Here is a 56783-nt window from a genome sequence, read left to right on the forward strand (position 1 = left end):
CAAGGCGCTCACCGGTCTCGACGCCTTCCGGTGACCCCGGCAGGGGCCGGTGAGCGGCCTTGCCCTAGCTCTGGTTGAAGAAGCCGTCCGAGGGACGGACCGCGGCCTCGCCGCTGACGATGTGCGTGTCGGCCGGGGTGAGCAGGAAGACCCGCGTCGCCACGCGCTCGATCGAACCGCGCAGGCCGAAGGTGAGACCGGCCGCGAAATCGACCACGCGCTTGGCGTCGGTGGGCTCCATGGCCGTGAGGTTCATGATGACCGGAACACCGTCCCGGAAGAGCTCGCCGATGGCGCGCGCGTCCCGGAAGCTGTCCGGGGTCACGGTGCCGATCCGGCGCCCGTCGTCCTCGGCCGTCTCGGGCGCCACCCGCCCCCGCGGGTCGGTGACCCATGCCTCCGGCTGTGCCGGCCCCTCGTCCCTGTCGTCCTCATAACCGTCGTCGTAGTATCGCTCGTCGTTGTTGTCGTCGACGAGGCCAAGCCAAGCGCTCGCCTTGCGCACCGATCCCATGGACGCCTCCTCTCACAGCGGTTTCCCTGCATCCGCGTCCCTATGCTCGTCCATGATGCGGATAGTGCGCCAAGTGGATAGTCGCCGCGCGGGCTTTTCGTGACGGTACTGGTGCAGAGTCAACACGCCGACGCACGTGGTGGTTCAAGGGGCCCCTTGCGTACGGATGCTGACGGAGAGTGAAATGTGATGATTCACGGCGTATGGGTGACGGCGGGTACGGACGGGTGAACGGCCCTCGCTACGATGCCGGGGTTCATCAGCTTCGGGCCGCTCGGGGGAGTCGCCGTGTTCGGAATCGTCAGGCCCTGCAGTCATCGTCTCGGCGAGAAACTCGCCACCCAGTGGACGGCGCACCTGTGCGGGCTCTGCCTCGCGCTGCGCGGTGACCACGGGCAGTTCGCCCGCCTCGTCACCAACTACGACGGGCTCATCATCTCGGTGCTGACGGAGGCTCAGGCCGAGCGCACCGCGGCCGGCCGGCGCACGGCGGGGCCCTGCCCGCTGCGCGGGATGCGGACCGCCTCCGTCGCGCGGGGCGAGGGCGCCCGGCTGGCGGCCGCCGTCTCGCTGGTGCTCGCCTCGGCCAAGGTCCGCGACCATGTCGTCGACGGCGACGGTCTGCTGGCGCGCCGGCCGGTGGCGCTCGCCGCCCGGCGCGTGGCCAGGAGTTGGGACAAGGCGGGCGCGCGGACCGGCTCCGCGGTGGGCTTCGACACCGCCGTCCTGGTGGACGCCGTCGAACGGCAGGCGGGCGTCGAGGCCTTGGCGGGCCCCGGCACCTCCCTGCTCGCGGTCACCGAACCGACCGAGACCGCGACCGCGGCGGCCTTCGCGCACACCGCGGTGCTCGCGGGCCGGCCGGGCAACGTCGAGCCCCTCGCCGAGGCGGGCCGGCTCTTCGGTCGGCTCGCGCACCTGCTCGACGCGGTGGAGGACCGGGAGGCTGACGCCGCGTCGGGTGCCTGGAACCCCCTCGCCGCGACCGGCACGTCCCTCACCGAGGCGCGCCGCCTCGCCGACGACGCGCTGCACGGCATACGCCTGGCGCTGCGGGAGGTGCGCTTCACCGACGGCGGACTCGCGCATGTGCTGCTCGCCCACGAGTTGCGCCGGTCGGTGGACCGTGCGTTCGGCGCCGCGTCCTGCGGACACGCCCACGAGGTGACGAATCATCAGGGCGGGGCGTCCGGAGCCCCGGGCGGGGCGTTCGGGGCGCCGGGCGGGGCGTTCGGGGCGCCGGGCGGGGCGTTCGGCGGGGCCCCGCACCAGCCTCCGCCGCAGCAGGGCGGGCCGTACGGGGGGCCGTACGGCGGACCCTACGGGGGCCCTCAGGGGGGTGGCGGCAATCCATACGGGGGTGGCGGCGGCCCGTACGGGGGCGGGGGTCCGGGCGGGCCGGGCGGCTTCGGGGGCGGGCCCGCGTTCGAGCCGCAGCCGCCGAAGCCGGGCAGGCGCGGCTTCTGGGCGGGGTGCGCCGTCGCCATCGGACTGTGCTGCACCTGCAAGATGTGCTGCGCCGAGGAGTACGAGGGCCCCTGGTCCCGCAAGAAGCGGGAGGGCTGCTGCCAGAACTGCGACTGCGACTGCGGTTGCTGCGAGTGCTGTCAGTGCTGCGACTGCGGCCTGTGAGCAGCGGCCCGAAGCAGACGTACGAGGGGAGGGGGGACCGCCGCTCGCGCCCGGGAGGGGTGAGCGGCGGGACATGCGGGGCGCGCGTGTGAAGGCGGCGGTGCGAGGCCGACGGCGCGCGGGGCGCGGCGTCGGGGGAGGGCGCAGCGGGCCGAAGGCTCGGCTCAGGAGAGCGTCAACAAGACGCGGACCACACGCGACCGAAGTCGATGTGGGAGCGCGTGACCAGCCACTGCTGCGAATGCATGGGGCTAAGTGGAACAGGCATCCGTTTCCCCGTCAACTGCCGCGAGACGCACCGCTCATATCCTGGACAGCCTTGACAGGGCACGCGAAAGGCCCCGTAATCTCGACGGCGGACCGTGCTGAGGGGCTCGGTCCGTGTGAAGGCACCACCCGTGTTCGATCTCCCGCATCCACGGAGCCTTCCGCATGCCTCGCGACCCCCTCACCCCTTCCGGTCCTCCGCCGCCCTCCGGTGCTCTCCCGTCCTGCGGTGCCGTCACCTCTGCGGCCGCTCCCGCTCCCGCCCGTGCCTCGCTGGTGATCGTCGGCGCCGGGCCGCGCGGCACCGGCGTCCTGGAGCGCCTCGCGGCCAACGCACCCGAGCTGTACGGCGGTCCCGGCCTTGACCTGCACCTCGTGGACCCGCATCCGCCCGGCGGGGGCCGCGTCTGGCGGCAGGACCAGTCGCCGCTCCTGTGGATGAACTCACGGGCCGATGACGTCACGATGTTCACCGACGACACGGTGGAGATCGCCGGACCGGTCCTGCCGGGACCCGCGCTGGACGAGTGGGCCGGCCGTGCGGGGCACGCCTTCGTCGGCCGCCGCGAGCAGGGCGGCTATCTGCGCTGGGTGTACGAGAAGGCCGTCGCCGCCCTGCCGCCCGGCACCGCCGTCCACCACCACCGGCGCAGGGCGCTACGGGTCACCGGGCCGTCCGACGGGCGCCAGGAGGTGTGGCTGGAGGGCGTCGCCGAGCCGCTCGCCGCCGACGCGGTCGTCCTCGCCCAGGGTCACCTGGACGCCGAACCGGACGACGAGCAGCGGGAGTTGGTCCAGTACGCGGCGCGGAACGGACTCGTGTACCTGCCGCCCCAGTTCACCGCCGACAGCGATCTGTCGCCGCTCGCCCCGGGTGAGCCCGTCATCGTGCGCGGCCTCGGTCTCGCCTTCGTGGACCTGATGGTGCTCCTCACCGAGGGCCGGGGCGGCCGGCACGAAGGGGAGCGGTACCTGCCCTCGGGGCGTGAGCCCGTGCTGTACGTCGGCTCCCGGCGCGGCGTCCCCTACCACTCCAAGATCGGCTACGACTGGACGGGGGAACCGCCGCCGCTGCCCCGCTACTTGGGCCCCGCCGAGATCGACGCACTCCTCGCCGGGCCGCGGCCGCCCGACTTCCGCCGTGACGTGTGGCCGCTCATCGGCAAAGAACTCGGCTTCGCCCACTACCACCGCCTCTTCACCGCCCACCCCGAGCGCACCGCCGTCGCCTGGACGGACTTCGACGAGAAGTACGGGGCCTGCCCGCCCGGCAGCCCGGAGCTGGCCGCCCTCGTCGCCTCCGCCGTGCCCGACCCCGCCGACCGGCTCGACCTCGCCGCCCTCGACCGGCCGCTCGCCGGGGTGCGCCCCACCTCGTACGAGGAACTCCAGGAGGGCGTGCGCGCTCACATCGCCGCCGACCTGGCGCGCCGGCACGATCCGGGGCACAGCCCCGACCTCGCCGTCTTCCTCGCACTTCTGTCCGCCTACGGACAACTGGTGCGCCTCGGTGACGTGGGGACGTGGTGGCACGGCTTCTTCAGCTTCCTCGCGTCCGGGCCGCCCGGGCCGCGGCTGCGGCACCTGCTCGCCCTCTCGCGCGCCGGTGTCGTGCGCTTCCTCGGCGCCGACGTCCGGGTGAGCGCCGAGGACGGCGTGTTCCGCGCCCGCAGCCCCACCCTGTCCGGCCAGGTCACCGAGGCCCGCGCCCTCGTCGAGGCCCGCCTGCCCCGCCCCACGCTCGCCCGCACCCGGGACCCGCTGCTGCGCGCCCTGCACGCCGAAGGGGCCGCCTCGACCCCGGCGGGGCTGCTCGCGGTGGACCCCGCCGACGGGCGCGTCCTGGACCGCGCGGGCGCCGCGCACCCCCGCCGCTTCGCGCTCGGCCCGCACACCGACGCGCGCGGCGCCGGCGCCTTCACCCGGCCACGCACCAACAGCCCCTCCTTCCGGCAGAACGACGCCACCGCGCGTGCCGTCCTCGACGTCCTGGGAGCCGCGCGGTGACCACGCGGCCCCGCCTTCCCCGCCGAACTTCCCCTTTGACCCTCCCCTTATGACTCGCCCCAGCGAAAGGCCCCCCACCCGATGACCCCATCCCCTGGTGCCCCCTGCCGCGGCGCCCTCCACCTCGCCGCCGCCATCGACCTGCCGGGCGTCCACGAAGCCTCCCCCTACGCCGAGTTGGCGCTGCTGGCCGAGCGCGGCGCCCTGGACTTCGTGACGCTCGGCGACTCCTTCGCGCGGCCCGGCCCGGACGCGCTCGCCGTGGCCGCCCGGATCGCGCCCGCCACCGGCCGCGTCGGGCTCGTGCCGACCGTCACGACCACGCACACCGAGCCGTTCCACGTGCAGGCCGCCGTGGCCACCCTCGACTGGGTCAGCCGGGGGCGGGCCGGCTGGCTCCTCGGCGTGTCGGAGACCGAGGCCGAGGCGCGGCTCTTCGGGCGGCGCCGCGCCGCGCCCCGCGAGGAGCTGTGGTGCGAGGCCGGCGAGGTCGCCGAGGCCGCCGCGCTGCTCTGGGACAGCTGGGAGGACGACGCGGAGATACGGGACGCGGCGAGCGGCCGCTTCATCGACCGGGACAAACTGCACCACGTCGACTTCACGGGCCGCACCTTCTCGGTGCGGGGCCCCTCCATCGTGCCGCGGCCGCCCCAGGGCCACCCCGTACGGGTCGTCGACGCCACCGTGCCGGCCGCCCGCGAGATCGCCGCCCGGCACGCGGACGTCGCCCTGGTGCGGGCCGCCTCCGCCCGTCGGGCCGACGCCGCGCGGGCCGAACTGCGGGCGCTGGCCGCCCGGTCCGGCCGCGACCCCGACACGCTGCGGGTGCTCGCCGCCCTCGTCGTCGACCTCGGCGGGGGCGAGTGCGCCGCCGAACCGGGCCACGGGGGAGGGCCGCTGCCCACCGCCGAGGGGCCGGTGTACCGGGGCGGGCCCGTCGACCTGGCCGAGCTGATCGCCGACTGGCACCGCGCGGGCGCCGTCGACGGCTTCCACCTGACGCCGGTGGAGCCGCGCCGTGACCTGGAGCGGCTCGTCAACGGAACCGTCGCCCTGCTCCAGCACCGCGGCCTGTTCCGCACCTTCTACCCGGGCAGCACCCTCCGGGAGCACCTGGGGCTCCCCCGGCCCGCCAACCGCCACGCCGTGCCCGCGGGGGAGCGGTCATGAGCAGGCCGGTCCATCTCGCCGCCCACTTCCCCGGCGTCAACAGCACCACCGTCTGGTCCGACCCGGCGTCCGGCTCCCACATCGACTTCTCGTCCTTCGAGCGGCTGGCCCGCACCGCCGAGCGCGGCCTGTTCGACTTCTTCTTCCTCGCCGAAGGGCTGCGCCCGCGCGAGCACAAGGGCCGCATCCACGACCTGGACGTCGTCGGAAGACCCGAGTCGCTCACCGTCCTGGCCGCCCTCGCCGCCGTCACCGAGCGGCTCGGCCTCGCCGCCACCGTCAACGCGACCTTCAACGAACCCTTCGAACTGGCCCGCCGGTTCGCCGCCCTGGACCACCTCAGCGCGGGCCGCGCCGCCTGGAACATCGTCACCACCTCGGACGCCTTCACCGGCGCGAACTTCCGGCGCGGCGGCTACCTGGACCGGGCGGACCGCTACACCCGGGCCGCGGAGTTCCTCGCGACGGCCAGGCAGCTGTGGGACTCCTGGACGCCCGAGGGCAGGCCGCGTCCCTTCGCGCACCACGGGGAGCACTTCGATGTGGAGGGCGAGTTCACCGCACCGCGCTCCCCGCAGGGGCACCCCGTCGTCATCCAGGCGGGGGACTCGCCCGAGGGCAGGGAGTTCGCCGCCTCGGCCGCCGACGTGGTCTTCACCCGGCACGGCACCCCGGAGGCCGGACGCGCCTTCTACGCCGATGTGAAGGGGCGCCTCGCGGCGTACGGACGGTCCCCCGACGACCTGAAGATCATGCCCGGCGTCACCTTCGTCCTCGGGGACACCGCGGCCGAGGCCCAGGAGAAGGCCGCCGGGATCCGTCGCCGGCAGGTCTCCCCGCAGAACGCGATCCTCGCCCTCGAACAGGTCTGGGGCGTGGACCTCTCCTCGTACGACCCGGACGGGCCGCTGCCGGCCTTCGACCCGGACCCCGCGTCCGAGCTGGCCCAGGGCCGGGTGCGGATCGCCGACCCGCTCGCGGTGGCCCGCAAGTGGCGGGCCCTGTCCGAGGCCAAGGGGCTGTCCATCCGGCAGACCGTCATCGAGACCACCGCCCGCCAGTCGTTCATCGGCACCGCCCGCTCGGTCGCGCGGGAGATGGCGGAGTTCGTGCGCGTCGGCGCCGCCGACGGCTTCATCCTCGTCCCGCACCTCACGCCCGGCGGCCTCGACGACTTCGTCGACCAGGTGGTGCCCCTGCTCCAGGAACGCGGCGCGCACCGCACGGAATACCGGGGCGCGACGCTGCGCTCCCACCTCGGGCTGCGCGAGCCCGTATGGAAGGGTTGACCCTCATGACCACCGAGCACCCCGAGCACGCCCCGAGCGCCCCGGACCCCGACGCCGCGGAGGACTGGCGGCGCTGGCACGAACAGCGCGCCGAAACGGTCGCGGCCCCCTACGGGCCGCTCTCGCTCACCGGCACGCACTGGCTCACGGACCATCCGGACGGTTCAATTCTGGACATCCCCGGGCGGTGGACCGGGACGACCGACGCGGTCGTCCTGAGCGCCGGGGCCGGGGACGGTCTGACCGTCGACGGCCGCCCCCTGACCGGCGAGGTCCGGCTGGGTGCGGACAGCGGCCCGGCCACCGCCCGCGTCGCCCACGGCGAACGCCGACTCGTCGTCATCCGGCGCGAGGGCCTGTGGGCGGTGCGCGTCTTCGACCCGCACGCCGCCACGCGCCGCGCCTTCCAGGGCATCGACGCCACCGCCCACGACGCGCGCTGGGCCGTGCCGGGGCGCTTCACGCCGTACGGGGAGAACCGCACCGTCAAGGTCGGCAACGCGGACGGCAAGGAGCGGGGCCTCGGCCTCGACGGGGAGCTGGCCTTCCGGCTCGGGGAGGCCGAGCACACGCTCCAGGTGAGCGTCGAGGCGGACGGCTCGCTCTGGGCCGTCTTCGCGGACGCCACCAGCGGCACGTCCAGCTACCGCTTCCGGTTCCTGCGGCCCGCCGCGCCCGACGCGAAGGGGCGCACCACGGTCGACTTCAACCGGGCGCTGCTGCCGCCGTGCGCCTTCGCCGACCACTTCGTCTGCCCCTTCCCGCCGCCGGGCAACACCCTGGCGACGGAGATCGCGGCGGGGGAGCGGAACGTCCTGGAGCGCTGAACCCCGGCTCCGGGAAGAGGGCTGGGCCGGCTCCGGGAAACCCCGGACCGGCCCTTGGGGGCGGCGGTCCGGCGGCCGGTCGGACGGCTGAAAGGCGCCCTTGTGCGGCTGGTCCTCGCCCCTCAATACTCCCGAGCAGCGCTTGTCAGGAGCACGGCGTATGCGGAACCCGGGTCTGCTCCATGGCTGCGCCTCACGGGTCCTCAACCCACAAGGACCCACTGACTTCCCTCGGGAGGGAACAACGTGAGGATCAAGCGCACCATCCCCCACACCGGCCTGGTGAGACGTACCCGCCTGCTCGCGACGGCCACCGCTCTGCTCGCCGTCGGCGCGCTCTCCGTACCCGCGGCGAGTGCGCAGGACGGCATGGCCACCTTCAGCGCCTCGCAGCTCGAACAGGCCAGCGACGCGGTGCTCGGCGCCGACGTCGCGGGCACCGCCTGGGGCATCGACCCCAAGACCAAGCAGGTCGTGGTCACCGCCGACAGCACGGTGTCCAAGGCGGAGATCGCCAAGCTCAAGGCGGCCGCCGGGTCCAACGCCGGCGCCCTGAAGATCGAGCGCACCCCGGGCAAGTTCCAGAAGTACATCTCCGGTGGCGACGCCATCTACGCCGACAGCTGGCGCTGTTCGCTCGGCTTCAACGTCCGCAACGGCACCACCTACTACTTCCTGACCGCGGGGCACTGCACCGACGGCGCGGGCACGTGGTGGGCCGACTCGGCGAAGACCACCGTGCTCGGCACCACGTACGGCTCCAGCTTCCCGACCAACGACTACGGGATCGTGCGCTACACCAACACCTCGATCACCAAGTCCGGCACCGTGGGCAGTCAGGACATCACGACCGCCGCCGATCCCACGGTCGGCCAGACCGTCACCCGCCGCGGTTCCACCACCGGTACGCACAGCGGCCGGGTCACCGCGCTGAACCAGACCGTGAACTACGGCGGCGGCGACATCGTCTACGGCCTGATCAAGACCACGGTCTGCGCCGAGCCCGGTGACAGCGGCGGCCCGCTGTACGCCGGCTCCACGGCGCTCGGTCTGACCTCCGGTGGCAGCGGCAACTGCTCGTCCGGCGGCACGACCTTCTTCCAGCCGGTCACCGAGGCGCTGCGCGCGTACAACGTGAGCGTGTACTGAGCACCAGCGGCCACGGCACCGGTCGTACCGGCAGCACGACGAGCCCCCACCCGGCCACCGGGTGGGGGCTCGTCCCTGTCGCGGACGCGGGGGGGCAAACGGGGGCGGCGTGCCTGATGGGGTCATACGGGAGCGGAAGGGCGCACTGCCGCTTTCGCGTGCGCGTCCTGAAGTGGACCTTGTGTGCGACCGCGCGACGTCGGGACAGTGGACGAGGCGATGGGCATGGACGCGGTCATCACCGCGTGACAACGCCGCTGTTCGGGCATGCCTCCATCTGTGCCGCGTACGCCTCACGATCCGTCAGGCCCCCACGCCGACCGGGTCGTTCTCTCCCCCCCCCACACAGAAGGTCGTGAGCCTTGAACCACCGACGCACACCCAAGCGGCGGACCGCCGTGGCAGGCGCGGGCATCGCCGCGCTGATCGCCGCGGGAGCCACCTTCCAGAGTGCGAACGCGAGCGAGAGGCCGCCCGAGCCGGCACCGCACGTCCTCTCGGCGGCGCAGGCCGGAAAGCTCGCCTCGGCCCTGAGCAAGGACCTGGGCCCGGCCGCGGCCGGCACGTACTACGACGCCGCGTCCCGCACGCTCGTCGTGAACGTGCTGGACGAGCGCGCGGCGGACGCCGTCGAAGCGGCGGGCGGCAGGGCCAGAGTCGTCGGGAACTCCCTGGCTGAACTGGCGGGCGCCCGCGCCGTGCTCGACCGCGAGGCGGCCGTCCCCGGCACCTCGTGGGCGATGGACCCGGCCGCCAACAAGGTCGTGCTCACGGCGGACCGCACGGTCAGGGGCGCCACGCTCGACAAGGTCGCCTCGGTCGTGAAGGGCCTCGGCGGCAAGGCCGAACTCCGGCGCGGCAAGGGCGAGTACAAGGTGTTCATCGCCGGCGGCGACGCGATCTGGGGCGGTAGCTCGCGCTGCTCGCTCGGCTTCAACGTCGTCAAGGGCGGTGAGCCCTACTTCCTGACGGCGGGCCACTGCGGCAACGCGGTCAAGAGCTGGTCCGCCACCGAGGGCGACCAGGAGATCGCCGCCACGCAGGAGTCGAGCTTCCCGGGCGACGACCACGCCCTCGTGAAGTACACGGCCGACATCCCGCACCCGAGCGAGGTGAACCTCTACGACGGCGGCGCCCAGGCGATCACCAGGGCGGGCGAGGCCACCGTCGGGCAGCAGGTGCGGCGCAGCGGCAGCACCACGCAGGTCCACGACGGCGAGGTCACCGCCTTGAACGCCACGGTGAACTACCAGGAGGGCCGGGTCGACGGCCTGATCCGGACGACGGTGTGCGCCGAGCCCGGCGACAGCGGCGGCCCCCTCTTCACCGGGGACATCGCGCTGGGTCTCACCTCGGGCGGCAGCGGCGACTGCTCCTCGGGAGGCGAGACCTTCTTCCAGCCGGTGCTGGAGGCGCTGAGCGCCTACGGCGCGGAGATCGGCTGAGTCCGCCGGACGCCATGAGCCCCGCCCCCGCCCGCGAGCGACGGGGGGCGGGGCTCACGTCCTGCCGTAGTGCGTGCCGCTGAGGTCGATCGAGCCGTTGACCGGCCGCCCGCGCCGGGCCGACAGGGCGAGGGTGACGACGACGCCGACGAGTGCCCAGGCGGCCAGGATCAGGAGCGGCCCGGTGATCGCGTTCCCCTCGAAGTAGGCGATGGAGCGCGCCACCCAGGTGCCCGCGCCCGGCGGCAGCCAGGGCCCGATCGCCTTCCAGAAGGGCGGCAGCATCGGCAGCGGGAAGGCGCCGCCCGCGCTCGGGTTGCCCCCGATGACGATGATGAGGACGGCCAGGCCGATGCCCATGATGCCGGTGAGCGCCTGGAGGGCGAGCGTGATCGCGCCGACCCCGAAGACGACCAGGGCGCCCAGGCCCCACAGGCCCATGATGCTGCCGGGCAGGGCCCCGAGGATCGGCCCGATGATGACCGCGCCGCCGAGGCCGCCGATGATCGAGTAGAGCGCCATGGTGGCGAGCCTGATGGTCGCGCGCGGCACGTTGGCGGCGCGGGAGCCCGCGCTGATCGCGAGGATCGACGCGCACAGATAGCCGCCGACGCACCAGCCGACGATCAGGTAGAAGGACGAGAGGCCGTTGAAGTCCTGGTCCGACGCGGCGGCCACGTCCACGGTCTTCACCGTGCGCTTCTCGGCCGCGTCCACCTCCGTGAGGAGGGAGGTCAGGGTCCTGGAGAGCGCCGTGCCACCGCCGGAGGCGACCAGGAGGGTGTCGGTCGTGCCGCGCGGGTCCACGAGCAGGGCGCCGTCGATGTCGCGGCGCGCGATCTGGTGGCGGGCCTCGGCCTCGTCCGCGAGGACGCGGGGGTCCAGCGGTTCGCCGGGCAGCTTCTCCAGCCGGTCGGCGGTCTGCTGGGCCGCCTCCTTGGGGGCGACCACCCCGAAGGCCACGTCCTTGGGCCTCGGGTCGTGCAGCGCGCCCACGTAGGAGGCGATGAACAGCAGCTGCAGGGCGAGTACGCCGAGGACGAGCAGGGCTGCTCGCGGCGTGACGGCGCTCTTCATTTCGTCGGCGAACCTCATGCCCCCACGCTCCAGGGCACCGGTCGTCCGCGCAGGTGGGAGGGGCCGGACGGGTGACGCGGCGGTGCCGTGGGGTGGGCCCCGCCCGCGTGTCGTACAAGCGTTCGAAACTTGGTCTATGGTGGAGGTGGGGGATACGGGATCGGATCGGTTGAGGGTGACAGGAGGTGCGTGTGCCCGGGTTCACGCATCTGCACACCGCCTCCGGGTTCTCCCTGCGGTACGGCGCCTCGCACCCGGAGCGGCTGGCCGAGCGCGCCGCCGACCGGGGCATGGACGCCCTCGCGCTCACCGACCGGGACACCCTCGCGGGCGCCGTCCGGTTCGCCAAGGCCTGCGCGAAGGCCGGCGTGCGGCCGCTGTTCGGCACCGAGCTGGCGGTGGGGGAGCCCGCCCCGGCCAGGGGCGAGCGGCGCCGGACCCCCGTGCGCGGCGGTGCCTTCATCGACGAGTCGACCCCGCGCGTGACCTACCTCGCCCGGGACGGCGCCACCGGCTGGGCCACGCTCTGCCGCCTGGTCAGCGCCGCGCACCGGGACGCCGCCGCAGAGGGGCGGCCCGTCCTGCCGTGGGAGGAGAACCACGGCGAGGGCCTGACCGTGCTGCTCGGCCCCGCCTCCGACGTGGGGCGCGCGCTCGCCGCCGGCCGCCCCGACCGCGCCGCCCGGCTCCTCGCGCCCTGGCGCGAGCGGTACGGCGACGACCTGCGCCTGGAGACGGTCTGGCACGGACGCGAGGGCACGGGCCCCGGCTCCCTCCGGCTGGCCGCGCGCACCCTCGGCCTCGCCGCCGAACAGGGCGTACGACCCGTCCTGAGCAACGCCGTGCGCTACGCCGACCCCGGTCAGGGCCCCGTCGCCGACGTCCTGGACGCCGCCCGCCGCCTCGTCCCGGTGGACCCGGCCAAGGGACTCGACGGCGGCGAACGCTGGCTGAAGGACGCGGACGCCATGCTGCGCGTCGCCGAACGGGTCGTGGAGGCCGCCGGGTTCCGCCGCGACACCGCCCACCGGCTGGTCGACCAGACCCGGGCGGCCGCCGCCGCGTGCCTGGTCGACCCCGAGGACGACCTCGGCATCGGCTCCGTCCGCTTCCCCGAACCGTGTCTGGTCGGCGCCGGGCGGCGCACCGCGCAGCGCGTCCTCGCCTCCCGGGCGGCGGCGGGCATGGTGCTGCGCGGCTACGACTCCCGGCGCGCCTACTGGGAGCGGATGCACCGCGAGCTGGACATCATCGCCCACCACGGTTTCGCCTCCTACTTCCTCACCGTCGCCCAGGTCGTCGACGACGTACGCGGGCTGGGGATACGGGTCGCCGCGCGCGGCTCCGGCGCCGGCTCCCTCGTCAACCACCTCATCGGCATCGCGCACGCCGACCCCGTCGAACACGGGCTGCTCATGGAGCGGTTCCTGTCCAAGCGGCGCTACGTGCTGCCCGACATCGACATCGACGTCGAGTCGGCCCGCCGCCTTGAGGTCTACCGCGCGATCATCGGCCGCTTCGGCACCGAGCGGGTCGCCACGGTCGCCATGCCCGAGACCTACCGCGTACGGCACGCCGTACGCGACGTGGGGGCGGCCCTGTCCATGGACCCGGCCGAGATCGACAAGCTCGCCAAGGCCTTCCCGCACATCCGCGCCCGCGACGCCCGCTCCGCGCTGGCGGAACTGCCCGAACTGCGCGCGGTGGCGAAGGAACTGGGCGGCCGTGACCGGCTGTGGGAGCTGGTCGAGGCGCTGGACGCGCTGCCGCGCGGCGTCGCCATGCACCCGTGCGGGGTGCTGCTCTCCGACGCCTCGCTGCTCGCCCGCACGCCCGTCGTGCCCACCAGCGGCGAGGGCCTGCCCATGTCGCAGTTCGACAAGGACGACGTGGAGGACCTCGGCCTGCTCAAGCTGGACGTGCTCGGCGTGCGGATGCAGTCGGCGATGGCGCACGCGGTGACGGAGGTCGAGCGGGCCACGGGGGAGCGGGTCGACCTGGACGCGGTGCCGCCGGGCGACCCGGCGACGTATCGGCTCATCAAGTCCACCGAGACGCTCGGCTGCTTCCAGATCGAGTCGCCGGGCCAGCGCGACCTGGTCGGGCGGTTGCAGCCCTCGACCTTCCACGACCTGGTGGTGGACATCTCCCTGTTCCGTCCGGGCCCGGTCGCGGCCGACATGGTGCGCCCCTTCATCGAGGCCAGGCACGGCCGCGCGCCCGTGCGCTATCCGCATCCGGACCTGACCGAGCCGCTGCGGGAGACCTACGGCGTCGTCGTCTTCCACGAGCAGATCATCCAGATCCTGGACATCATGACCGGCTGCGGGCGCGACGAGGCGGACCAGGTGCGGCGCGGGCTCTCCGACCCCGAGTCGCAGGGGCGCATCCGCCTGTGGTTCGCGCAGCACGCGGCGGCCAAGGGGTACGACGCCCCGACGATCGCCCGCGCCTGGGAGATCGTCGAGGCCTTCGGTTCGTACGGCTTCTGCAAGGCGCACGCCGTGGCCTTCGCCGTGCCGACGTACCAGTCGGCGTGGCTGAAGGCCCATCACCCGGCCGCGTTCTACGCCGGGTTGCTCACCCACGACCCCGGGATGTACCCGAAGCGGCTGCTGCTCGCGGACGCGCGGCGGCGCGGGGTGCCGATCCTGCCGGTGGACGTGAACCGGTCCGCGGTCGCCCACCGTATCGAACTGGTGTCCGAGCCGCGGCGGATGTGGGGCCTGCGCCTCGCCCTCTGCGACGTGCACGGCATCAGCGAGGCCGAGGCGGCGCGCATCGCGGACGGGCGGCCCTACGCCTCCCTCGTCGACTTCTGGGAGCGGGCCCGCCCCTCCAAGCCGGTCGCCCAGCGGCTCGCGCAGGTCGGCGCGCTCGACGCGTTCGGCGCCAACCGCCGCGACCTGCAACTGCACCTCGCCGAGCTGCGGCGGGGCGCCCGGGGCGCGGCCGGCGCCCAACTGCCCCTGTCCGGCGGGCGCGAGACGGCGCCCGCGGGCCTGCCCGACCTCGACGAGGCGGAGCGGCTCAGCGCCGAACTGGGCGTCCTCGGCATGGACTCCTCGCGCCATCTCATGGGCGACCACGCCGCCTTCCTCGCGGAACTGGGCGTGCTCAGCGCCCGGCGGCTGCGGGAGGCCGAACACGGCGCGACCGTCCTGGTCGCGGGCGCCAAGGCGGCCACCCAGACCCCGCCGATCCGCTCCGGCAGGCGGGTCATCTTCACCACCCTGGACGACGGCACGGGCCTGGTCGACCTCGCCTTCTTCGACGACGCGCACGAGCGGTGCGCGCACACCGTCTTCCACTCCTGGCTGCTGCTGGTGCGCGGTGTGGTGCAGCGCCGCGGACCGCGCAGCCTCAGCGTGGTCGGCGCGGCGGCGTGGAACCTCGCGGAACTGGTGGAGGTGCGTCAGGAGGGCGGCCTCGACGCGGTGGCGCTGCGGCTGGCGGAACCGGAGCCGACGCCCGAGCCCGAGCCCGACCCCGCATCCGAGCAGGGGCCGGGACCGGGACCGGGGCCGGGGCCGGGCGGGCGGCGCGTCCGCATGTCCACCGGGTACGAGATGCACCCCTGGGCGGATCTCCGTCCGGCGGGCGAGGGGGCGGCGGGCGGCACCAGGAAGTTCTGGCACCGGAGTCCGGGGAGCGCGGGATGAACGGCGAGACGAACGGTGAGATGAGCAGGGGGGCGAGCAGCGAGGTGGGCGAGGGAGTGGGCGGCGAGGTCGGCGGTGTGGCGGGCGGTGCGGCGAGCACCCTCTACGTGCGCTTCCTGCTGACGCCCATGTATGAGGCCGCCCTCCCTCAGCTGCTCGGCATGCTCGGGGAGTTCACCCCCCAGGTCGAGGCGCTCCCGCCCGACGCCGCCCTGCTGGACCTGCGCGGCGCGCGGCGGTACTTCGGGCGGAGCGCCGTCGAGTTGGCCCCGCTGATCCGGGTGCGGGCGCTCGCGCTGTACGGGGTGGAGTGCGCGATCGGCGCCGGACCCGGCCCGATGCTGGCGCGGATGGCCGCCCGTGGCGCCGCCCCCGGCGTGACCCGCGCCGTGCCGGAAGGCCCGGATGGCGTACGGGAGTTCCTCGCCGAGCGGCCCGTCGGCGACCTGCCCGGCATCGGCCGCGCCACCGCCCGCACCCTGTGCGAGTACGGCCTCGACTCCCTCGGGAAGGTCGCCGCCGCGCCCCTGTCCACCCTCCAGCGGCTGGTCGGCGCCCGCGCGGGCCGTGAGCTGCGGGAGAAGGCGCGGGGCGTCGACCGCACCCGGGTCGTGCCGAACTCCGCCGCGCGCTCGCTCGCCGTCGAACGGCCCTTCCCCCGGGACGAGCTCGACCCCTTCCGGCACCGCCGCGCCCTCCTGTCCGGCGCCGAGGAGCTGGGCGTCCGGATGCGCGCCGAGGGCCAGGTGTGCCGTGCGCTGACCCTCACCGTGCGGTACGCGGACCGCAGTACGACCGTGCGCACCAGGACCCTGCCGGAGCCGACCGCGCACTCCACCGCGCTGACCACGGCCGCCTACCGCGCGTATGAGGCGCTCGGTCTCCAGCGGGCCCGGGTGCGCGCCGTGGCCCTGCGCGCCGAGGGGCTCGGCCCGGCCGAACAGGCCGCCCACCAGCTCACGTTCGACCCGGCGGACGAGAAGGCCCGCCGCATCGAGGAGGTGGCCGACCGGGCCCGGGAAAAGTTCGGCCCCGGCACGATCGTGCCGGGCACGCTGGCGGCGTGACGCGGGGAGGGGCGCCGGGGCTGTTCGTGCTCCCGCCCCGGGGTCAGATGACGCGGGGGGAGGGGGGCCGAGGCCACTCGTGCTTCCGTCCCGGGGCCAGGTGACGCGGGGGGCAGGGGCGGTCGGGATCGCCCTGCCCCTGCCCTGGGACCAGGTGACGTGGGGGGACGGGATGGCCGGCGCCGCCCGTGCCCCTGCCCCGGGGCCAGGTGACGCAGGGGGACGGGAGCGCCCGGGATCGCCCGTGCCCCTGCTTCGGGGCGCGGGGGTGCTGGTCGAGGGCTCCGTCGGCAGCGTCGGAAGTTGTCGTGACGCGCCGCTTCACTCTTCATCTACCGGCGCGTAATTTGACGTGTGCACGGCATCCTGTTGATCCGGATCACAGGGCGTACCCCCCTCTTTCCCCCTGCCGCGAGGAGATCGCCCGATGCTGCCCCTAAGACGCGCGCTGCGCGCGTTCGCCGCCGCCCTGCTTCTCACCGGCGCGGCCACCCTCACCCCCGCCGCCACCGCGAACGCCGCCCCTCAGGCGGCCGCCGCCACATCGCGGGGCTGGAACGACTACACCTGCCGGCCCTCCGCCGCCCACCCCCGCCCGGTCGTCCTCGTGCACGGCACGTTCGGCAACTCCGTCGACAACTGGCTCGTCCTCGCGCCCTACCTCGTCGCGCGCGGCTACTGCGTCTACTCCCTGGACTACGGCCAGTTGAAGGACGTGCCGTTCTTCCACGGGCTCGGCCCCATCGAGAAGTCCGCCGAGCAGCTCGACGACTTCGTCGACAAGGTGCTCGCCTCGACGGGCGCGAAGGAGGCGGACCTCGTCGGCCACTCGCAGGGCGGCATGATGCCCCGCCACTACCTCAAGTTCCTCGGCGGCGCCGCCAAGGTGAACACCCTCATCGGCCTCGCGCCCGACAACCACGGCACCACCCTGCTCGGCCTCACCCGCCTGCTGCCGTACTTCCCCGGCATCGAGGACCTGCTCACCACGAACACCCCGGCCCTCGCCGACCAGATCGTCGGCTCACCCTTCCTGACCAGGCTCAACGCCGGCGGGGACACCGTGCCGGGCGTGCGCTACACCGTCATCGCCACTAAATACGACGAGGTGGTCACCCCCTACCGCAGCCAGTTCCTGGACGGCCCCGGAGTGCGCAACGTGACCGTCCAGGACCTGTGCGGGGCCGATGTGGCGGAGCACGTGGCGATCGGCACCCTGGACCGCGTCGCCCACCACGAGGTGGCCAACGCGCTGGATCCGCAGCACGCGACACCGAGCACGTGCCTGTCCTGACCGGGGCGCCTCGGTGGCGGTGGCGTCCGGTCCCGTCCATCATGGCCTCCGCGTCCTGATCGCCGCGTGGTCCTTGGTGAGGCCGGCACTGGTGCGGGCGCGGCGCCGTGGCATAGACGTAAAGGCATGACCACGACCACCGTGCCCCCGGGCATCCGACGCGCCACCGCCTCCGACGTCCCCGCGGTGCGGGCCGTGACCGACGCGGCCTACCACCACTACATCCGGCGCATCGGCGTCGTCCCCGCCCCGATGGAGGCCGACCACGCGGCCGACGTCGCGGCGGGGCGGGTGTACGTCATCGGGGACCCGGTCATCGGCCTGCTGGTCCTCGTCCCGGTCACCGAACCGCCCGAGGACGCCCACCTGTTCCTGGAGTCCATCGCGGTCCACCCCGACGCCGCGGGCCAAGGGGTGGGCCGCGCCCTGCTCGCCCATGTCGACGCACACGCGCGTGCCCTGTCCCTGCCCGAAGTGCGCCTGTACACCAACGCGTTGATGTGGGAGAACCAGAAGATCTACCCTCGCTACGGCTACGACCTCGTGGAACGCCGCGTCGAGGGCCCCTACGACCGCCTGCACTACCGCAAGCGGCTGCCCACCCCCTGACGGGGCGGCGTGCCTACGGGCGGCGTTCCGCCGGCCGGCGTCTCATCCCTCCGGCCACCACGTCCGCTGGATGTCCCTGCGGACCTCCGGCCTCTCCCGTGGCCTGACCTCGGCCTCCTGGCGTTCGCGCACCCGGCGGCTGACGGGCTTGATGACGGGCTTGTGCGTGGTGACTCGGCGCATGGCTGCCTCCCTGCCTTACCGATGTCCACCGGAGCGCTCCGCTAGACCTCTCCGGGCCACCTTTCTGATCGCGCACCTGCCCGAGTACCTGCCCGAGACCTGCCAAAGGCCCGTCAACGCCTCGCCCGGGGGCCCGTTGTCAGTGGTGGATGACAGGCTCGGGCCATGATGATGAACAACGCCTCCGCACGGGTCGACTGGAATGCCGCCGCCGCCACCTTCGACGACGAACCGGACCACGGCCTGCGCGACGCGACGGTGCGCCGCGCCTGGTCGGAGCGCCTGTCGCAGTGGCTGCCCGCCACCCCCGGGGACGTGCTCGACCTCGGCTGCGGCACCGGCAGCCTCTCCCTGCTCGCCGCGGAGCACGGCCACCGGGTCACCGGCGTCGACCTCTCGCCGGACATGACGGCGCGGGCCCGCGAGAAGCTGGCGGGCCACGACGCCGAGATCCTGACCGGCGACGCGGCCCGCCCCCCGGTAGGGGACCGGAAGTTCGACACCGTCCTGGCCCGCCACGTCCTGTGGCTCTTCCCGGACCCCGAGGCCACCGTGCGCCACTGGCACACCCTGCTGCGCCCCGGCGGCCGCCTGATCCTCGTCGAGGGCGTCTGGGACCTGGCCCGGCCCGCCGGCCTGCCCATGTCCCGCCTCACCGAGGCCCTGACCCCGCTCGTCACCCGGCTGCACACCGAGCGCCTCTCCGGGGACCCGCGCCTGTGGGGCGGACCGGTCGAGGACGAGCGGTACGCGGTCATCGGCGTGACCCCCGCGGCCCCGCGGCGGCACGCCGAAGTCGTGGACGTCCACCTCATGCTGCGCCGCGGGGACGACGTGCTGCTGGCCCGCCGCGCCGGCACCGGGTACGGCGACGGCCTGTGGAACCTCCCCTCGGTTCACTAGGCAAGCCTGCTGTCGAGATTTACCTTGTTGAGTTTGCAACTCACGGTAGCGGTTGCGATGAGGACAAGGAACATGTTGGGCGCGAGTGATGGCGTCCCACCAAGTGGTGTAGCCGATCAAGCGAGTGGAATGCCCAGGTGGCATCCCTGATCTCCCTCGGTGGTGGTGCCGTTGAGCTCTCCCAGGCCAGGACTGGCTACGACAACCGGGCCGCCCCGGAGGAGACCGCTCGCGGGTCCCGGGCCGGAGGCGGCACGCCTTCAGCGGCTACACCACAAGAGGGGATACACCGATACCGCCCCTCTACATCGGCGTATCGACACTATGGACAGCCTCCCCGCGAGACCTCCTCAAGTACCTCGCCGCTGATTCGAGTCGTTGCGGATCATCCCGGAGAAGCCCGATGGCGCGATTGCAGCGCCCACAGAGAACCCCTCGCACACACTCCCCACACGACCGATCTCCGGGACAGCATCCATGGTCGTGGTCAACGTTTAGATCCGAGACACTCCCGCAGATCTCACATTCCCCTTGTCCGTCACCGAACAGGCTCACCACCCGGTCTCGAGGTATCCCATATTTATTGGAGAGATTGGCAAAGCGGGAACACGTCCTGCAACTCGAGCTGAGGCCGTCAAACCCGCCTCTGTTCACTGTGTATTCCGACACATGTTTCACGATGCGACACGCCGAGCATCTCTTAGTATCGCCGATGGCTCTTGAGGCCCAGCTTCTCTCAACGCCTCCAGTTCTACGATGCTGGGCATAGTGCGTGGCGCAATATCCACTCGACCACGGCCTACTGTCGCAACTCCACCCTGCGCCCTGGGCAATACAGGCATCCGGAGCTGATTTTCGGAGAGGTTTCAATTCTGAAGCGTCCCTCGTTTTCGCTTGGCGAAGGTGAGGATGACAGTAGGGGCCTCGCCCGTACTGAAGTCGATCACATTTCCATGAAGCTCCCTGCGCCTCACATTCTGCCTGATTTTCGACTGGGAGCCTTCTCAGCCCGAGAGCTCGAAGTGATTGTCCTCGATTCTTCTGGACGCTATGCGCATTGCAGAGGCCATTACTCTTAGCCCCTTGGGTTCTGGGGGGCCGATCACACTTCCAGCCGTTCCCCGAGGCCACGCAGGTATCTGCTACGCCTCCGACCTGTTCACGCCAAAAACTCGAATCCACTACGCCCTCGCATCTATTCAGGTGATGTGGCGGTAGACCGCGCACCTCCGTTGACCTTCACCCTGCAGTACCCGAGCCAACTGGCCGATTGGGATGGGTGGTTGCAGACTTGCCGGGATCGTAGTTGGTGGCACTGACACGGCACCGGCAAGCGGTGCGACCACCATTGGCTCTCGGTGGTGTAGTTAACCAAGTGAGACGAATGCCCAGGTGGTGCCCCTGATCTCCCTCGGCGGTGGCGCCGTTGAGCTCTACGAGGCCAGGACCGGCTACGAAGGCTGGCCCACCCTCGGAGGAGATCGCTCGCCCGCCCCGAGCCGGAGGTGGCACGCCTTGATCGGCTACACCACCAGAGGGGACACGACCACGCGAGTTCGTAACAGACGCTCGATTGATCGAGAGCCAGCTGAACTGCTGGTCCGCCCTCGAGCACTTCGTCTAGTCCGGTCTGGCAGCGGACCACAGCGAGCCAGCACGCCGCTATGGGTGTTGGTCGTCTTGGACCAGTCGGCCCCACCGGCGGCGGCGCATGTGCTCGGCATCGTCATACACGATGCGGGTCACGGTCCACTCCGGTCCGAGGGGGTGGTCCCCGCGGTGATCTGTCGAAACCACCACTGTTTGAAAGCCACGGGCCGGCGAGCCGAGAAGGGCGGTGGCCTGGTGGTATCCGCCCCAATCAAGGCTGCCTAAGAAAGCGTCGAGGAGAAGCAAAGTCGGGTGGGCCCGCGCGTACGTTTCCGCCAGTGCCACCAGAACCTCGAGTCCGACGAGAGGGTGAAGTCGGTGGTCAGAGGTGCCTGCTTCGACGCGGCTTCCGAGCACGAAGTCGGCGCAGACTCGATCGTCGACTATCCGGGTACGCTTGATCGCACCGCCGACGATCTCAGGAAGGTCCGAGATCACCTTGCGCATCACCCAATGATCAAGCCCCAGGCGCTCGGCAAGGTCGTGAACGTTGGCGGGAAGGCTTTCGCTCCACCGGGGTGCTCGGACCACCTGGTAAGGCGAAGCTACGAATGGAACCTCCTGACCGTCGGCGAAAAAGTGGAGCCGGTCGCCCTCCGCCTTGAACTCGGCGCGCCGCGGCTGGGGATCGTACCAGGTGAGCGCCGCATGTACGCGGGACTCTGGGCGGGCGACCCGCTCCATGATGTGGGAGGGGGCCGCAAGCCCCGAGAGAAGCGAGATGAAGTGACTCTTCCCGATTCCGTTCGCACCTAGGAACATGTTGCACCGGGAGAAGCGCACCGTAGTCGGCTCCTTCAGCCACACATCCTCGGTGATCTCGATCGCATGGATCCAGCCGAAGGGACGGGCGACGCCTCCATGCTCCATGCGGACCCGAGCCTCGTGAAGGTCGCGCCAACTTCGCAGAAGTGACGCCGGGTAGGCGTCGCCAGCGTTGGTGTCTACAAGACGGGCGCATCGGGCACAGAGCCAGATGCCGTTGAGAGGAGCGCTTCGCTGGCTGGCGTTCAACCCACCGCTACCCCGAGGCCCACCTGGTGCTGCGGCGTAGATGTGAGCGGCGGTCCCGGTCATCTCGACGTCGTCGATGCCCCTTCCGGGCCCAATGGTGAGCGCCCCGCAGCCGGGATTCGAACAACGAAAGGCTGCCCGAAGCGCGAGGGCGCGCTTCGTTGCCTCACTGAAGTCAGCACGTCGGCCAGATGTCCCAGTCCCCATTGCTCCCCACCGGTCCCGCAGTCAGCACACGGTAGCTTTACCGACGGATAGTGGCCGACAGCCAGCGCTGCTCGGCCCGCCACGCCGAACCGCAGCGGTGTGCTCCTCAGCCCTCCCAGCCAGGTGTCCGCCAGGCCGTCTCCGGCATGGCCTCCAACCGGCGGATGACGAGGGTGCGGAGGTCGGGCCATGTCGCTTGGGCACGGTCAGCTGCGGACCAGACCTTAGTCCCACCTCGCCGTCCTCGGAGCGTCAGCCCGGAATGGTAGTCGGGCTAGGCCAGCGGCGGCGCCGAGTTCCGCCTTGGCCTGCTCCAGTTCGAGCGACAGTTCGGCGATGATCCGGCGCATCACCTTGGTCCTCGACCGCTCCTCGGCCAGTTCGGTCCTCAGCTCCGCCGCCTCTGCCTTGAGCGCGCGGTTGGCGTCGGCGAGTTCCTGCATCGCGGTCGGGGTGGAGTCCTGGGCCTTGGCTCGGGCCTGGAAGTCCTGGACTAGGTCGGTGTGGCCATAGACGATGTCGCGCCGAAGGCCGCTCTCGGTGATCAGCTCGGATGCCGTGAGCTTTCCGGACGATGAGCGCAAGGGTGTGCCGGCCAGGAGGCGGTCGGCAGCCGCGCGGATGGCGGCCCGGTCTGCGCCCTGGTCGCGTGGTCGGCGTCCCATCAGTGCTCCCGCGTCTGGTTGTTGGAAACGGTCATACACTCGTGCGCATCGATGATGGCTCGGCTGCCAGCTGCCAGGGCTGCGGCACGGTCACGCAGAGGGCGCGGTGCCAGCCGGTCCCCGGCCGTGACCTCCCACCGCTCGAGCCGCAGTCGCTGCTCGACGATGCTCCGGTCGGTGAAGGCCAGGTTGGTGCAGGCCGAGCGGCATTCCGACTCGTCGGGGCCGTCCTCCGCGGGCAGGCCGGCCTCGAGCCGGGCCTGACGGCAGGCCGCGGTCTCGCGTCGCCACACGCAGGTCATGCCCTCGCCGTGGTGGATGTTCGGGTTCGCCTGGTCCAGGAGCCGCTCCACACTCTTTCCGGCGGTGACCACGCGTCCGGCGAAGCGGGCACGAGCCCGTACTCGGTGCCGGTATTCGTCGGCCGAGGGCCCGGACACGTGCTCTCCCTTATCGAGCAGGCGCGCGTCCTGTTCGTTCTGTTCCAGCACCATCTCCAGGGTCTCGATGTGGATGTCGTCCATCCACGTCGTGTCGGAGTGCCCCGCGTAACTCAAGGTCACTTTCGTGTGGACATGGGCGTACTGCAGGGCGGCTGCCACCAAGCCGCGTGGCCGTCGGACGATGAAGTACGCCAGTGTGCGGCGGAAGCGGCTGGCATGGAGGTGCTTGGTCGGATCCGGTGGGATCGGCAGGGCTTCGCCGGGGCGGTGGAAGGTCGCGTTCACCCAGGCCAGGAAGTCCTCCAGGTCGTTGTTGATCGACCAGGTCTGGCGGGCGTTGAACTCGTTCGGGCGTGCGGCGTGCGCGTTGGTGAAGCTGGCGGGAAAGAGGAACGGGTAGTTGCCGAGGCTCTCCAGCAGGGCGATTGCGGCGTGGACGGGGGCGACGACCACCCACGGGCGCTGGTCTTCCGTCGCTTCCTCGGGCGGCAGTGAGGCTCGGTCGAAGCCCTTGCCCCGGCGGCCGACGATCAACAGCTCTCCGGTCTCTTCATCGGCTTCCCGGCAGCCGGGCGATAGGTTGAGCACCTCGCCCGGGCGAGCGCCGCTGAGGTAGCAGATCACCACGAAACAGGCCGCCACGACCATGCGGACCAGCGTCCGCAGCTCGGTGAGGGGGATAGGCGTCTCGCGCCAGGGCCGGCCGTCGATCAGCCCGGCGATCTGCCCGACGTAGGTGTCCTGTGCGATCGGCAGTCCTGAGTCGATCAGCATCCGTTTCTGGTTCGGGGTGATGCCAACACGAACCTTGAGTTCGGGCGTGCGGATCATGCGCTTGATGGCGTTGCAGTTGACCGTCACCGTGCCGTCCTTGTGTCGGAGGCCCGGAAGGGACTCGCCGGTGCGGCGGCACCGCTCGATGTACTGCAGCAAGCGGTCGGCGGTCGGCCCGCGGTACTCGGCTTGGGAGGGATGAACGCCTGCGTTGATCTGCTGGTGGGTCACCCAGGCGTCGCGGACATCCGGGCCCACTGACTCCACGACGTGCAAGGCCCAGGCCAGCAGGGCAGTCATAGTCTCGGGGGCAATCCGGGGCGTCTTGTTCTCGCGGTCTTGGGCTGGGCGCTTCGGGTCGTCGTCGGACGCTTCCGGCCACGGGTAGCCGGTGGACAGGCGTCCTTCCTCGGGCAAGTGGGGGCCGTAGAGCCACAACGTGCGGACCGCGGCGAGCATGTCGATCTTTCGGCCCTCTTTGCGTGCGAGGCCAAGGACATGCGCGCGATAGGACTCCAGGTCCTGCGCAGTGACATCGCACAGGCGTGTGATCCCGTGGCCGTCGAGCCACTTCGCGAAGATCTCCAGATCCATGAACCAGTAGCGGAAGGTGGCGACGCCGGCGCGCTCACCGCCACGCTGCAAGGTCGGATCCCCGGGGTAGGGGTGGTCGAGTGCGGCCAGGAAGAAGCTCTTGAAGGGGAGTTGGAGGGTGTTCGGGTAGCGGACCCAGGACAGAGCGGCGATGTTGACGTGCGCGTCGGGGTGCGCGGGTTTGATGTGCCAGAGCGGATCGCCGAAGCGGGAGAGCAGGGCCGGGTCGGTTCCCGCGCGAAGAGGCCGGTTGCGCAGGACGACCGTGTCCGCGGCCGGCCACGGACTCTCATGCTGCTCGACCGGCAGGAGCGAGGCTGTGGTCATCGCAGGTCCAATCGGCCGTCGAGGAGATCGTCGACCAGGTGCTGGTGGCCGTCCGTGAGGTCCGCGCGGGCCTTGCCGCGCTCGGCGTCGGTGTAGTGGTCGATGATGTCCTCCAGCTGCTGCAGGGGATCACGGAAACGGGAGCGCCAGATCGCCGGGTCGAGGTTCGGTCGGCGCTGGAGGACGCCGTCGCACACGGCCAGCTGGATCGGGAGCTGATGCGGGAGGGCCCGGGCGTTCTCGCAGCTCAGGCAGTCCAGAAACGAGGCCGGGCATGGCCGGCCGGGCTCCGCGACGGGGCTGGCGAGATGGTCGACGCAGCCGACGGTGGCAGTGTCACGCTGGGCATCGAGGAGTTCCTTGAGCGACTGCGGCTCCAGCCCCACCTGGGCGGCGGCCCCGGCCAGGTCCTGGCGGGCCTGGGCGACGAAGTCCGCGGTGAAGACCGGGACGGCCTGCACGGCGCGGGCTTTGGCCACCTCCTGGCGCAGGGCGGCGCCGACGACCCGTCGGCTGTCGGCCTGCACGGTGCGGCTGCCCTTGAGATAGAGGTCGTTGAGGGTACGCCGCGAGCGCGCGACAGGATGGCGCCGACGCTCCAGCGCCGTCTGCCGGATCCTCTTCACGTCCACGGTCGGCGGGCCGCCAGGCACGGCGTTCCTGGCAGCAGGAAAGCCGTGAGATCGTGCCCACGCCAGGACATCGCTGGCGTCCGTCCCCGAGCCCCAGAACGATCCGGTCTTGCCGCTGCCGAGGTACAGCGAGGCGAACGCCGCCGACGACCCTCCGTGTCGGCGCGGCAACTCGCTCAGCGACAACAGCAGTTGGTAGAGCCGCAACGGTGAGAGCATCAGGCGGTGTTCCTCGGCGCTCGCGGCGAACAGGTCCGCGAGATCAGCGGGCAGGTCCTCAACGGCGGCGATCATGTGCTCCCGCTCGGGACCGCGACGCGGCTTGACTTCCTCGATCAGTACGATTCCGTCGTCCTCACGCGCCCCGCCGGGACGGAAATGCGCTGCAGGCCAGGCCGCCACCGTGCCGAAGTTCTCCTGGGTCAACCCAGTCAGCAGCAGGCAGAACGCCGTCGCCTCCGACCGCGTCAGACACAGGCGAGCGGCCAGGACACGAAAGCCGCCCGCGCGTGCTACCGCCCTCGTATGGTCGCCAGAAGGTGTGCGAGGAAGCTCTCCGGTGCGGTCGAAAATATCGAGAAGCGAGCCGACCTCCGCCTGGTGCAGGCTCAGGGCCGGGTCGCCGGCGCGCCACCGGGCCACCAGGCGGCGCCCCGACTCGATCCTCTCCCGAGCAAGCCGGACATCGCGGCGGGCGGCCGTCGTGATCGCCTGCCAGTCCCTGTCCGGATACGCACCGGGCCGCTCGATCTCAGGCCCCTTGACGCGCGCGTTCAGCAGCGCCTGCCGGGCGGCGTCAGGCAGCTCTGGGTCCTCTCGCAGCAGCGTACGCAGGCGCTTCACAGCGTCGTGCTGGCCGTGCCGCCCTTCGTGGTGGTCGACGAACGCCTGGATGTGTCGTCCCGTCAGTTGCTCAGGCGATGTGGGCTGCGGATCGCAACCTGCAAGCACGTCGGCGAAGCCGTTGGCGGTGTAGAAGTGTCCCTCGGCGGTCCCGAGGCGCTTGCTTGCTGTTCGGGCTGTCCCGACCCTCCGGCTGAAGGACCGGGCCAGCCACTGCTGCATGACGGGCGCGACCTTGAACGTCGAGAAGTCATATGTCCTGGACCGGCGGCCCGACTCCTCGAGGAAGCGCACCAGCACCCCGCCGTCCCCGGGCAGGAGTCCACGCTGCGGCGGCTGCCAGGACGGCTCCGGCAGGGACGCCCGACGCCCTCCCCGGCTCACCGTGCTCCCTTCACACCGCGCATCACCAGCGCACTGTCCGCCGCAGCCGCACGGACCAGCGCGTCCACCCCCGCCTGCTCATCCTCATCCAGCAACGCCATCAGGTAGTCGACCTGGAGCCCGGTGAACGGCTCCAAGTAGTAGTCGCGGGTCGTGTCCGGGTGCGCATGTCCCATCAAAATTGACAATGCATACCAAACATCACCGAACTGGTCACGGAGGTCCATGAGCTGCTCATCGGAGAAGCCGTCGACATGGGGCTGCCAGACGAGCGACAGCACCAGGAACCAGCGCAGGGCAAAGGAGTGGCGGAGCATATGTGCCCTTGCCCACAACGGGCATTCCGCCCGGCGCCGCTCGCGCTGCTCGGGCGTCAGCTTCTCGGCTGCTAGGTCCACCCACAGGTCGGCGATGCGCTCGTTGGCGTCTCGGAAGGTGTCCTCCCAGCCGCCTACCTTCTTCGGCAGCCCGTCGTGCGAGAGCCAGAGCGCCAGCGGCTCAAGGCCGTTGGGCGTCCGGCGGAACAGCAGTCTCCGCTGATCCGGGCCGATCACATCGAGCGCCGTCGGCACCGACGATCCCGACCGCCCCTCCAGATGGAGCTCCCGCGTACGTGGGCTGTAGCCCGTCACGATCCACACCCCGGCCAGGCGGTCGTACCGCCCGGCGCGCTGGGCACGGCGGATCACCTCCGCCCGGGAACCCTCCCACTCATCGAGGTAGGAGGCCACCGAAGCCATCGCCCGGCGCGGGATCCGGTAGTAACGGCCCTCCTTCGCCCCCTTGATGCACGCCGCCGCCAGCCAGGCTCGCGGGAAGCGCCCCTCCCCGGATAGCGGCAACTCGACATCCAAGATGCTCGCCCACTCCTGGACCCGCAGGCCGGTCCCGTAGAGCCCGTCAACGAAGGCCGTGTCCCGGTCCTCGTTGTACCCGCGCCAGCCGCTTCGCCGCAGGCCGTCGAAGCCGTAGCCGCGCAGACCGATGTTCCGCCACTGCTCGAACCCGATTCGTAGCAGCCATTTCACCTGGCGCCGCCGAGTCGCGGTTGGCCGGATCGGATCCCGCCCGTTCCTGGCCAGCGGAAATCCGTCCTCATTCAGCACGCCGGACGGGCGCCTCGATCGCTCGGACTGGCTCGGCAGCGACAGTACGGGATTGTCGGTGCCGTAGCGCGGCTTGGCCCACATGTAGAAGCAGTTCAGCGCCGCCCGGTCGGTGTCGAAGCTCGTCCCCCTCACCCGTTTCTCGTTGCGGACGTCGGTGATGCGCCAGTCCTTGAACGCCTCGATGTCGCCCGCCGTGGCCTCGTCCCAGGTACGGCCGAAGACGTGAAGGAAGGTCAGCCAGACCGCGAGCGAGTACGCGTACCGGCGCATCGTCCTCACCGGCGCGCCGGCCATCGAGCCGGTGCGGAAGAAGAGGTTCGCTCGCGGGTCCGCATAGCCCGTGGGAGCGACCAAGATCGGAGTGCCGTGCCGAGCCCCGTTCCGAGCAGCTCGCTCGTGGACGTCGCCGAACCACGCGAACTCCTCCTCGGCGACAAGCGGAGTGGCTCCCACCATCTCGTAGAAGTCAACGGACCAGCGCCCCAGACCATCCATAATTCCCCCATGCTCAGAGAGTTATTTCTACAGCACGCGGATGCCCGGAGAACCTCGGGCCACCTGGAGGACGGCGAGGACGTCCGCGAGGCCGTGCTCCGCGAGGCCCGCGAGGAGATCGGCCTGGACCTCGCGCCGGCGGACCTGCGCGCGGAGCTGGTCGTCCAGCACCGGGGACCCGGCGCGGCGCCCCGCATGGGCTGGTTCTTCTCCGCCGCGTACGGCGCGGGCGGCGAGCCGGTCAACGCCGAGCCGCACAAGTGCGCCGAGCTGGCCTGGCACCCCCTGGCCGACCTGCCGCACGACACGGTGGCGTACTGCCGCGAGGCCCTGACCGCCTGGCGCGCGGGCGAACGCTTCACCGTGCACTGGCAGTCGGACGACGAGAGCGTCGCGTACGACGGCGAGCGCACCGCCGCCTCGGTCCCGCTCACCGGGTGACGCCCCCGGCCCGGGGCGCGGTGCTCAGACCGTGCCGAGGAGCCCGGCGCGGGCCAGGGACTCCAGCTCCGTGAGGGCGCGCAGGGCCGCCGCGGCCGCCTCGGGGTCCGCGGCGCGCAGGCCGCTCGCCTCGAACTCGTCCTCGTCCAGGCGCAGCACGGTGCTCCCGTCCGGCGAGCACCACAGGTCGAGGTCCAGGTCCTCCACCGTGAGGACGCCCTCCGCGCGGACGGCGGGGCGGGTCACGTCGCAGTACCAGCCCTTGAAGGTGCCGTCACCGGCGTACACCTCCTTGACGGCGTACCAGCGGTCGCGCCAGTAGTGCTCGGTGAAGACGTCCCCCGGCTCGAAGCGGACGAAGCCGAAGTCCCGGCTGCCGGGGGCCGCCCAGGGGGCCCGGACCGTGACGCGCGTCCCGTCGTCGTGGAGCAGCTCCGCCGGGTAGCGGATCTTGGTGCGGCCCGCCTTGACGAGGGCGACCTCCACGGTGGCGGGGCGCCCTCCGTCAGCCGAGGTGCCGGACATGACGTACCTCCGTCGCGCAGATCTCGTAACCGAACCACTGGTTGATCGCCAGCATCGGTTCGTTGCCGGTGTCGTTGCCCGTGAAGGCCTCCGTGCAGCCGGCGGCCCTGGCCCGGTGCAGGGAGTCGTTCTTCGCGAGCTTGGCCAGGCCCCGGCCCCGGTGGGCGCGTGCGGTGCCCGTCATGCCGGAGGCGTAGCGGCCCGCGCCGTCCGTGCGGGCCAGGGTGAACGCCGCGGGGCGGCCGTCCACCAGGGCCACCGTGGTCAGCTCCCGGCTGACCAGCGGATGCCGCCAGGTCTCGGCGAGCCAGTGCTCGTAGTCCGTGAACTGGGCCGCCACATCGCCCGGTTCGTCCGCCGCCGTCTCCGCGTCGAGTGCGAACAGCGGCCGCGCGTCGTCCGCGAACACCGAGCCGCTGACCAGCTCCACCCCGGCGGGCGGCTCCCGGCGCGGCGGCAGCGCGCCCCGGGCGAGGTCGAGGCGCAGGAAGTGGGCGCGCCGGCTGGCGCGGTAGCCGCGGCGGGCGGCGAAGGCGAGGTTGGCCGGCTCGTCCAGCACCCAGGAGTAGACGGTGCCGGCGCCCTCGGCCGCCAGATGCTCCTCCGCCGTGCGCAGCAGGAGCGTTCCCGCGCCGGTGCCGAGCCGCTCCGGATGGACGTACACGTTGGCGAAGCCCTGGCCCGGCTCGGGGCTGTCGTGGGCGATGCCCACCTGCGCGGTGCCGATGACCTCGCCGCCGGTCTCGGCGATCAACTGCCGGTAGCGGGCGGCCGGATGGGCGTGCGCGCCGTCGAAGGCGACGGACTCGGGGGTGGCGAGCATGGCCGGCACGCAGGCCCGGCGCACCGCGGCGAAACCCGCGACGTCCACGGCGTCGGTCGGGCCACCGGGGCTGAGGGAGCGCACGATCACTGTCATGGCCCCGCACGGTACGCGGACCGCGTCCCGGCGCGCCTCCGCTTTTCCCGCCGCCGGGCCCCGGCCGTGCGGGACAATCGCCGGGTGACTGTGAAGATCGACATCGACGAGGGCGCGAGCGACGCGCCGTACGAGCAGGTGCGGGCCCAGATCGCCGGGCAGGCGCGGTCGGGCGCGCTGCCCGTCGGCTACAAACTGCCCACGGTGCGCGGGCTCGCCCAGTCGCTGGGCCTCGCGGCGAACACGGTGGCCAAGGCCTACCGGGCACTCGAGGCCGACGGGGTCATCGAGACCCGCGGCCGCAACGGCACGTTCGTCGCCGCCGCGGGGGACGCGGCGGCGAAGGAGGCGTCCACCGCCGCGCAGACGTACGCCGAACGCGTCCGGCGCCTCGGCCTCTCCGAACAGGACGCGCTGGCCGCGGTGCGGGACGCGCTCCGCGCGGCCTACGGGGCGTCCGGCTAGCGGACCGCCCGGACCCCGGCTTGAGGGTTGCCGCCCCACCAGCGGGGCCTGCGGCGGCAGGAGCGGCACAAAGTCTCAAACGCCCTGTTCAGGGATACCGTAGAGAGGCATGAGCCGAGAGAGCCCGAGCTTCGAACTGACCGAGGACGACCGCCGCTCCGTCACCCGCTGGGCCGTCGCGTGCGCCGAGCGCGCGCTGCCGCTCTTCGAGACGGAGGCCCCCAGCGACCCCCGCCCGCGCGAGGCGGTCGAGGCCGCCCGCGCCTTCGCGCTGGGGGAGCGGCGGACGGCACGGCTGCGTACCGCGGCCTGGAGCGCGTACCAGGCGGCGCGCGAGGCCGGGGACCCGGCGGCCGAGGCCGCCGCGCGCGCCGCGGGCAGCGCGGCCGGAGCCCCGTACCTGCATCCGCTGGCCACCCCGCACCAGCTGAAGCACGTCCTCGGCCCCGCGCTGTACCTCGCCCGGGCCCACGAGCTGGCGCAGGGCGACGACCCCGCCGTCGGGGACGACGAGGTCCGCTGGGCGCTCGGTCAGGTGCCCCCGCGGGTGCGGGCGGTGGTGGCACGGATGCCGGCCGGCGCCCCCGGCCGCACCCGGCTCGGCGCCCTCCACCGTCGGCTCGAAGCGGGCCTGCGCGGCTGAGCCGAGGGGAGGGCGGTGGGCCGCCCCGAGGGGAGCGGGCGCCCCGGCTACAGATACAGCCCGGAGTCCGCCCCCTCCCGCTGGTCCGGGACCGACGTGGGCGAGGTGCCCCGGCGCAGCGCGAAGAGTTCGGCGAGGGTCGCGCCCTCGCGCGGGACACCCTCCTGCGTGCCGAGCCACTCCACCGCCTCGGGCCGGGTCAGCGGGCCGACCTCGATGCGGGCGAGGCAGCGGCCGGGCCGCACGACCGCCGGGTGCAGGCGCTCCAGGTCCTCGTTGGTGGTGACACCCACCAGGACGTTGCGGCCCTGCCCGAGGAGGCCGTCCGTGAGGTTGAGCAGCCGGGACAGGGCCTGCCCCGCCGTGTGCTTGGCCTCGCCGCGGATCAGCTCGTCGCAGTCCTCCAGGAGCAGCAGCCGCCAGCGCCCCTCGGCGGTGCCGTCGTCCTCGCCGATCGCGATGTCCATCAGATAGCCGACGTCGCCGAACAGCCGCTCCGGGTCCAGGACGCAGTCCACCTGGCACCAGTCGCGCCAGGAGCGCGCGAGGGTCCGCAGCGCCGACGTCTTGCCCGTGCCCGGCGGGCCGTGCAGCAGGAGCAGCCGCCCCGAGATGTCCTCGGGGGTGGTCTTCATCAGCCTGTCCATGGCGTCGGCGACCGGCGCCGTGTAGTTGGGCCGCACCTCTTCCCAGGTGCCGGCCGAGATCTGCCGGGTCGTGCGGTGCGGGCCGCGGCGCGGCGAGACGTACCAGAACCCCATCGTCACGTCGTCGGGCTGGGGCGCGGGCTCGTCCTGCGCGCCGTCCGTGGCCTGCCCGAGGACCCGCTCGGCGAGTTCGGCGCTGGTCGCCGTCACGGTGATGTCCGCGCCGCGGTTCCAGCGCGAGACCAGCAGCGTCCACCCCTCGCCCTCGGCGAGCGTGGCGCTGCGGTCCTCGTCCCGGGCGGCCCGCAGCACCCTCGCCCCGGGCGGCAGCAGGGTGGAGCCCTTCTTGACGCGTTCGATGTTGGCGCTGTGCGAGAAGGGTTGCTCGCCCGTCGCGAAGCGGCCGAGGAACAGTGCGTCGACGACGTCGGAGGGGGAGTCGTTGTCGTCGACGTTGAGCCGGATCGGCAGGGCGTCGTGAGGGTTCGCAGCCATGCCGCCATGATCCGGCACGCGCGCGCCGTCGTGCACCCGGTTTCCCCGGAAGCCGCGCGCGCCGTGGTGCGCCCGGTTGCCCGTGAGAGCCTCGGGCGCCGTCCCGTGGAACCTGTCCCAGCGTCCGCCGCCGCCGATACGCTTGTCCGTGATGGCACGTCATGGGTGGTTCTCACGGGCAGGGTGGTGGCGTCTCGCCGCACTGCTCGGCGTTGGTCTGGCCGTACTGGCCCTGGTGATCACATTGGTCCGCACGGACTCCGGCGACGGCGGCAGCACCGCGGGCACCACCCCGGACGGCGACAAGGTGCACGGCACCCCCGCCGTCCCCTCCGGCAAGCCCGCGCCCGAGGCCGGCTGGGGCTTCACCCACACCCAGTACAGCGCGGACGACGGGGAGCCGGACGCCGTCGCGCGCGTCCGCGCCGAGCTGGCGGCCCAGGGCCGCCCCGTCCCGCAGATCCAGCACATCATGGGCTGGGGCGCGGGCAACCCCGAACCGGTCAAGGGCCACTACGACTTCGCCGCGATGGACAGCCGGATGGACTTCATCCGGGGCAGCAAGGGCACGCCCGTCGTCACCCTGTGCTGCGCTCCGGACTGGATGAAGGGCGGCGAGCCCGGCGCGGACAACACCGACTGGAGCCAACAGGCCCTGGAGACCGCCCCCGAGCCCGAGCACTACGGCGACTTCGCGAGGCTCGCCGCGACCGTCGCCAAGCGCTACCCCGACGTACGCCACTTCATCGTCTGGAACGAGTTCAAGGGCTTCTGGAACGACGAGGAGGCCCGCTGGGACCAGGAGGGCTACACCGAGCTGTACAACCTCGTCTACGAGGAGCTGAAGAAGGTCGACGAGGACATCCTGGTCGGCGGCCCCTACCTGGTCATGGACAGCCTCGGCCCGCGCGGTAGCGAGAACGCCTCGCGGGTGGAGGGCCCCTGGGGCCGCCTCGACCAACGGCCCCTGGACGCCTTCGAGTACTGGAACCAGCACAAGAGGGGCGCGGACTTCGTCGTCGTCGACGGTTCCAGCTACACCAAGGACGACGAGCTGCTGCCCGACGAGTTCACCGCCACCGACAAGCTCACGGCCGTCGGCGACTGGGTGCGCGAGCGGACCGGGGACCTGCCCCTGTGGTGGGCCGAGTACTACGTGGAGCCCGGCGACAGCCAGGACAACCGCGACGACTGGTCCGAGGCGCACCGCGTCGCCGTCCACGCCTCGGGCCTGATGGCGATGGCCCGCGGTGGAGCCACCACCGGTTTCTACTGGAACCCGCAGAAGCGCGGCGCCCGGTGCGCCGGCTGCCTGTGGACGGCCACCCAGCAGGCGGACGGCGGGCGGCCGTTGCCGATGCTGCGGCTCATCGAGCGGTTCGGCGAGGAGTTCGGACCCGGTACCTCGTACGAGAAGGTGCCGGTCGCCGGCGACGACGCCGCCGAGGTCCGGGTCCTCGCCGACGACAAGGCCGTCCTCGTCGTGAACACCCAGGACCGGCGGATCAGCGCCGAGGTCGACGGGCACCCCCTCGCCCTGAAGGGGTACGAGGTGAAGTGGCTGAAGCGGTGACTTCCTGGGCCCCCCGGCTCACGCCATCGTCACGAAGCGCTGGACCAGCGACGCGAGCAGCACGGCGAGCAGCGGCAGCGCGAACCAGAAACTGCCCTCCAGCCACCGCTGCTGCCGTACGCCTGGCGCCGCCGCGACCCGCACCACCTCGCGCGCGGTGAGCAGCAGCACGAGCACGGCGCCGGTGAGCGCGCCCACCACCGACCACGGTGTCCAGGTCACCTGCGGCCCGACCGCCCCCGGGTCGGCCTTGGGCACCGCGCCGTCCGGCTGGTCCCGCAGGCTGTAGACGGTCGCGTCCCGGTGGGAGAACACCTTCTCGAGTTCCTCGCGGTCGTCCAGGTGCCGGATGAGCCGCGGCTCCCAGTTCCCCGGATAGCCCGCGTTCAGCTCCAGAGAGACCGACTGGCCGCGGCTGACCATGAGGTAGGACCGGGGCCCCGCGTCCTTGAGCGCCTTGACCAGGCCGGAGACCAGGACCGGGTCGGCGGGCGCGGGCGTCGGGACGTACTCCACCTTCTCCATGTCCCGGGCGCCCCACGGCATCGCCGGCGTCACGGTGTTCACCGTGTCGTCGCTCAGCCACAGCAGCCGCGCGCTCGGCTCGTCGTGCGCGTACACGTACTCCATCGCCGCGACCTCGCCGGGCCGGACGCGCTCGAAGGACTCGTTGCCCCAGCGCGCCACGAGGAAGCCGCCCATCAGCACGAGCCCGGCCAGCAGCGCGGCCGCCGGCGCCCGGCTCACCCGGTCGCGGTCCCGTTCCGCCGGAGTGATGCCCGCACGCGGGAACAGCGCGAGACCGCCGAGCAGCGCCGCGCCCGGCAGCGCGAACAGGAAGACGCGCAGGGCCATCTCACCGCCGTACGACTGCATGGCGAAGCCCAGGAACGGCACGAAGGTCAGGACGAGGAGCGAGCGTTCCCCGTACCGGTACGAGCGCCGCCGCCACCAGCCCCAGCAGGCGAGCGCCATGACGCCGCCCGCCAGCGCCACCCGCACGTACAGCACGAGCCGGTGGGTGGGGCTGCCGCCCTCGATGCGCCCGGAGACCGACGAGGAGACGTTGCCGCCGACGCCCCCGACCCCGCCGAACAGGTCCTGGAAGTGCCCCGACCAGTAGGGCTCGGCGAGGAAGCCCAGCCAGCCGACGACCAGCACGCCGCAGAGCAGCGGCAGACCGCGCAGCTCCGAGCGGCCGGCCAGGACCAGTGCCGTGAGGACGCCGAGCATCACGAACGGCGTCAGCTGATGGGCGGGGACGGTCGCCGCGAAGAGGGCGATCAGGACCAGGAGCAGCACCGCCCGCTCCCCGCGGCCCGTCGGCTCCACCTCGCTCTCGCCGGGGCGCCGCTTGGCCCACAGCACGCGCGGGGCGCGGAACCAGACCAGGAGTACGGCGACGAAGGCGAGGTGGAGCAGGTACGTGAAGCCCTGCGGGGAGAAGTAGTCCTGACCGACCCAGCCGCTCAGCACGAAGATCCACAAACCGGCCCACTTGGCGCGCCAGGACGCCCGCATCGCGCGCACGAGCAGGAACATCGGCGCCAGATACAGCAGTTGGACGGCCGTCGGCCACCAGCGGATCACCTCGGTCAGGTCCGAGACGCCGCACGCCTTCGCGACGAACGCGGCCGCCGCGAAGAAGCCGGGCCAGCTCCAGCGCGCGTCCAGGTCGGGCACGGCGGTGCCGGTCCGCTCGATGTACTCCAGGAAGCCCAGGTGCTGCCAGGCCGTGGCGAACCGCGGCTCGGTCTCGACGACGGCCGGCAGCGCGTGCAGGGACACGGCCGTGGCCAGCAGCGTCACGAGCAGCAGGGTCTTGACCGGCCGGTCCATCCGCAGCAGGAGCGCGAACACGAGGACCAGGAGCGCGGCGCCGAGCAGCGTCGCCACCGGCAGCACGGAGACCAGGCCGAGCCCGCCCATGCCGTCCAGGTCCGCGTCGTCGAGACCGGCGACGGGCCCCCAGTACAGACCGAGCGCGACGGCGAGCAGCAGCGCCACGCCGAGAACACGCGGGCGCCCCGGGCGCGCCGCCGCCCCCTCCCCGGCGGCAACCGCACCCTCCGCGTCGTCCCCCTCGTCCTTCCCGCCCATCCCGCTCCTCGGTGCGGGCGTGCCGGGGCCGGGGCAGACGTCCGGCCTGCGCTCCAAGTGGTCGAAGTCGGGCTGTACGGCGAGCTGCGAGGTGTCCGAGTCGAGCGAGTCCCGCCACGCCCACGCGGGCCCGTGCCGACCCTCGCGGCCGGCGCCCCCGTCAGGGCCCGGGACGGGCGCGGCCGGCTTCCCCGGGCCGGTCAGGTCAGCGTCCGGCGCCGTGTTCCCGGGGGGCCCGCCCGAGGGGGCCGCCCGTACCACGCGGTACAGCCTCGGCGTCGCGACCGCCACGATCACCGCCAGGCTGGAGACCTCCGCGACGCCCGCGCCGGTCAGCCCCATCCGCGGCAGCAGGACCAGCGTGAGGCCGAGGACCAGCACGCACAACAGGCCCTGGAGCCAAGCGATTCCGGCGGTCCTGCTCTGCGCCCGGCGCACCGCGAAGTACGTCTCCATGACCACCCGCAGCAGCGCCCCCACCGCGAGCCAGCGCAGCAGCGGCGTGGCGGCGTCCGCGTACCCCCGGCCGAACATGCTCAGCACGAGCGGCGCGGCCAGGAAGAGGACGCCGCACACCGGCAGCATGATGACCGCCATCCGGCGCAGCGCCGAGCGGGTGTTGGCGGCGAGCAGCGCCGGATCGTGCGCGCCCTCGACGGTCAGCGAGGCACCCATGTTGACGGCGAGGAGGTTGACGGTGCCGCCGATGGCGGTGGTGACGTAGAAGTACGCGTTGTCGACCGAACCGACCTGCGAGGCGACGACGACCGGGACGAGGTAGACCACCGCGAGCGAGAAGAGCGAGCCGGTGCAGTCCCCGGCGAGGAAACGGCCGACCTCCCGCGGCGTCGGCGGCTGCGTGCGGCCGTCGGTGGCCCGCACATGGCGCGGCACCAGGCGCCGGAGGACGAGCCAGCCCAGCGGGACCACCGAGACGAGGATCGAGGCGACCCAGGAGACGAAGACCCCCGCCGTGGGGATCGCCGCCGCCAACACGATGAGCAGCACCAGCTTCGCCACCGAGAAGACGGTGTTGCCGACGGGCACCCACAGCGCGTCGCGCAGCCCGGTCAGGACACCGTCCTGAAGGGTCAGCACCGACCACGCCACGACGGCGAGGACGAACCCCGCGCCCGGCACGGGACCGTGCAGGAAGCGGTACGAGGGCCCCCACAGGTCCAGCGTCAGCAGGAAGAGCCCCGCGGCGAGCGCCACGGCGAGCGAACTGCCCGCGTACGTACGGAAGATCAGCCGGCCCGCGGCGCGCCCCGCGACGGGGATGAACCGGGCGAGGGCGCCGGTCAGCGTCACGGCGGTGAGCCCGGCGAGCAGCTTCATCGCCGCGATCGCCGCCGAGCCCTGACCGACCGCCGACTCCGAGTAGTACCGGGCGGCGGCCAGCCAGAAGCCGACGCCGAGCACCCCGGAGATCCCCGTGTTGAGCATCAGCGCGTAGGCGTTGCGGAACAGCGGGCCGGCGCCGCCCGACCCCGGCGGGCGCATGCGGCGGGGCCCGCCGGGTGGCGGCCGCTCGCCGCCGTGCGGGGAATCCGGGACGTCGGCCTGGGCGGTGGTCGTGTCAGACACGGGAACGGATGGCCTTCCGGCGGACCTGTCGGACTCTGCGGACCACGGCGTACCCCTTGGTGAGCGCGTGGTCCCTGACGAACGTACGGGCGAGCGCGCGGCCCTCGACGAGCCGCAGGAACTCCTCGGGCCCGGTGGACCTGCGCACCGTGACCCGGCGCAGGGCGTAAGGGCCTTGGGCGCGGCGGGCCAAGGTGTTGCCGACGGCGAGCGACTGGGCGAAGCCCGCCTCGCGCACCCGCTCGCGCACCCGGCGGCTGGAGTAGCCGTAAGGGTAGGCGAAGGAGGCCGGCCGGGTGCCCGTCTCGTCGGCGATGATGTCCCGGCAGCGGCGCAGCTCCCGGCGCAGCTCCGCGTCGGGGAGCTGGTCGAGCTGGGGATGCGTGTGGCTGTGGCCGCCGATCTCCGCGCCCGCGGCGGCCAGTTCGCGCACCTGGCCCCAGTCGAGCATGAGGTCGAGGCCACCCCCGGTGTCGTGCGCGCCGCGCAGCCAGCCCGTGGAGACGAACAGGGTGGAGGCGAAGCCGTGCGCGGCGAGCACCGGCAGCGCGTACCGGTGCACGCTCTCGTAGCCGTCGTCGAAGGTGATCAGGACGGGACGTTCGGGCAGGGGGCCGCCCGGGGCGCGCCAGGCCGCGGCAAGCCGGGCGGTGGTGAGGGGCGTGAAGCCCCGCTCGCCGAGCATCTCCATCTGGCGTGCGAACGCGGTGGGCGACACCGAGAGGCCGCGCGTCGCCTCGCTCGGCTCACGCGCGACCGAGTGGTACATCAATATCGGCACGCGTCTGTCGCTCATCCGGCGGCTCCCTCGCCACCCCTGCCCCGCACGTCTTCCGTCGGGCCGGTGATCTCCGTGACACAGAACGCGGTGCCCGCCCGGCGCGCACGGACGCTGCCGAGCAGATAACCCACGGCCGCCACCGCCACTCCCGCCACGATCGCGCCCGCGCGCCCCGCGCCACCGGGCCGCCCGAGCACGGCGTCCCGCAGGCCGCGGCCGACCCCGGCGGGCAGCACGCACGTGGTGTGGTGCCGCTCGGACGCAAGTCCCCTGCCGGCGCCGACACTCCTGGCCACCAGCGCCTTGGAGAGGCCCTCGGCGTACGTCCGCGTACGGAAGTACGCGAACCGCTCCCGCGCCGCGGGCACCCGGTGGTGGATCACCGCGCGGTCGTCGACCAGCAGGACCGCGTCCGGTCTCGCCCGGGTGAGCCGGATGCAGAACTCCGTCTCCTCGCAGCCGAGCGGCCGGCCGCCGCCGTCGCGTCCGATACCGGTCGCGAAGCCGCCCGCGACGTCGAAGGCGGAGCGCCGGAAGGCGGCGTTGCCGCCGAGGACGTTGCGCACCCGTACGCGCCCTGCCGGGTGGCCCCGGTACGTGCACCCGACGACCCAGTCGAACTCCTCGGGGAACCAGACGGGCCGCCGCCCGGACGCCCACAGCGGCACGGTGCGCCCGCCGACGGCGAACACCCGCGGGTCCGCGAACCCCTCGGCGAAGTGGCGCAGCCAGTCGCGCTCGGCGACGGCGTCGTCGTCGAGGAAGGCGACGACCGCGCCGCGCGCGGCGGCGACACCGGTGTTGCGCCCCGCCGACAGGCCGCGGGGGCCCGCGTTGGCGAGCACCCGCACCCCCTCGCTCCCCTCGTACTCCTGGGCGAGCCGGTCGAGGAGCACGGTGTTGTGGTCGACGACCAGCAGGGTCTCCAGGGCCGCCACGGACTGCGCGCGCACCGAGGAGACCGCCGCGAGGATGTCCTCCCAGCGGTCCTCGGTGTACACGCAGATGACGACGGACACGTCCGGGCTCAAGACACCTCTCCCCGGCCCGTGCGGAAGGGCAGGCCCCGGACGTCCTTGCGCCGCGCGCCGCGCCCGCGCCGGCCCGAGCGCTCGCCGAGGATCACCTTCAGTACGCGGATGCCGTCCCGGATGGCGCGCAGGTTGCTGGTGCCGTGGATCCGCAGATACTCGTGGCTCGGGATCTCCTGCACCTTCAGCCCCGCCTTGACGACCCGGATGTTCATCAGGGTCTCCACCTCGAAACCGGTGCAGTCCAGCTCTATCTTGTCCAGGCAGTGCCGCCAGAAGGCGTTGTAGCCGTAGCACAGGTCGGTGTAGCGGGCGCCGAACTTGGCGTTGACGACCGAGCACAGGACGTGGTTGCCGAGCCTGCGGATCGGCGTCATGTCGTCCGTGCCGCCGCCGTTGGCGAACCGCGAGCCCTTGGCGAAGTCCGCTCCCGAGACGAGGGCGCAGACGTAGGAGACGATCTCCTGGCCGTCCGCGGAGCCGTCCGCGTCGACCATCACGATGATGTCGCCGGTGCACGCGGCGAATCCGGTGATCAAGGCGTCGCCCTTGCCCGTGCCGAGCTGGCGCACCACCTTCACCTCCGGCCACAGCTCCCGGGCCACGACCACGGTGTCGTCGGTGGAATTCCCGTCCACCAGGACGACTTCGTGGATCCAGTCGGGAAGTGTCTTGAAGACGTGGGGAAGATTCTCCGCCTCGTTCATCGCGGGAATGACCACACTGACCGGCGGAGTGATCGCCAGATGCGTGGAGATGGGACGGTAATGGTGGCTGAACTCGTCCAACGGGTCCTGCCCTGCGTCTGCCGGGCGCAGAAAAGAAGTCATGAGTCCGAAAAATCCCTCTCACCGGTGGACCGCCCGCCCCCGGGCGGTCCGGTAATCGATCCGGGTCGAAAGGGGGGTTCTCACCCGAGCACGCCGAAGAGAGATCTCCGGGCATGTCGAATGCATTGGCACAGCGCGGCCCGTGACCCGGCTGAACAGCGCTCACCGGGCACGGGCACCCCCCTACCGCGCCCCGCGCGAAACCACCGCGATCCTGAGCTCTCTCCCCTCACCTCTCTCATGAGACGGGCAATCTATGCGGTCGCATTCGGACTGCTCAATTTCTTGCTCGGCGATCGGATTCCGCCCACCCGCTTGAGCAATGTGTCGACCGTTCCGAAGAATTCCGGTCGGGAGAGCACGGTGGTGCGCAGCGCTCTGATCGGAGCGCGGTACGCCCGATGTTCAGGTGGTCCGCCTTCTCGCCGGGCGGCGGCGCAGGTGCCGCGCCGCCGCCAGGAGCGGAGCGAGCGCGCTGAGGGCGGCGACGGCGACGACACCGCCGCGCACCGACCACACGTGGAGCGCCAACATGCCCTGGGCCACCAGGACGTCGACCGCGAGGGCGCCGGCCACGGCGGCCACCGCGCGGCCCCATGGTTCGAGTGCCCGCAGGGCCGTGGCGAGCGCCGCCGCGGGTGCGGCGATCAGGAAGAAGAAGGTGCAGGGGCCGCGCAGCGGCACGTCCAGGTCGAAGAGCGCGAGCGCCGCGCCGACGCCTCCCACGGCGACGGCCGCGCCCGCTGCCAACGGCAGCAGATCCGTCCCGCCGCCCCGACCGGTGTCCCGGTCCGTTCCCGATGGCGGTGACTTGAGCCTGATGGTCTGCATGGACTGCTTTGCCCCCCGACGCGCCGAATTCCGGCGCTTCAATGTGGCGCAGTCCCGATCGGCCCGTCAAGACGCGGCGGATGCGTGCAGATGTTCGCTGAAACACCTGTGTGACCGGAGTGAACTCCGGGAGCGGGAAGGGGAATTGTGAACGAATTCGTTGACATGAACACTATCGTCGGGCGCGGCCGCGTGCTACCACGGTCGAGGCAGAAACCCTGCTAAAGGAGGTTCCATGAGATTGTCCCGCTTCACGGCATACATGTCCTCGCTCCTCCTCTCCGCCGCCTTCGCCCTCGCGGGGGCCACGACGGCCCACGCGGACCAGAATGCGGCGGCCACCGGCTATGTGGCGCTCGGCGACTCCTACTCCTCGGGGGTCGGGGCCGGCAGCTACGACAGCGCGAGCGGCGACTGCAAGCGCAGCACGCGCGCCTACCCCGCTCTCTGGGCGGCCGCCCACTCACCCTCCAGCTTCCATTTCACGGCGTGTTCGGGCGCTCGTACGGGTGATGTTCTGGCGAACCAGCTCGGCCCGCTCGGCGCCGGCACCGGCCTCGTGTCCCTCTCCGTCGGCGGCAACGACGCGGGCTTCTCGGACGTGATGACGACCTGCGTACTCCAGTCCGAGGCCACCTGCCTGAACCGCATCGCCCAGGCCCGCTCGTACGTGGACTCGACGCTCCCCGGCAACCTCGACAAGGTGTACTCCGCGATCGAGGCCAAGGCCCCCGCCGCCCATGTGGTGGTGCTCGGCTACCCCCGCTTCTACAAGCTGAACGGCACCTGCGTGACCGGCCTCTCCGAGCGTGAGCGGGCCGCCATCAACGACGCCTCCGACTACCTCAACGCGGCCACCGAGAAGCGGGCCGCCGACCACGGCTTCACCTTCGCCGGGGTCACCGGCGCCTTCACCGGGCACGAGATCTGCTCGGGCAGCGCATGGCTGCACAGCGTGAACTGGCTCAACATCGGCGAGTCCTACCACCCCACGGCCGCCGGACAGTCCGGTGGCTACCTCCCCGTGTTCACCTCGGCGGCCTGATCACCGCAGCCTGATCACCGCGGGCCGGACGAACGCGTCCGGCGTTGAGGAGACCCCGCCCGTCGGGGTCTCCTGCGCGCACGTCACCGCTCACCGAGCCGCCGTTGTCGCCGCCGCCCCCGTCGTCGCGGGTGACCAGGGCGTACGTCAACCCGCCGAGGGCCAGCGCCAGGGCGATCAGGACCGCGACGAGGACCGGCACGGCGCCTCGGCGCCGGTCCGGCACGCTCGTCGGCGCCGTCTCACGGACGGCCGCGGCCTGCCGCGCCGTGGGCTCCGGCGGAGGGTGCTCGGCGGTGGCGGGCGGCGCAGAGGGGAGCGGGGCCCCGGCGAGCGGCCTGCCGCCCGAGACGATGAGCCGCAGATCGCGCTCGGCGTCGGCGGCGGACATCCGCTCGTCCGGGTCCTTGCGCAGCAGCCCCTCGACGACCGAGGTGAGCGGCCCGGCACGGCGGGCGGCGGCTCCTCGTCCACCACCGCGCGCAGCGTGCTCAGCGGCGTCTCCTGACGGAACGGCGAGGTCCCCTCCACGGCCGCGTAGAGCGTCACGCCGAGCGACCACAGATCGGACGCCGGACCCGGCCGGTGGCCCAACGCCCGCTCCGGCGCCAGGAATTCGGGCGACCCGACGACCTCACCGCTCACCGTCGGCGCGGAGCCGCCCTCGCCCATGGCAATGCCGAAGTCCGTGAGGACCACCCGGCCGTCATTGGCCATCAGTACGTTGCCGGGCTTCACGTCGCGGTGCAGGACCCCGGCGTCGTGGGCGGCGCGCAGGGCCGCGAGCACCTCGGCGCCGACGCGGGCGACGCGGCGCGGGGGCAGGGCGCCCTCCGCCTCCAGGACGTCGGAGAGCGAGAGCCCGCGCACCAGCTCCATGACGATCCAGGGCCGCCCTTCCTCCATCGCCACGTCGTGGACGGTGACGACGTTGCGGTGCGGGATGCGGGCGGCGGCCCAGGCCTCCCGCTCCAGGCGCGCGTACAGCCGGTCGACCTCGGCGGCCGGGAGGCCGGCGGGCGCGCGCACCTCCTTGACGGCCACCTCACGCCCGAGCACGTCGTCCCTGGCCCGCCACACCGTGCCCATGCCGCCCTCGCCCAGCGGCGCGAGCAGGCGGTACCGCCCGGCGATCACACGCTCTGACGGGCTCACGGGTGTCCCCCTTCGCAGTGGTGCGATTCTCCACAAAAGTAGCAACTCTCCGTGCGAACCGGGAGCCCGCCGCCCGCGCGAAGCGGGATCGCGGATGCTGGCACGTGAGATACCCCACGCGAGGGCCGCCGGGGCCCGTACGGCACCGTCCGCCGGGGCTGAATGTCCAAGTCGCCCTGGAATCAGTCGTATTCGGAGCGGGGTCGTCAACCCCCTTGCGGGGCAGGTGAATCCTGTGGCCGGGATACACGTGTGTCCCGCCGGGGCGATAGGGTTAACCTGCCCTGGGCCGGGTGCCCTCGTACGGGTGGGGAGTGACATGGAACAGATAACGGTGCGCAGCAGGGCGCGTGTCCCTGCGATCACTTGTGGGAGCAGCGCGAGCAGCTCGCGCCTCGACCGCCATCTCTCGGTGCTGGGCGGCCCAGCCGTCCCGCAGCGGGAGTCGCACGAGGCGACGCTGCTGATGCGTGAGCTGACCTCACGTGACACCGCGCACGCCCGCAGCAGCAGGGGAGCCCGAGTGAGGCGTGTCTCGCTCTTCGCGCCTCTGCGCAGGCTGCGGCGATCGCTTTTCGGCGGCCGCTGACCACAGGCGGCCCCGGGACTGAGCCGCCGCTCCGCGGCGGATCTTTCCCATCCCCTCGCTCGCCCCTCCCCTCTCACCCGTCACACCACCCCGGTGACGCCGCACGTCGTGCGCGCACCTGCCGACGGCGCGACGGCCGTGCGCACCACCCACCCCGCACGGCCCGGACCGCCCAGCGGGTCTACAGCAGCGCGAACTGCCCCTCGGGTCCCTCTTCGAGGTGATCGAGGACGGACGCCGGCCGCCGCGCCCGGTCGGGCACCGGCAGCAGGCCCGCGCCGCCCAGCTCGCCCGCGGTGATCCCGCGACCCACGGCCGCCGCCAACTGGGCGCGCTCCGGCGCCAGTTCGGCCGTCAGCGCCAGGACCGTGACCAGTTCCAGCAGTTCGGACGTCCAGGCCTGCGGCCACGCCCGGGGGCGGATCGACTCCAGGGTCCCCGGCTCCGCCTCCGCAGCGTCCGCGCGCTCCTCGAACCACCGCTCCAGCACCCGGACCCCGCTCACCTCGAACTCCCACGCCGCTCGCGGCACGGGCGAGATGACGCCCGTCCCACCGACCCGAAGGACCTGCTCCTCGGCGTCGTACGCCAGGTCATGCGGCCGGGCGGGCAGCGGCGCACGGACGTAGGGCCTGCGCCCGCCGGGGAGTTTCGGGCGCGGGCCCTCACCGCGCAGCTGGAGCCGGAGCAGCCGCTCCCCGAGCCGTACGCCGCTCGCCCACAGGGCGGCGTCGGCCGTGAGCGGAACCCGGCAGCCCGCCGCCGAGCCGGACCCCAGCGCGAGCACCCAGGCGAGCAGCGACCGCGCCGTCACCTCCTGGCCGAGCACCCCGGACAGATGCCCGAGCAGTCCGGGCGCCACATTGGGCTCCAGGCCCCCGGGGCGGCGGAACAGCGGCCGGATGCGGCCGGGCCGCCCGGCGGGCGCGTACCCGTCCGGCAGCGCGGCCGACGCGACGACCGCGGGCCCCGAGCCGCTGCCGGGCACGTACCCCTGCTCGACGGCGAACAGCTGCCCGCGGCCGGCGACCCGCCACAGCTCGGGGCGGGCGACGTCGATGAGCCGGTGGTCCGGGATCAGCCACTGCTCGTCGAACGCGCCGTGGCGGACGCGCACGGGCTCGGGGCAGGGACCCTGCTCTCGGGCCAGCCGGCCCGTCCCGCCGGGGTGGCCGGGGAGCTGGGCGACCGCGCTGTCCGGGGTGCGGGAGCGGGTCGGACGAAACAGCGCCTCGCGCTCCGCCCCGTCGGCGCGCAGGAGCGCGGCCCAACGGGCCTTCAGACAGGCGGCGTCGGGCCCCATCGGCCAGCCCCGGCCCGGCCGGAGCGGTGCGACGGACCACGGCATGAGGTCGGCGAGCAGCGGCGCTTCGTCGTGCGTCACGCCCGGCATCGTACGACGGTCCGGGCGGCGGACGGCACCGTGCCGGCGCCCCGCCTCACGTCGCTTCGAGCGTGACGGAGAAGGAGAAGCGGTCCCCGCGGTAGTGGATGCGGGCCACGTCGAGGACCCGGCCGGCCTCGTCATAGGTGACGCCGGTGTAGTGCAGTATCGGGCTGAGCAGCGGCACTTGGAGGAGGCGGGCGGTCTCCGGGTCGGCGAGGGTGGCCTCGACGGTGTCCGTGATGCGGCTGATGCGCACGCCCACCACGTCGCGCAGGACCTTGGTCATCGGCCAGCGCGCCAGGTCCGCCAGGTCGATGCGGGCGGCCAGTTCGGGGCGGACGTAGTTGCGGGCGTGGTTGGTCGGCTCGCCCGTCTTCTCGTCGCTGCGCAGCCGGTGGTACGTCGCGACCTCGGCCGAGTCGGGGAAGTGCGGGGCGAGTTCGGCGGGCAGGGGCGCCGGCCCGTGCCCCAGCAGTTCGGTGGTCATGCCGGACTGCTGGGCCACGATCGCGTCGACCGAGCCGAGCAGGCGCACCGGGGCGCCGCGGCGGGCGCTCGGCTCGATGAAGGTGCCGCGCCGCCGGTGGCGGGTGATCAGCCCCTCGTCCTCCAGCTCCTTGAGCGCCTGCCGCATGGTGAGCACGCTCACGCCGTAGTGCCCCGCCAGCTGCTCCTCGGTGGGCAGCCGGAGCGGGGCGTCGGGCGCGCGGCCCAGTATCGAGGCGCGCAGGGACTGCGACACCTGGTACCAGAGCGGCAGCTTCCGATTCAGGACGATCGAGTCCGGGGCGAATGCGGTCACGGTCTCTCCGAATCAGTCGCGCTGCCCGGGTGCGGAGGGCTCAGCTGCGGAAGTGGCGCTCCAGACCCTGCCACACGTCGTCGTAGCCGCGCTGCAGGTGGGACGCCGTGGCCGCCTGCTCGGTCGCCGTCACCGGCCACCGCGTCTCGAACATGAAGGCCAGGCCGTCGTCGATCTTCTGCGGCCGCAGCTCGGCGGCCGACGCCTTGTCGAACGTCTCGCGGTCGGGGCCGTGCGCGGACATCATGTTGTGCAGCGAGCCGCCGCCCGGCACGAAGCCCTCGGCCTTCGCGTCGTAGGCGCCCTCGATCAGTCCCATGTACTCGCTCATCACGTTCCGGTGGAAGTACGGCGGGCGGAAGGTGTCCTCGCCCACCAGCCAGCGCGGCGCGAACACCACGAAGTCGACGCCCGCGAGGCCCGGGGTGTCGGACGGCGAGGTCAGCACCGTGAAGATCGACGGGTCCGGGTGGTCGTAGCTGATGGAGCCGATGACGTTGAAGCGGTGCAGGTCGTAGACGTACGGGACGTGGTTGCCGTGCCAGGCGACGACGTCGAGCGGGGAGTGGTCGTAGGTCGCGCGCCAGAGGTTGCCGCAGAACTTGTTCACCACCTCCACCGGGCCCTCGACGTCCTCGTAGGCCGCGACGGGCGCCCTGAAGTCCCGTGCGTTCGCCAGGCCGTTGGCGCCGATCGGGCCGAGGTCGGGCAGCTGGAAGGGGGCGCCGTAGTTCTCGCAGACGTACCCGCGCGCGCTCTCCGCCAGCAGGTCCACGCGGAACCGGACGCCGCGCGGGATCAGCGCGACCTCGCCCGGCTCGGCGCGCAGCAGGCCGAACTCGGTGCGCAGCAGCAGGCCGCCGCGCTCGGGCACGATCAGCAGCTCGCCGTCCGCGTCACTGAACACCCTTCCCCCGGCCCCGGCCGACATCGAGGAGTTGGCGTGGTAGAGGTGGATGCCCATGCCGGTGCGCTGCGTGGCGTCGCCGTTGCCGCCGAGGGTCCACAGGCCGGCCAGGAAGTCCGTGCCGGGGGCGGGCTCGGGGAGGGGGTTCCAGCGCAGCCGGTTCGGGTCGGGCACCGACTCGGTGAAGGGCGCGGAGCGCAGGGCGCCGTTGTCGACGCGCGTGAAGCGCGGGTGCGCGGCCGAGGGGCGGACGCGGTACAGCCACGAGCGGCGGTTGTGCGCGCGGGGCTCGGTGAAGGCCGAGCCGCTGAGCTGCTCGGCGTAGAGGCCGAGGGGGGCGCGCTGCGGTGAGTTGCGGCCGTGCGGCAGCGCTCCGGGCACCGCCTCGGAGCCGTGTTCGTTGCCGAAGCCGTGGAGGTAGTCCAGCCCCTCGGCCGTCGTGCGCGCGTCCTGCGCGTCCCGCGCGCCCGCGCGGCTCGCCCCGCCCGCCCCGCTCGTGTCGCCCACGTGGTCCCCGCTCGTCATCGCCATCGCTCCTCGTCCATGATTCCTATGGGACACCGTAGGATTGGAGTTTTCCTTCCGCAAGAGGGAGCCCGCTGCTCTACGCTCCCCGAATGTCCCACCGGAACCCGCAGAAGGAACCCCGGCCCCCGGCCTCCCTGCGCCGCCTGCCCGTGCAGGAGCGCAGCGCCGAGCGGCTGACCCGGATCCTCGACGCCTGCGCCGACGTCCTGGACGAGGTCGGCTACGAGGCCCTGACCACCCGCGCCGTCGCCCATCGCGCGGGCGTGCCCATCGGCTCCGTCTACCGCTTCTTCGGCAACAAACGGGCCCTGACGGACGCCCTGGCCCACCGCAATCTCGACGCGTACGCGGAGCGCGTGGCCGCGCGGGTGAGCGGCCTGGAGCGGGGCGACTGGCGCGGCGCGCTCGACGCCGCCTTCGAGGAGTACGTGGCGATGAAGCGCACCGTCCCCGGGTTCGGCCTCGTCGACTTCGGCGTGCCGAGCGCGCCCGACGCCATGCCGGACGCGAACGACCGGGTCGCCGACCGGGTGGCGGACCTGCTCGCCGACCACCTCGCCCGCCCGCTGGACGACCGGCTGCGCAGGACCGTGCTCGTTGGCGTGGAGGCGGTCGACGCGGTGCTGCAGCTGGCCTTTCGCGGGCGGCCCTCGGGCGATCCGGACCTGGTCGAGGAGGCGCGGACGCTGCTGCACGCGTACTTCGCGCGCTCACTCGAGTGAGCGCCCCGGCGGCCCGCTCCGGCCGTACGTCGTTGACCTGGAGTTTTGCGCTTATTGCTCGCGCGTCAACATCTTGTTAACGCGGGAGAGCGGGTCCTAACGTCATCCGGACCGCCAGACCTGGTGGGAGTTCGATGGTGAACGTGAGGTAGCCCCCCATGCTGACAATCCTCGGATTCGTCATGATCGCCACCTTCCTGGTGCTGATCATGATGAAGAAGATGTCGCCGATCGCGGCGCTGGTGCTGATCCCCGCGCTGTTCTGCGTGTTCGTGGGCAAGGGAGCCCGGCTCGGGGACTACGTCCTCGACGGCGTCGGCAATCTGGCGCCCACGGCGGCCATGCTCATGTTCGCCATCGTGTACTTCGGCGTCATGATCGACGTCGGCCTGTTCGACCCGGTCGTCCGGGGCATCCTGCGCTTCTGCAAGGCGGACCCGCTGCGCATCGTGGTCGGCACCGCCGTCCTCGCCGCGATCGTCTCGCTGGACGGCGACGGCTCGACCACGTTCATGATCACGGTCTCGGCGATGTACCCGCTGTACAAGCGGCTCAAGATGAGCCTGGTCGTGATGACCGGTGTCGCCGCCACCGCCAACGGCGTCATGAACACCCTGCCCTGGGGCGGCCCGACGGCCCGCGCCGCGACCGCCCTGAAGGTCGACGCGGGCGACATCTTCGTCCCCATGATCCCGGCCCTCGCCGTGGGCCTGGTCGCCGTCTTCGTCCTGTCGTACGCACTGGGGCTGCGCGAGCGGGGGCGGCTCGGCGTGCTCTCGCTGGACGAGGTGCTGGAGAAGGAGCCGACCGGCGAGACGGTCCTGGTGGGCGCGGGCGGCGGTGACGAGCGGACGCCGCTCACCGAGAAGTCCGCCGGCGGCACCGGCACCGGCGCGGACACAGTGACCACGTCTGCGGAGGACCCCGGGCACTCCAAGGCCTCGGGGGACTCCAAGGTGTCCAAGGCCTCCGAGGACTCCAAAGACACCGCGGTCTCCGAGGACGACGGTCTCCAGGGGCTCGACCCGAACCGTCCCACCCTGCGCCCCCGGCTCTACTGGTTCAACGCGGGCCTGACCGTCCTGCTGCTCACCGCCATGATCATGGAGTGGCTGCCGATCCCGGTGCTCTTCCTGCTCGGCGCCGCGCTCGCCCTCACGGTCAACTTCCCGCACATGCCCGACCAGAAGGCCCGGATCGCCGCCCACGCGGAGAACGTCCTCAACGTCACCGGCATGGTCTTCGCCGCCGCCGTCTTCACCGGCGTCCTCACCGGCACCGGCATGGTCGACCACATGGCCGACTGGCTCGTCGACGCCGTCCCCGAGGGCATGGGCCCGCACATGGGCCTGGTGACCGGCCTGCTGTCGATCCCGCTGACCTACTTCATGTCCAACGACGGCTTCTACTTCGGCGTCCTGCCGGTCCTCGCCGAGGCCGGGCAGGCCCACGGCGTCTCCACCCTGGAGATCGCCCGCGCCTCCATCGTCGGCCAGGCACTGCACATGTCGAGCCCGCTGGTGCCCGCCGTGTACGTGCTCGTCGGGATGGCCAAGGTCGAGTTCGGCGACCACACGCGGTTCACCGTCAAGTGGGCCGTGCTCACCTCGCTCGTGGTGCTTGGCGCCGGAATCCTCTTCGGCATCATCTGATGCCCCACGCGTCACCCGGGCCCGGTGGCAGGGGGTGGCTGCTCCGTCTCGTCATCGCCTTCGGCTTCGCCCAGGGGGCGGTGTCGATGGCGCGGCCCGCCGTCTCCTACCGGGCGCTCTCGCTGGGCGCCGACGAGCGGGCCGTCGGCGTCGTCGCGGGCGTCTACGCGCTGCTCCCGCTCTTCGCCGCCGTACCCCTCGGGCGCCGGACCGACCACGGGCGGTGCGCGCCGCTGCTGCCCCTCGGCGTCGTCCTGATCTCCGGCGGCTGCGCGCTCAGCGGCACGGCGGGATCGCTCGCCGCGATGGCCGCGTGGAGCGGCGTGCTGGGGCTCGGCCACCTCTGCTTCGTGATCGGCGCCCAGTCGATCGTCGCCCGGCAGTCGGCGCCCGATGAACAGGACCGCAACTTCGGGCACTTCACCATCGGCGCCTCGCTCGGCCAGCTGATCGGGCCGATCGCGGCGGGCGCCCTGATCGGCGCGGACATGGGCCGCACCAGTGCGCTGGCCCTGCTCGTCTCGGCGGCGGTCGGCGCGGTCTCCCTGACCTCGCTGTGGCGCATCGAGCACGTCCGGCCGGTGCGTTCCGTGCAGCGCGCCGAGCGGGTGCCGGTGTCGGCCATCCTGCGCGCCCGTGGCGTGCCCGCCGGCATCTTCGTCAGCCTCGCCGTGCTGTCCGCGACGGACGTCCTGACCGCCTACCTGCCGGTGGTCGGCGAGCACCGTGGCATCGCCCCCGCCACCGTCGGGCTGCTCCTGAGTCTGCGGGCGGCGTCGACCATCGCCTGCCGCCTGGTGATGAGCCCGATGATCCGCCTGCTCGGCAGGACCGTCCTGCTCACCGGCACCTGCCTGCTGGGCGGGCTGCTCTGCGCGGGCATGGCGCTGCCCGTACCGGTGTGGGGCCTCGCCCTGATGCTCGCCGCGCTCGGCTTCTGCCTCGGCGTCGGCCAGCCGCTCTCCATGACGACCGTCGTCCGGGCGGCCCCGGACGGCGCCCGCTCGACGGCCCTGGCGCTGCGTCTCACCGGCAACCGCCTGGGCCAGGTGGCCGCACCGGCCTCGGCGGGCCTGGTCGCGGGTATCGCGGGGGTGGCGGCGCCTTTCGTGCTGCTGGGAGGCCTGCTCCTCCTGGCGGCGACGTTGACCGCACGCTCCCCACGCCCCTGAGGCAAGTGCCCGAAGGGGCGCGGGGAACGGCGCGGCCGACCACGCACGACCCGCGGGGACGAACGGTCAACCGTCCCCACGGGCCGCTGCATTACTGGACGATCTTGAGGAGCCGGTTGGGGGAACCGGACCCGGGGCTGGTCACGACACTCGGCGTGGCCCCGTTCACCAGGGCGGAGGAGACCTGCGCCGGCGTGGCCGAGGTGTGGCCCGCGAGGTAGACCGCCGCGGCGCCCGCGACGTGCGGCGTGGCCATCGACGTACCGGAGATGGTGTTGGTCGCCGTGTCGCCGGTGTTCCAGCCCGCCTTGATGGAGACGCCGGGCGCGAAGACGTCCAGGACCGAGCCGTAGTTGGACCAGCTCGCCCGGGCGTCGTTACTGCCCGTCGCGCCCACCGTGATGGCCGCCGGGACCCGGGCCGGGGAGGAACTGGAGGCGTTGACGCCCTCGTTGCCCGCCGCGACGGCGTAGGTGACGCCGTCGGCGATGGAGTTCTTCACCGCGTTGTCCAGCGACGTGGAGGCGCCGCCGCCGAGCGACATGTTGGCCACGGCCGGGGCGCCCGCGGCGTGGTTGCCGGTCACCCAGTCGATGCCCGCGATGACGCCGGCGGTGGTGCCGGAGCCGTTGTCGTCGAGCACACGCACGGCGACGATCTTCGCCTTCTTGGCGACGCCGTACGTCTTGCCCGCGATGGTCGTGGCGACGTGCGTGCCGTGACCGTTGCCGTCCTGGGCGGTGGTGTCGCCGTCCACGGCGTCGTAGCCGTTGACCGCGCGGCCGCTGATCTCCGTGTGCGTGATGCGTACGCCGGTGTCGATCACGTACGCGGTGACGCCGGAACCGGCCGTGTCCGGGTAGGTGTAGGCGCCGTTCAGGGGCAGGTTGGCCTGGTCGATGCGGTCCAGGCCCCAGGGGGCGCCGGTCTGCGTCGCGTCGGCCGAGATCCGCCGGTTCTGCTCGACGGAGGCGACCGCCGGGTCGGCGGCCAGCCGCCTGGCCTGCCCCGCGCTCAGCTTCACGGCGTAGCCGTTGAGGGCGGATCTGAAGGTCTTCGTCACCGAGCCGCCGTACTCGGCTATGAGGCCCTTGCCCTGGTGCGTCGCGGCCTTCAGCCCCGAACTCTTCTTGAGGGTGACGATGTAGCTGCCGTCGACCGCGTCGGGGGAGCCCGCCGCGATCACGGTGCCCGCGGTGGGGGCGGCCTGGGCGGGCAGGGCGGTGACCGTGCCGAGGACGGCGACGGCGGCGGTCGAGATCGCCGCGGCGATCACCGTCTTCTTGCTGCGGAGCGTAGCCATTACGAGGGGGTCCTCCTCATGGGTGGCGCCCGGGTGGGGGCGTCGCGACGGTGGGGGGCGTGTGCGGGGTCGCACACACGGAAGGGAGCGGTGCGGGGCCGCTCCCGACGCGAGCAGCAGCGTGTCCGCTCCACGCGGGGTAGATCAAGAGCCCGGACGCCTTGTCATGCGTATGTCACGTAACGGAAATCAAACTCCGGCCGACCTCACCGTGAATGTCATCTTTGGCGGCGCTTAGTGCGTGGTGTTCCGTGGCCCGGCGGGGCGGCTCCCTCGTGGCCCGGCGGGGCGGTGCTTCGTGATCCCGGAAAAAAACTTCGCCCGCGATGTCGAGAACCCGCGTCCGGCTCCGTCCCCGGGGTGAACGCGACCACAATGGGCGCACGAGCACCGAGGAGCACACCATGGCCAAGTACCTGCTGTTGAAGCACTACCGAGGCGCCCCGGCCCCCGTCAACGACATCCCCATGGACCGATGGACGCCCGAGGAGGTCTCCGCGCACATGCGGTACATGGGCGACTTCGCGGACCGCCTGGAGAAGACCGGCGAGTTCGTCGACGGTCAGGCGCTCGCCCCCGAGGGAGCCTGGGTGCGTTACGACGGCGAAGGGCGCCCGCCGGTCACCGACGGCCCGTTCGCCGAGACCAAGGACCTCATCGCGGGCTGGATGATCATCGACGTCGACACCTACGAGCGCGCCGTCGAGCTGGCCGGCGAGCTGTCGGCCGCCCCCGGCGCGGGCGGCAGGCCGATCCACGAATGGCTGGAGGTCCGCCCGTTCCTGACCGCCCCGCCCACCATCACGGAGTGATGTCACCGATGGACGAGGCCCTGCTGAGGAGCCTCACACCGAGCGTCCTGACCGTCCTCGTCCGCCGCGGAGCCGACTTCGCGGCGGCCGAGGACGCGGTGCAGGACGCGCTGGTGGAGGCGGTCCGCGTCTGGCCCGACAACCCCCCGGGCGAGCCGAAGGGGTGGCTGATCACCACGGCCTGGCGCAAGTTCCTCGACGCGGCGCGGGCGGACACCGCCCGCCGGCGCCGCGAGGGCCGCGTCGAGGAGGAGCCGGCCCCCGGGCCCGCCCCCGGCGCGGACGACACGCTCCAGCTGTACTTCCTGTGCGCCCACCCGTCGCTGACCCCGTCGTCGGCCGTCGCGCTCACGCTGCGCGCCGTCGGCGGGCTCACCACCCGGCAGATCGCCCGCGCCTACCTGGTGCCCGAGGCGACGATGGCCCAGCGGATCAGCCGCGCCAAGCGGACCGTCTCCACGGTGCGGTTCGACCGGCCCGGCGACGTCGCCACCGTGCTGCGCGTCCTCTACCTCGTCTTCAACGAGGGCTACTCCGGCGACGTCGACCTCGCCGCCGAGGCCATCCGGCTCACCCGGCAGCTCGCGGCCGCCATCGACCACCCCGAGGTGGCGGGCCTGCTCGCCCTCATGCTGCTCCACCACGCCCGGCGCGCCGCCCGCACCGCGCCCGACGGCGCCCTGGTGCCGCTCGCCGAGCAGGACCGGGGGCGGTGGGACAAGGCGGCGATCGCCGAGGGCGTCGCGATCCTCCAGGCGGCCCTCGCCCGGGACCGGCTGGGCGAGTTCCAGGCCCAGGCCGCCGTCGCCGCCCTGCACGCCGACGCGCCGACCGCCGAGGAGACCGACTGGGTGCAGATCGTCGAGTGGTACGACGAGCTGGTCCGGCTGACCGACAGCCCCGTCGTCCGGCTGAACCGCGCCGTCGCCGTCGGTGAGGCCGACGGACCGCGCGCGGGTCTCGCCGCGCTCGCGGCCCTGGACGACTCCCTGCCCCGGTACACCGCCGTGGCGGCCTACCTCCACGAGCGCGACGGGGACCTCGGCACGGCGGCCCGGCTGTACGCGCAAGCGGCCGGGCAGGCCCAGAACCTCGCGGAGCGCGACCATCTGACCCGCCGGGCGGCCCGCCTCAACAACCGCCGCTGACGGCCCGGGAACCGGCCACGCTCCCGGCCCGTCCCGAATACCGCCGGGCGCCCCCGAGGGCGCCGGTACCCCCTGGTGCCCGAAAACTATCAGCGCTAGTTTGTAGGGCGGACGACAACCTGGAGGAATGCGATGAAGGCCAACGACGGCATGTACAGGGCCCACGACGGCATGTACATCGACGGTGCCTGGCGTCCGGCCGCGGGCACCGACACGATCACGGTCGTCGACCCCGCCGACGAGCGAGCCATCGCGGAGGTGCCGGCCGGCACCGCGCAGGACGTCGACGCCGCGGTGTGCGCCGCCCGCGCCGCGCTGCCCGGCTGGGCCGCCACGCCGCCCGCCGAGCGCGCCGCGCTGATCGGCGCCCTCCGGGACCGGCTGGTGGCCCGCAAGGACGAGATCGCCGGAGTCGTGTCCGCCGAGCTGGGCGCCCCGCAGGCGTTCGCGGAGGCGGTGCACGCCGGTGTGCCGGTCGCCGTCTGCGGTTCCTACGCCGAGCTGGCCGCGAGCCACCCCTTCGAGGAGAAGGTGGGCAATTCCACCGTCTACCTGGAGCCGGTCGGCGTGGTCGGCGCGATCACCCCCTGGAACTACCCCCTCCACCAGATCGTCAACAAGGTGGCCCCCGCGCTCGCCGCGGGCTGCACCGTGGTGCTCAAGCCCGCCGAGGACACCCCGCTCACCGCCCAGCTCTTCGCCGAGGCCGTGCACGAGGCGGGCGTACCCGCCGGCGTGTTCAACCTCGTCACCGGCCTCGGCCCGGTCGCCGGACAGGCGCTCGCCGAGCACGAGGGCGTGGACCTCGTGTCGTTCACCGGCTCCACGGCCGTCGGCAGGCGCATCGGCGCCACCGCCGGCGCGGCCGTCAAGCGCGTCGCCCTGGAACTCGGCGGCAAGTCCGCCAACGTCATCCTGCCGAGCGCCGACCTCGCCAAGGCCGTCGGCGTCGGCGTCGCCAACGTGATGTCCAACTCCGGCCAGACGTGCAGCGCCTGGACCCGCATGCTGGTGCACACCGACCGCTACGACGAGGCCGTGGAGCTGGCGGCGCAGGCGGCGGCCAAGTACGGCTCCCGCATCGGCCCCGTCGTCAACGCCAAGCAGCACGAGCGGGTGCGCGGCTACATCGAGAAGGGGATCGCGGAGGGCGCCCGGCTCGTGGCGGGCGGCCCCGAGGCGCCGCGCGAGCGGGGCTACTTCGTCCAGCCGACCGTCTTCGCCGACGTCACCCCGGAGATGACCGTCGCCCAGGAGGAGATCTTCGGCCCGGTGCTCTGCCTCCTGCGCTACGAGGACGAGGAGGACGCCCTGCGCATCGCCAACGGCACCGTGTACGGCCTCGCGGGCGCCGTCTGGGCGGCCGACGACGCCGAGGCCGTCGCCTTCGCCCGCCGCATGGACACCGGCCAGGTCGACATCAACGGCGGCCGGTTCAACCCGCTGGCCCCCTTCGGCGGTTACAAGCAGTCGGGCGTCGGCAGGGAGCTGGGCGCGCACGGCCTCGCGGAGTACCTCCAGACGAAGTCCCTCCAGTTCTGACCCCCGGCCCCCTGGGCCCGCCCGTCCGCCCGAGCCCGCCAGCCTCCCCAAGGAGTACGTGAACGTGGTCCGCGCCGCCATCCTCCCCGCCGTCGGCTCCCCGCTGGAGATCGCCGACATCGAGCTGCCGCAGCCGGGCCCCGGCCAGGTCCGGGTCCGCCTCGCCGCCGCCGGGGTCTGCCACTCCGACCTGTCCCTGTCCAACGGCACCATGCGGGTCCCGGTGCCCGCCGTCCTCGGCCACGAGGGCGCCGGCACCGTCGTCTCCGTCGGCGAGGGCGTCACCGGAGTCGCCCCCGGCGACGGCGTCGTCCTGAACTGGGCGCCGTCCTGCGGCGGTTGTCACGCCTGCTCGCTCGGCGAGGTGTGGCTCTGCGCGAACGCCCTCGCGGGCGCCGCCGACGTCTACGCCAAGCGGCCGGACGGCACGGACCTGCACCCGGGCCTGAACGTCGCCGCGTTCGCCGAGGAGACGGTGGTGGCCGCCGACTGCCTGCTGCCGGTGCCGGACGGCGTCCCGCTCACCGACGCGGCCCTCCTCGGCTGCGCCGTCCTGACCGGGTACGGCGCCGTGCACCACTCGGCGAAGGTGCGCGCGGGCGAGAGCGTCGCCGTGTACGGGGTCGGCGGGGTCGGCCTCGCCACGCTCCAGGCCGCCCGCATCGCCGGTGCCGCGCAGATCATCGCCGTCGACGTGTCCCCGGACAAGGAGCAGCTGGCGCGCTCGGCGGGCGCCACCGACTACGTCGTGGCCTCGCAGACCACCGCGCGCGACATCCGGGGGCTCACCGGCGGGAACGGCGTCGACGTGGCCGTGGAGTGCGTGGGCCGCGCGGCGACGATCCGCACGGCCTGGGAGTCCACGCGGCGCGGCGGACGCACCACGGTGGTCGGCATCGGCGGCAAGGACCAGCAGATC

General features: G+C 72.7%; 46 protein-coding genes and 2 pseudogenes (2 of these 48 cut by a window edge). 26 read left to right on the top strand and 22 right to left on the bottom strand.

Annotated elements, in window-relative coordinates:
- A protein-coding gene (locus ACZ516_RS24225) for an acyl-CoA dehydrogenase family protein (protein WP_469011636.1) crosses the window boundary here: on the top strand, nt 1-34 show its end. Its footprint begins 1163 nt before the window's first position; 34 of the gene's 1197 nt are visible here — the last part of the coding sequence; its start codon lies off the left edge, out of view; its stop codon occupies nt 32-34.
- 30 nt (nt 35-64) lie between these two features.
- On the opposite strand, the gene ACZ516_RS24230 is transcribed toward ACZ516_RS24225, so the two are convergent.
- Nucleotides 65-514 (bottom strand): cell division protein SepF, encoded by a 450-nt coding sequence (locus ACZ516_RS24230; RefSeq protein WP_469011637.1) that lies wholly within the window; start codon nt 512-514, stop codon nt 65-67.
- Between the two features lie 288 nt (nt 515-802).
- Here ACZ516_RS24230 and ACZ516_RS24235 point away from each other — a divergent pair, with 288 nt between their 5' ends.
- The 7 genes from ACZ516_RS24235 to ACZ516_RS24265 all read left to right on the top strand — a co-directional run bounded on the left by ACZ516_RS24235 (nt 803) and on the right by ACZ516_RS24265 (nt 10300).
- On the top strand, nt 803-2146 hold the full coding sequence (locus tag ACZ516_RS24235) for a DUF5685 family protein (protein ID WP_469011638.1): 1344 nt from the start codon (nt 803-805) through the stop codon (nt 2144-2146).
- 432 nt (nt 2147-2578) lie between these two features.
- Entirely contained in the window at nt 2579-4420 is a 1842-nt protein-coding gene (locus ACZ516_RS24240) for an FAD/NAD(P)-binding protein (RefSeq protein WP_469011639.1), read from the top strand.
- An 81-nt stretch (nt 4421-4501) separates the two neighbouring features.
- The gene (locus ACZ516_RS24245) at nt 4502-5590 is read left to right on the top strand and encodes an LLM class flavin-dependent oxidoreductase (RefSeq protein ID WP_469011640.1); all 1089 of its coding nucleotides are present in this window, start codon (nt 4502-4504) and stop codon (nt 5588-5590) included.
- A complete protein-coding gene (locus ACZ516_RS24250; protein ID WP_469011641.1) occupies nt 5587-6879 on the top strand; it encodes an NtaA/DmoA family FMN-dependent monooxygenase in 1293 nt (430 codons plus the stop codon). Before ACZ516_RS24245 ends, ACZ516_RS24250 begins: the two co-directional genes overlap by 4 nt.
- 5 nt (nt 6880-6884) lie before the next feature.
- On the top strand, nt 6885-7706 hold the full coding sequence (locus ACZ516_RS24255) for a DUF1684 domain-containing protein (protein ID WP_469011642.1): 822 nt from the start codon (nt 6885-6887) through the stop codon (nt 7704-7706).
- A 246-nt stretch (nt 7707-7952) separates the two neighbouring features.
- Nucleotides 7953-8855: a S1 family peptidase gene (locus ACZ516_RS24260; protein WP_361079135.1), complete on the top strand. Its 903-nt coding sequence runs from the start codon at nt 7953-7955 to the stop codon at nt 8853-8855.
- A 362-nt stretch (nt 8856-9217) separates the two neighbouring features.
- Complete coding sequence (locus tag ACZ516_RS24265; protein ID WP_469011643.1) at nt 9218-10300, top strand: S1 family peptidase; 1083 nt, start codon at nt 9218-9220, stop codon at nt 10298-10300.
- 54 nt (nt 10301-10354) lie between these two features.
- Here the strand turns inward: ACZ516_RS24265 and ACZ516_RS24270 are convergent, their stop codons facing one another.
- Nucleotides 10355-11395, bottom strand: a complete 1041-nt coding sequence (locus ACZ516_RS24270) for an ABC-2 transporter permease (RefSeq protein WP_358700584.1) — start codon at nt 11393-11395, stop codon at nt 10355-10357.
- Between the two features lie 173 nt (nt 11396-11568).
- Between ACZ516_RS24270 and ACZ516_RS24275 the strand changes: the two genes are divergently transcribed.
- The 4 genes from ACZ516_RS24275 to ACZ516_RS24290 all read left to right on the top strand — a co-directional run bounded on the left by ACZ516_RS24275 (nt 11569) and on the right by ACZ516_RS24290 (nt 18009).
- Nucleotides 11569-15039 carry a DNA polymerase III subunit alpha gene (locus tag ACZ516_RS24275; protein ID WP_469011644.1) on the top strand — a complete coding sequence of 1157 codons (3471 nt, stop codon included), beginning with the start codon at nt 11569-11571 and terminating at the stop codon, nt 15037-15039.
- A gap of 128 nt (nt 15040-15167) precedes the next feature.
- Nucleotides 15168-16106 carry a DNA polymerase Y family protein gene (locus ACZ516_RS24280; protein WP_358913733.1) on the top strand — a complete coding sequence of 313 codons (939 nt, stop codon included), beginning with the start codon at nt 15168-15170 and terminating at the stop codon, nt 16104-16106.
- A 427-nt stretch (nt 16107-16533) separates the two neighbouring features.
- A complete protein-coding gene (locus tag ACZ516_RS24285) occupies nt 16534-17400 on the top strand; it encodes an esterase/lipase family protein (RefSeq protein ID WP_469011645.1) in 867 nt (288 codons plus the stop codon).
- Between the two features lie 126 nt (nt 17401-17526).
- Nucleotides 17527-18009 (top strand): GNAT family N-acetyltransferase, encoded by a 483-nt coding sequence (locus ACZ516_RS24290; protein WP_469011646.1) that lies wholly within the window; start codon nt 17527-17529, stop codon nt 18007-18009.
- Between the two features lie 42 nt (nt 18010-18051).
- On the opposite strand, the gene ACZ516_RS24295 is transcribed toward ACZ516_RS24290, so the two are convergent.
- On the bottom strand, nt 18052-18192 hold the full coding sequence (locus ACZ516_RS24295; protein WP_358588177.1) for a hypothetical protein: 141 nt from the start codon (nt 18190-18192) through the stop codon (nt 18052-18054).
- A 171-nt stretch (nt 18193-18363) separates the two neighbouring features.
- Between ACZ516_RS24295 and ACZ516_RS24300 the strand changes: the two are divergent.
- A pseudogene (locus ACZ516_RS24300) lies at nt 18364-19092 on the top strand (class I SAM-dependent methyltransferase); the annotation flags it as partial.
- Between the two features lie 306 nt (nt 19093-19398).
- Here ACZ516_RS24300 and ACZ516_RS24305 read toward each other — a convergent pair.
- The 6 genes from ACZ516_RS24305 to ACZ516_RS24330 all read right to left on the bottom strand — a co-directional run bounded on the left by ACZ516_RS24305 (nt 19399) and on the right by ACZ516_RS24330 (nt 28232).
- On the bottom strand, nt 19399-20322 hold the full coding sequence (locus tag ACZ516_RS24305; protein ID WP_469011647.1) for an endonuclease domain-containing protein: 924 nt from the start codon (nt 20320-20322) through the stop codon (nt 19399-19401).
- Nucleotides 20323-20757: 435 nt separating this feature from the next.
- Entirely contained in the window at nt 20758-21615 is an 858-nt protein-coding gene (locus ACZ516_RS24310; protein WP_469011648.1) for a hypothetical protein, read from the bottom strand.
- Nucleotides 21616-22190: 575 nt separating this feature from the next.
- A complete protein-coding gene (locus ACZ516_RS24315) occupies nt 22191-22631 on the bottom strand; it encodes a hypothetical protein (protein WP_469011649.1) in 441 nt (146 codons plus the stop codon).
- Nucleotides 22631-24769 carry an integrase gene (locus ACZ516_RS24320; protein WP_469011650.1) on the bottom strand — a complete coding sequence of 713 codons (2139 nt, stop codon included), beginning with the start codon at nt 24767-24769 and terminating at the stop codon, nt 22631-22633. Before ACZ516_RS24320 ends, ACZ516_RS24315 begins: the two co-directional genes overlap by 1 nt.
- The gene (locus ACZ516_RS24325; RefSeq protein WP_469011651.1) at nt 24766-26544 is read right to left on the bottom strand and encodes a hypothetical protein; all 1779 of its coding nucleotides are present in this window, start codon (nt 26542-26544) and stop codon (nt 24766-24768) included. Before ACZ516_RS24325 ends, ACZ516_RS24320 begins: the two co-directional genes overlap by 4 nt.
- Before the next feature lie 80 nt (nt 26545-26624).
- Nucleotides 26625-28232, bottom strand: a complete 1608-nt coding sequence (locus ACZ516_RS24330) for a site-specific integrase (protein ID WP_469011652.1) — start codon at nt 28230-28232, stop codon at nt 26625-26627.
- A 9-nt stretch (nt 28233-28241) separates the two neighbouring features.
- On the opposite strand from ACZ516_RS24330, the gene ACZ516_RS24335 reads away from it, so the two are divergent.
- Nucleotides 28242-28673, top strand: coding sequence for an NUDIX domain-containing protein (locus ACZ516_RS24335; protein WP_469011653.1), 432 nt, complete (start codon nt 28242-28244; stop codon nt 28671-28673).
- A 24-nt stretch (nt 28674-28697) separates the two neighbouring features.
- On the opposite strand, the gene ACZ516_RS24340 is transcribed toward ACZ516_RS24335, so the two are convergent.
- A complete protein-coding gene (locus ACZ516_RS24340) occupies nt 28698-29198 on the bottom strand; it encodes a ribonuclease FAU-1 family protein (protein WP_358913710.1) in 501 nt (166 codons plus the stop codon).
- A complete protein-coding gene (locus ACZ516_RS24345) occupies nt 29179-30117 on the bottom strand; it encodes a GNAT family N-acetyltransferase (protein ID WP_469011654.1) in 939 nt (312 codons plus the stop codon). Before ACZ516_RS24345 ends, ACZ516_RS24340 begins: the two co-directional genes overlap by 20 nt.
- 84 nt (nt 30118-30201) lie before the next feature.
- Here ACZ516_RS24345 and ACZ516_RS24350 point away from each other — a divergent pair, with 84 nt between their 5' ends.
- Both ACZ516_RS24350 and ACZ516_RS24355 read left to right on the top strand, forming a co-directional pair.
- Entirely contained in the window at nt 30202-30582 is a 381-nt protein-coding gene (locus ACZ516_RS24350; protein WP_358913708.1) for a GntR family transcriptional regulator, read from the top strand.
- A gap of 109 nt (nt 30583-30691) precedes the next feature.
- The gene (locus ACZ516_RS24355; protein WP_361079111.1) at nt 30692-31225 is read left to right on the top strand and encodes a putative immunity protein; all 534 of its coding nucleotides are present in this window, start codon (nt 30692-30694) and stop codon (nt 31223-31225) included.
- A 47-nt stretch (nt 31226-31272) separates the two neighbouring features.
- On the opposite strand, the gene ACZ516_RS24360 is transcribed toward ACZ516_RS24355, so the two are convergent.
- The gene (locus ACZ516_RS24360; protein ID WP_361079108.1) at nt 31273-32367 is read right to left on the bottom strand and encodes a DUF5925 domain-containing protein; all 1095 of its coding nucleotides are present in this window, start codon (nt 32365-32367) and stop codon (nt 31273-31275) included.
- A 151-nt stretch (nt 32368-32518) separates the two neighbouring features.
- Here ACZ516_RS24360 and ACZ516_RS24365 point away from each other — a divergent pair, with 151 nt between their 5' ends.
- Nucleotides 32519-33940, top strand: coding sequence for a GH39 family glycosyl hydrolase (locus tag ACZ516_RS24365; protein WP_469011655.1), 1422 nt, complete (start codon nt 32519-32521; stop codon nt 33938-33940).
- 18 nt (nt 33941-33958) lie between these two features.
- Here the strand turns inward: ACZ516_RS24365 and ACZ516_RS24370 are convergent, their stop codons facing one another.
- From ACZ516_RS24370 to ACZ516_RS24390, 5 genes are all read right to left on the bottom strand, one after another.
- A complete protein-coding gene (locus tag ACZ516_RS24370) occupies nt 33959-37627 on the bottom strand; it encodes a lipopolysaccharide biosynthesis protein (RefSeq protein ID WP_469011656.1) in 3669 nt (1222 codons plus the stop codon).
- A complete protein-coding gene (locus ACZ516_RS24375) occupies nt 37620-38423 on the bottom strand; it encodes a polysaccharide deacetylase family protein (RefSeq protein WP_358589219.1) in 804 nt (267 codons plus the stop codon). The genes ACZ516_RS24370 and ACZ516_RS24375 overlap by 8 nt, the downstream gene beginning before the upstream one ends.
- Complete coding sequence (locus tag ACZ516_RS24380) at nt 38420-39439, bottom strand: glycosyltransferase family 2 protein (RefSeq protein WP_469011657.1); 1020 nt, start codon at nt 39437-39439, stop codon at nt 38420-38422. Before ACZ516_RS24380 ends, ACZ516_RS24375 begins: the two co-directional genes overlap by 4 nt.
- Entirely contained in the window at nt 39436-40269 is an 834-nt protein-coding gene (locus ACZ516_RS24385; RefSeq protein ID WP_469011658.1) for a glycosyltransferase family 2 protein, read from the bottom strand. Before ACZ516_RS24385 ends, ACZ516_RS24380 begins: the two co-directional genes overlap by 4 nt.
- Nucleotides 40270-40674: 405 nt before the next feature.
- The gene (locus tag ACZ516_RS24390) at nt 40675-41100 is read right to left on the bottom strand and encodes a hypothetical protein (RefSeq protein ID WP_469011659.1); all 426 of its coding nucleotides are present in this window, start codon (nt 41098-41100) and stop codon (nt 40675-40677) included.
- 235 nt (nt 41101-41335) lie between these two features.
- On the opposite strand from ACZ516_RS24390, the gene ACZ516_RS24395 reads away from it, so the two are divergent.
- Nucleotides 41336-42145 carry an SGNH/GDSL hydrolase family protein gene (locus ACZ516_RS24395; RefSeq protein ID WP_358589211.1) on the top strand — a complete coding sequence of 270 codons (810 nt, stop codon included), beginning with the start codon at nt 41336-41338 and terminating at the stop codon, nt 42143-42145.
- A 58-nt stretch (nt 42146-42203) separates the two neighbouring features.
- Here the strand turns inward: ACZ516_RS24395 and ACZ516_RS24400 are convergent.
- Nucleotides 42204-43234, bottom strand: a pseudogene (locus tag ACZ516_RS24400) (serine/threonine-protein kinase); the annotation flags it as partial.
- Between the two features lie 385 nt (nt 43235-43619).
- Between ACZ516_RS24400 and ACZ516_RS24405 the strand changes: the two are divergent.
- Nucleotides 43620-43889, top strand: coding sequence for a hypothetical protein (locus tag ACZ516_RS24405; protein WP_358590355.1), 270 nt, complete (start codon nt 43620-43622; stop codon nt 43887-43889).
- Between the two features lie 181 nt (nt 43890-44070).
- Here ACZ516_RS24405 and ACZ516_RS24410 read toward each other — a convergent pair whose 3' ends face one another.
- The 3 genes from ACZ516_RS24410 to hmgA are packed head-to-tail and all read right to left on the bottom strand — an operon-like array spanning nt 44071 to nt 47510.
- On the bottom strand, nt 44071-45282 hold the full coding sequence (locus ACZ516_RS24410; protein WP_469011660.1) for a type ISP restriction/modification enzyme: 1212 nt from the start codon (nt 45280-45282) through the stop codon (nt 44071-44073).
- A gap of 46 nt (nt 45283-45328) precedes the next feature.
- On the bottom strand, nt 45329-46078 hold the full coding sequence (locus ACZ516_RS24415) for a GntR family transcriptional regulator (protein WP_358590358.1): 750 nt from the start codon (nt 46076-46078) through the stop codon (nt 45329-45331).
- Between the two features lie 40 nt (nt 46079-46118).
- Nucleotides 46119-47510 (bottom strand): homogentisate 1,2-dioxygenase, encoded by a 1392-nt coding sequence (hmgA, locus tag ACZ516_RS24420; RefSeq protein ID WP_361079081.1) that lies wholly within the window; start codon nt 47508-47510, stop codon nt 46119-46121.
- A gap of 92 nt (nt 47511-47602) precedes the next feature.
- Here hmgA and ACZ516_RS24425 point away from each other — a divergent pair, with 92 nt between their 5' ends.
- From ACZ516_RS24425 to ACZ516_RS24435, 3 genes are all read left to right on the top strand, one after another.
- The gene (locus tag ACZ516_RS24425) at nt 47603-48235 is read left to right on the top strand and encodes a TetR/AcrR family transcriptional regulator (protein WP_469011661.1); all 633 of its coding nucleotides are present in this window, start codon (nt 47603-47605) and stop codon (nt 48233-48235) included.
- Between the two features lie 158 nt (nt 48236-48393).
- Nucleotides 48394-49887 (top strand): CitMHS family transporter, encoded by a 1494-nt coding sequence (locus tag ACZ516_RS24430; RefSeq protein WP_469011662.1) that lies wholly within the window; start codon nt 48394-48396, stop codon nt 49885-49887.
- Nucleotides 49887-51059 (top strand): MFS transporter, encoded by a 1173-nt coding sequence (locus ACZ516_RS24435; RefSeq protein ID WP_469011663.1) that lies wholly within the window; start codon nt 49887-49889, stop codon nt 51057-51059. The genes ACZ516_RS24430 and ACZ516_RS24435 overlap by 1 nt, the downstream gene beginning before the upstream one ends.
- A 91-nt stretch (nt 51060-51150) precedes the next feature.
- On the opposite strand, the gene ACZ516_RS24440 is transcribed toward ACZ516_RS24435, so the two are convergent.
- Complete coding sequence (locus ACZ516_RS24440) at nt 51151-52362, bottom strand: S8 family peptidase (protein WP_469011664.1); 1212 nt, start codon at nt 52360-52362, stop codon at nt 51151-51153.
- 404 nt (nt 52363-52766) lie between these two features.
- Here ACZ516_RS24440 and ACZ516_RS24445 point away from each other — a divergent pair, with 404 nt between their 5' ends.
- From ACZ516_RS24445 to ACZ516_RS24460, 4 genes are all read left to right on the top strand, one after another.
- The gene (locus ACZ516_RS24445; RefSeq protein ID WP_469011665.1) at nt 52767-53174 is read left to right on the top strand and encodes a YciI family protein; all 408 of its coding nucleotides are present in this window, start codon (nt 52767-52769) and stop codon (nt 53172-53174) included.
- A gap of 8 nt (nt 53175-53182) precedes the next feature.
- Entirely contained in the window at nt 53183-54322 is a 1140-nt protein-coding gene (locus tag ACZ516_RS24450; protein WP_469011666.1) for an RNA polymerase sigma factor, read from the top strand.
- A 150-nt stretch (nt 54323-54472) separates the two neighbouring features.
- Complete coding sequence (locus ACZ516_RS24455) at nt 54473-55864, top strand: aldehyde dehydrogenase family protein (RefSeq protein ID WP_469011828.1); 1392 nt, start codon at nt 54473-54475, stop codon at nt 55862-55864.
- Between the two features lie 64 nt (nt 55865-55928).
- On the top strand, nt 55929-56783 hold the 5' portion of the coding sequence (locus tag ACZ516_RS24460) for a Zn-dependent alcohol dehydrogenase (protein ID WP_469011829.1). The gene runs 225 nt beyond the window's last position; the window shows 855 of its 1080 coding nt (coding positions 1-855); its start codon is at nt 55929-55931; its stop codon lies beyond the right edge, outside the window.

The sequence above is a fragment of the Streptomyces sp. NPDC034037 genome, assembly GCF_055575715.1.

What these genes read in the sequence shown, in the direction of transcription:
- ACZ516_RS24230 (WP_469011637.1), bottom strand. Translation starts at nt 514, where the DNA reads ATGGGATCGGTGCGCAAGGCGAGCGCTTGGCTTGGCCTCGTCGACGAC.
- ACZ516_RS24240 (WP_469011639.1), top strand. Translation starts at nt 2,579, where the DNA reads ATGCCTCGCGACCCCCTCACCCCTTCCGGTCCTCCGCCGCCCTCCGGT.
- ACZ516_RS24245 (WP_469011640.1), top strand. Translation starts at nt 4,502, where the DNA reads ATGACCCCATCCCCTGGTGCCCCCTGCCGCGGCGCCCTCCACCTCGCC.
- ACZ516_RS24250 (WP_469011641.1), top strand. Translation starts at nt 5,587, where the DNA reads ATGAGCAGGCCGGTCCATCTCGCCGCCCACTTCCCCGGCGTCAACAGC.
- ACZ516_RS24255 (WP_469011642.1), top strand. Translation starts at nt 6,885, where the DNA reads ATGACCACCGAGCACCCCGAGCACGCCCCGAGCGCCCCGGACCCCGAC.
- ACZ516_RS24270 (WP_358700584.1), bottom strand. Translation starts at nt 11,395, where the DNA reads ATGAGGTTCGCCGACGAAATGAAGAGCGCCGTCACGCCGCGAGCAGCC.
- ACZ516_RS24280 (WP_358913733.1), top strand. Translation starts at nt 15,168, where the DNA reads ATGTATGAGGCCGCCCTCCCTCAGCTGCTCGGCATGCTCGGGGAGTTC.
- ACZ516_RS24285 (WP_469011645.1), top strand. Translation starts at nt 16,534, where the DNA reads ATGCTGCCCCTAAGACGCGCGCTGCGCGCGTTCGCCGCCGCCCTGCTT.
- ACZ516_RS24290 (WP_469011646.1), top strand. Translation starts at nt 17,527, where the DNA reads ATGACCACGACCACCGTGCCCCCGGGCATCCGACGCGCCACCGCCTCC.
- ACZ516_RS24295 (WP_358588177.1), bottom strand. Translation starts at nt 18,192, where the DNA reads ATGCGCCGAGTCACCACGCACAAGCCCGTCATCAAGCCCGTCAGCCGC.
- ACZ516_RS24310 (WP_469011648.1), bottom strand. Translation starts at nt 21,615, where the DNA reads ATGGAGCATGGAGGCGTCGCCCGTCCCTTCGGCTGGATCCATGCGATC.
- ACZ516_RS24315 (WP_469011649.1), bottom strand. Translation starts at nt 22,631, where the DNA reads ATGGGACGCCGACCACGCGACCAGGGCGCAGACCGGGCCGCCATCCGC.
- ACZ516_RS24320 (WP_469011650.1), bottom strand. Translation starts at nt 24,769, where the DNA reads ATGACCACAGCCTCGCTCCTGCCGGTCGAGCAGCATGAGAGTCCGTGG.
- ACZ516_RS24330 (WP_469011652.1), bottom strand. Translation starts at nt 28,232, where the DNA reads ATGGATGGTCTGGGGCGCTGGTCCGTTGACTTCTACGAGATGGTGGGA.
- ACZ516_RS24335 (WP_469011653.1), top strand. Translation starts at nt 28,242, where the DNA reads ATGCTCAGAGAGTTATTTCTACAGCACGCGGATGCCCGGAGAACCTCG.
- ACZ516_RS24340 (WP_358913710.1), bottom strand. Translation starts at nt 29,198, where the DNA reads ATGTCCGGCACCTCGGCTGACGGAGGGCGCCCCGCCACCGTGGAGGTC.
- ACZ516_RS24345 (WP_469011654.1), bottom strand. Translation starts at nt 30,117, where the DNA reads ATGACAGTGATCGTGCGCTCCCTCAGCCCCGGTGGCCCGACCGACGCC.
- ACZ516_RS24355 (WP_361079111.1), top strand. Translation starts at nt 30,692, where the DNA reads ATGAGCCGAGAGAGCCCGAGCTTCGAACTGACCGAGGACGACCGCCGC.
- ACZ516_RS24360 (WP_361079108.1), bottom strand. Translation starts at nt 32,367, where the DNA reads ATGGCTGCGAACCCTCACGACGCCCTGCCGATCCGGCTCAACGTCGAC.
- ACZ516_RS24365 (WP_469011655.1), top strand. Translation starts at nt 32,519, where the DNA reads ATGGCACGTCATGGGTGGTTCTCACGGGCAGGGTGGTGGCGTCTCGCC.
- ACZ516_RS24375 (WP_358589219.1), bottom strand. Translation starts at nt 38,423, where the DNA reads ATGAGCGACAGACGCGTGCCGATATTGATGTACCACTCGGTCGCGCGT.
- ACZ516_RS24385 (WP_469011658.1), bottom strand. Translation starts at nt 40,269, where the DNA reads ATGACTTCTTTTCTGCGCCCGGCAGACGCAGGGCAGGACCCGTTGGAC.
- ACZ516_RS24390 (WP_469011659.1), bottom strand. Translation starts at nt 41,100, where the DNA reads ATGCAGACCATCAGGCTCAAGTCACCGCCATCGGGAACGGACCGGGAC.
- ACZ516_RS24395 (WP_358589211.1), top strand. Translation starts at nt 41,336, where the DNA reads ATGAGATTGTCCCGCTTCACGGCATACATGTCCTCGCTCCTCCTCTCC.
- ACZ516_RS24405 (WP_358590355.1), top strand. Translation starts at nt 43,620, where the DNA reads ATGGAACAGATAACGGTGCGCAGCAGGGCGCGTGTCCCTGCGATCACT.
- ACZ516_RS24410 (WP_469011660.1), bottom strand. Translation starts at nt 45,282, where the DNA reads ATGCCGGGCGTGACGCACGACGAAGCGCCGCTGCTCGCCGACCTCATG.
- hmgA (WP_361079081.1), bottom strand. Translation starts at nt 47,510, where the DNA reads ATGACGAGCGGGGACCACGTGGGCGACACGAGCGGGGCGGGCGGGGCG.
- ACZ516_RS24425 (WP_469011661.1), top strand. Translation starts at nt 47,603, where the DNA reads ATGTCCCACCGGAACCCGCAGAAGGAACCCCGGCCCCCGGCCTCCCTG.
- ACZ516_RS24430 (WP_469011662.1), top strand. Translation starts at nt 48,394, where the DNA reads ATGCTGACAATCCTCGGATTCGTCATGATCGCCACCTTCCTGGTGCTG.
- ACZ516_RS24435 (WP_469011663.1), top strand. Translation starts at nt 49,887, where the DNA reads ATGCCCCACGCGTCACCCGGGCCCGGTGGCAGGGGGTGGCTGCTCCGT.
- ACZ516_RS24440 (WP_469011664.1), bottom strand. Translation starts at nt 52,362, where the DNA reads ATGGCTACGCTCCGCAGCAAGAAGACGGTGATCGCCGCGGCGATCTCG.
- ACZ516_RS24445 (WP_469011665.1), top strand. Translation starts at nt 52,767, where the DNA reads ATGGCCAAGTACCTGCTGTTGAAGCACTACCGAGGCGCCCCGGCCCCC.
- ACZ516_RS24450 (WP_469011666.1), top strand. Translation starts at nt 53,183, where the DNA reads ATGGACGAGGCCCTGCTGAGGAGCCTCACACCGAGCGTCCTGACCGTC.
- ACZ516_RS24455 (WP_469011828.1), top strand. Translation starts at nt 54,473, where the DNA reads ATGTACAGGGCCCACGACGGCATGTACATCGACGGTGCCTGGCGTCCG.